This window comes from Allobosea sp. 2KB_26 (assembly GCF_052115715.1).
In the GTDB taxonomy this organism is placed as follows: domain Bacteria; phylum Pseudomonadota; class Alphaproteobacteria; order Rhizobiales; family Beijerinckiaceae; genus Allobosea.
Window position 1 is genome coordinate 449,510 of the sequence record NZ_JBFRHE010000001.1, and the last position, 54,281, is coordinate 503,790.

Consider the following 54,281-nt stretch of genomic DNA (forward strand, 5'->3'; position numbering starts at 1 on the left):
GCTGGTGATGGCCAGCTGGTCCATGCCCGAGCCAATGAAGACCAGTTCCTGCCGCCGGTCGCCCCAGACCGAGTGCCAGTGCCGGTTCAGGATTGCTTTCCACTCGGAATGGTCGGGCCAGCGGCTGCGCGGCACGAACGCCCACCAGAAGCCCATCGCCTCGGTTCGGCAGACGCTGCCAGCAAGGCTCATCTCGCCAACCCATTCCGGCCGGGTCGCCAGCCAGAAATGGCCCTTGGCACGGATCAGGCCGCCCCAGTCGCGCCCCAGGAAATCGTTGAACCGCTCCGGATGGAATGGCCGCCGGGCGCGGTAGACGAAGGAGGAGATGCCATACTCCTCGGTTTCAGGAACATGATTCCGGTGGCCATAGAGCTCCTTGTACCAGAGCGGATGTTGCTCGGCTTTCTCATGGTCGAACAGCCCGGTATCAAGGATCGCGGCGAGCGGAGCACGGCCGAAATCGGTTTCGACCAGCTGTGCATCGGGATTGAGCGCCCGGATGATCTTGCGCACCAGATCGCGCTCTTCCGGCGTGACATCCGACACCTTGTTCAGGACGACGACATCGGCGAACTCGATCTGCTCGACCAGGAGATCGACCAGGGTGCGCTCATCGTCCTCGCCCGCCGTCTCGCCGCGCTCACGCAGGAAATCGCGCGAGCCAAAATCCTTCATCAGGTTGATGGCATCGACGACGGTCACCATCGTATCGAGCCGCGCGAGATCGGAGAGGCTGGCGCCATCCTCGTCGCGAAACGCGAAGGTCGCGGCGATCGGCAATGGCTCGGCAATGCCGGTGCCCTCGATCAGCAGGTAGTCGAAGCGCCTTTCCCCGGCGAGGCGACGCACTTCGGCAAGCAGGTCATCGCGCAAGGTGCAGCAGATGCAACCATTGCTCATCTCGACCAGCTGCTCGTCGGTGCGCGAGAGCTTGCCCCCGCCTTCCCGCACCAGATCGGCGTCGATATTCACCTCGCTCATGTCGTTGACGATGACCGCTACCTTACGGCCTTCACGATTGCCGAGGACGTGATTGAGGAGTGTGGTCTTGCCGGCCCCGAGGAAGCCGGAGAGCACGGTGACGGGAAGGCAGGAATCCATTCGGTATCCATTATGTTATGTTACAACATAACATAAACAGCGATGCGAAACATTGGCAAGCCGGTTTCGACCGGAATGGGCTGATGCCGCCTTTACGGCGCGAGCAGCTTGTCTTCGGAAAACCGAGGAAGCGACGGATCGCGCCGCGCTGTCGCAATGATGCTGTCGAGCAGCCCGGGGAAGCGGCCCTCGAGTTCCTCGCGCCGCAGGCTGATGAAGCGGGACGTGCCTTCCGCCCGCGCCCGGGTGATGCCGGCCTCGCGCAACTTGGCGAAATGATAGGCCAGCAGCGAGGGCGAGGCGAAATCCGTGAAGCTTCCGCAGCGCGCCTCGAACTCCTCGGCATCGGCCAGCGCCAGGACGATGGCAAGCCGCGTCGGATCGGCAAGCGCGCCAAAGACCGTCGCTGCGTCAATGCCCTCCATATCGGGATGAAAGATCGGCTTCATGCCTCGGACATAGGAGATTGCGGCACTCCTGACAATATTCAACGTTCATTGAAATTAGGATTGACGGCAGATCGAACGCGATCTTAAATTCAACGATCATTGAAATTTTGAAGGAATGTCCAATGGACACGCGTCTCGTCTGGCTCGCCGGCGGCGCCTTCGTCATCGGCACGGGAAGCCTGATGATCACCGGCATCCTGCCGAATCTGGCCGCCGCCTTCGGCACCTCGATCGATACGGCCGGCTTGCTGATCTCTCTCTTCGCCGTCGCCTATGCGCTGGGCTCACCGATCCTTTCCACCCTGCTGGGCGACGTCGACCGCCGGATGGTCCTCGCCGGCTCGCTCAGCATCTTCGCCCTTGCCAATCTGCTTGCTGCCTTCGCGACGAGCTTCGCCTGGCTGATGGTCGCGCGCATTGCCATGGCGTTTGCGGCCGGCGTCTTCATGCCATCGGCCAACGCAGTGGCGGTCGCGCTTGTCTCGGCCGAGCGGCGCGGCCGGGCCATCGCACTCGTCACCGGCGGCATGACGGTTTCGCTGATTCTCGGCGTCCCGCTCGGCACCGCCATCACCTCCTATGGCGGCTGGCATCTCGCCTTCCTGCTGGTCGCATTCATTGGCGCCTTGGCCGTCACCGGGCTGCTCCTGAACCTGCCTGACGACCTGCCGCGCGGCACCAACTCGCTCAGCGAGCGCCTGCAGGTCGCTCGCCGTGCCGATGTGCTGCTGGCGCTCGGCACCACTGCGCTTTGGACCACCGGCGCCTTCACTCTCTACACCTATGTCGCGCCCTTCCTCGCCACCCATGCCGGCATCAGCGGCCCCTGGCTCAGCGCCGCCCTGATCGTCTCCGGTATCGGCTCGGCCATCGGCAACCAGGCCGGTGGAATGGCGAGCGACCGCTTCGGCCCGGAGCGCACCCTGGCCCTCGTCCTCACGGTGCTCGCACTGGCGCTCGCCTCCGCCTCGCTGATGGCGATCACGCTGCCCCCCGCGGCGGCCATCTTCGTCGCTCCGGCGATCCTCTTCGTCTGGAGCATGGCCGGCTGGGCCGGCCATCCCTCGCAGATGTCGCGGCTCGCCGCGATGGCGCCCGACGCGACCGTCGTCGCGCTCTCGCTCAATGCATCCGCGCTCTATATCGGCATCGCCGCCGGCTCGGCATTGGGCCAGCAGACCCTACGCCACGGCGCCTCATGGCAGCTCGGTTTCGTCGGCTCGATATGCGAGATCGGGGCGCTCACCCTGCTCTGGATCTCCATCCGGCGACGTCGGACGACGCGTCGCGAACTCGAAATCGGCAGGGCGCCCGTCGTGACGTCTGTGCGTTGAAGAGGGGTAAGCGCGCTTTTCCCTTCCTTCCGCGGCAACCTCCCTCTATAGCGAGCGCCTAGCATTCATTCAGGCGCTCGCTGACTCCCCTTTCCTCGCGGACGGGGATCCGTCCGGCGCGCGCCCGCACAAGCACTGGCCGGACCCATGCCCAAGCGCACAGACATCAAGACGATCCTCATCATCGGCGCCGGCCCGATCATCATCGGCCAGGCCTGCGAGTTCGACTATTCCGGAACCCAGGCCTGCAAGACATTGAAGGCCGAGGGCTACCGCATCGTCCTGGTCAATTCGAATCCGGCAACGATCATGACGGATCCGGATCTCGCGGATGCGACCTATGTCGAGCCGATCACGCCTGAGATCGTCGCCAAGATCATCGAGAAGGAGCGCAACGTCCTGCCCGGCGGCTTTGCGCTTCTGCCGACCATGGGCGGCCAGACGGCGCTGAACTGCGCGCTTTCGCTGAAGAAGATGGGCGTGCTCGAGACATTCGACGTCGAGATGATCGGCGCCACCGCCGAAGCCATCGACAAGGCCGAGGACCGCGAGCTGTTCCGCGAGGCGATGACCAAGATCGGCCTCGACACGCCGCGCTCGCACCATGTCAGGACGCTCGGCCAGGCACTCGAGGCCCTGGAGGATATCGGTCTGCCGGCCATCATCCGCCCCTCCTTCACCATGGGCGGTACAGGCGGCGGCATCGCCTATAACAAGGGCGAATTCATCGAGATCTGCGAGCGCGGCATGGACGCCTCGCCGACCAGCGAAGTGCTGATCGAAGAGAGCGTGCTCGGCTGGAAGGAGTACGAGATGGAGGTCGTCCGCGATAAGGCGGACAACTGCATCATCGTCTGCTCCATCGAGAACATCGATCCGATGGGCGTCCATACCGGTGATTCGATCACAATCGCCCCGGCGCTCACGCTGACCGACAAGGAATACCAGATCATGCGCGACGCCTCGCTGGCGGTGCTGCGCGAGATCGGCGTCGAGACCGGCGGCTCGAACGTGCAGTTCGCGGTCGATCCTGCCACCGGCCGGATGATCGTCATCGAGATGAATCCGCGCGTCTCGCGCTCCTCGGCACTGGCCTCGAAGGCGACCGGCTTCCCGATCGCCAAGGTCGCCGCGCGCCTTGCCGTCGGCTACACGCTCGACGAGATCGAGAACGACATCACCGGCGGCGCGACCCCGGCCTCGTTCGAGCCGACGATCGACTATGTCGTCACCAAGATCCCGCGTTTCGCCTTCGAGAAATTCCCCGGCGCCGAGCCGACCCTGACCACCGCGATGAAGTCGGTCGGCGAGGCCATGGCGATCGGCCGTACCTTCCAGGAATCGCTGCAGAAGGCGCTGCGCTCGCTGGAGACGGGCCTCGACGGCCTCGACGAGATCGAGATCGAGGGTCTGGGCCAGGGCGACGACAAGAACGCGATCAAAGCCGCCCTCTCCTCGCCGACGCCAGACCGCCTGCTGCAGGTGGCCCAGGCGATGCGCTTCGGCTTCACCGACGAGCAGATCCACGAAAGCTGCAAGATCGATCCCTGGTTCCTCGCGCAGATGCGTGGACTGGTCGAGACCGAAGACAAGGTGCGCAAGCACGGCCTGCCGACGACGCCCGGCGCCTTCCGCCAGATCAAGGCGATGGGCTTCTCCGACAAGCGCCTCGCTGCGCTCGCAAACCTGACCGAGGCTGAGGTGACCGAGCGCCGGCATGCGCTCGAAGTGCGTCCGGTCTTCAAGCGGATCGACACCTGCGCCGCCGAGTTCGCCTCGCCGACCGCCTATATGTACTCGACCTATGCCATGCCCTTCGCCGGCATGCCGGCTGACGAGGCCAACCCGTCCGACCGCAAGAAGGTGGTCATCCTCGGCGGCGGCCCGAACCGCATCGGCCAGGGCATCGAATTCGACTATTGCTGCTGCCATGCCTGCTACGCGCTGCGCGATGCCGGCTACGAGACCATCATGGTCAACTGTAACCCGGAGACGGTTTCGACCGACTACGACACCTCCGACCGGCTCTATTTCGAACCGTTGACCGCCGAGGACGTGCTCGAGATCCTCGAGACCGAGAAGCGCAGCGGCACCCTGCATGGCGTCATCGTCCAGTTCGGCGGCCAGACCCCGTTGAAACTGGCGAATGCGCTCGAAGAGGCCGGCATCCCGATCCTGGGCACCTCGCCCGACATGATCGACCTCGCCGAGGACCGCGACCGCTTCAAGCGCCTGCTCGACAAGCTGCATCTGAAGCAGCCCAAGAACGGCATCGCCTATTCAGTCGAACAGGCGCGCATGATCGCGGCCGAACTCGGCCTGCCCTTCGTCGTGCGCCCGTCCTATGTGCTCGGCGGTCGCGCGATGGCGATCATCCGAGACGAGCCGCAGTTCGAGGACTATCTGCTCGGCACGCTTCCGAGCCTGATTCCGTCCGAGGTGAAGGCGAAATATCCGAACGACAAGACCGGCCAGATCAACACGGTGCTTGGCAAGAACCCGCTGCTGTTCGACCGCTACCTCTCCGACGCGATCGAGGTCGATGTCGACTGCCTCAGCGACGGCAAGGACGCCTTCATCGCCGGCATCATGGAGCATATCGAGGAAGCCGGGATCCATTCCGGCGATTCGGCCTGCTCGCTGCCGCCCCGTTCGCTCTCGCTGGCGACCATCGCGGAGCTCGAGCGCCAGACCAAGGCCATGGCGCTGGCGCTCGATGTCGGCGGACTGATGAACGTACAATACGCCATCAAGGACGGTGTCATCTATGTCCTCGAGGTCAATCCACGCGCCTCGCGCACGGTGCCCTTCGTCGCCAAGGTCATAGGCGAACCGATTGCCAAGATCGCAGCGCGCATCATGGCCGGCGAGACCCTCGCGAGCTTCGGACTGAAGCCCGCTGCGCTGACCCATGTCGGGGTCAAGGAAGCGGTCTTCCCCTTCGCGCGCTTCCCGGGCGTCGACGTGCTGCTCGGTCCGGAGATGCGCTCGACCGGCGAGGTCATCGGCCTCGATCGTTCCTTCGATATCGCCTTCGCCAAGAGCCAGCTCGGTGCAGGCTCCAAAGTGCCGATCAAGGGGACTGTCTTCGTCTCGGTGCGCGACGCTGACAAGCCACGCATCGTGCCCTCGATGCGCATCCTGTCCGATCTCGGCTTCCGCATTCTTGCCACCGGCGGAACGCTGCGCCTGCTGCAGGAGGAAGGCATTCCGGCCGCCAAGATCAACAAGGTTCTGGAAGGCCGACCGCACGTCGTCGACGCCATCAAGAACGGCGAGATCCAGCTCGTCTTCAACACGACGGATGGCCCACAGGCACTCGCGGATTCACGCTCGCTGCGCCGCACGGCCCTCTTGCACAAGGTGCCCTATTATACCACCTTGGCCGGAGCGATCGCGGCTGCCGAGGGCATCAAGGCCTATTGCAGCGGCGATCTCGAAGTACGATCGCTGCAATCCTACTTCGTCCGCGCCGCCTGAACGGCCGCGCGGCCGAAGCAGTTCTGAAAACGATCGGAAGCTGAACGCAGGCCGCGGGGGACGCGGCCGGCGGGTTCTGGCTTTCGGAATTGGGACGAGAAGATGGATAAGGTTCCTATGACGGTGGGCGGATTTGCCGCCCTCGAGGTCGAGCTGAAGCAACGCCAGCAGGTCGAACGTCAACGCATCATCGCTGCGATCTCGGAAGCGCGCGCACTTGGCGACCTCTCCGAGAATGCCGAGTATCATGCGGCCAAGGAGGCACAGTCCCTCAATGAAGGCCGAATCCTGGAGCTCGAATCGCTGATCGGGCGGGCAGACATCATCGATGTCACCAAGCTCGGCGGCGACACGATCAAATTCGGCGCAACCGTCCATCTGATCGACGACGATACCGAGGAAGCCAAGATCTATCAGATCGTCGGCGAGCCGGAATCCGACGTCCGCTCCGGCAAGGTCTCGATCGGCTCGCCGATCGCGCGCGCCCTGATCGGCAAGAAGGTCGGCGATTCCGTGCAGGTCAATACGCCGGGCGGCGGCAAGTCCTACGAAGTCGTGAGCGTCAGCTTCCGCTGAGGCTTCCGGGGGCATAGAATTGTCGCCCCCGGACGATTATCTCGTCGGTGATGCATCGGCATCGGGAGATACTGTCATGACCAGTCGTCGCGCATTTCTGACGTCCGCATTCGCGGCAACGGCTCTCGCGTCGTTGCCGCTCGGAGCCGCCTCCGCACTTGCCCAGCCGCAAGGGCCGATCGGCGGCATCCGTGTCGATGTCTCCCGCCTCGTCGAGCAAGGCTGGGGGCCCAATGCCGATGCGATCAAGGCCGGGATGGAACGGGAACTTCGGGCCGCCTTTGCCGGCGCCATCCAGCGCGGCGGCCCGGTTCTCGTGGTCAAGGTCCGCGGCATTTTCCTGACGAGTTACGCTGGCGGCGGCGGCGGCAGTGGCCGCTGGGGCGGCGGCGGCGGCTCGAGCAATGACAATCTCGACAGCGAGGCGTTTCTGGTTGGTGCAGGCAATCGCGTGCTTGCATCCTATCCGGTACTCTCGACGATTTCCGCCAGCTATTCAGGTCCCTGGTATCTGCAGGATATCGATCAGCGCCGCATTGAGAGTCTGATTCAAAACAACGTCGCTTGGATCAGGCGTTACGTCGCCGGCTGAGCCGTTCTCAAGCTCGGCACTGCCGCTGCCGCATGGGGCGCCGAGCCTGGCGGCGGCGTAGTTCATAGCCTCGGCTGCATCGCCGCGGGACGCGGCACAACGTTCCTGTCCGACAGGAGAGAGCCATGCTGAATCGTCGTGCCGTATTGGCCGCCGCACTCGGCGGGACTGCCTCTGCCTTGTTCGCTGTCCCGGTCCAGGCGGCCGCAGGCGGCGTGCGTGTTGATGTTTCCCGCCTTGTTCAGCAGGGCTGGGGCCCCAACGCCGCCCTTGTGAAGGCAGAGCTCGAACGCGAACTTGCCGGCAGCGGCCGCGCGGGCTCGACCCTTGTCGTCTCGGTGCTTCGCATCAACATGCCCAGTTATTCGGGCGGCGATGCGGAAGAAACCGGCGGCACCACGGACGGAATGGAATCCGAAGCCCGGCTGATCGCTGCTGACGGGCGGGTCCTGGCGAGCTACCCGATCGTTTCGTCCTCGTCAGCCTCATCCGGAGGCGCCTGGTTCGAGCCAGGCTTCGACACCCGCCGGCTCGCGGCCCTGGTCCGGACCAACGCGGCGTGGATCAGACGCTATGTCGGGGAATGAGCCGCGGGGCGCCTGATCTCGAACGCGGTCTTGCTGCGCGAGAAACCGCAGGCTTCATAGAAACGGAGCACCGCTTCGTCCTTTCGCCCCGTCTGCAGCATGACCTTGTAGCATCCCGCCGACCAGGCCTGCTCGACAGCCGCGCCGATGACCTGCTTTCCGAGGCCTTGGCCTCGAAACCGCGCGTCTGCGACGACATTCTCGATCAGTGCGAAGGGCCTGAGATTCCGGGTGAGATTCGGCACGATCACGATGACGCAACTCGCGATGGCAACTCCGCCCCTCTCCACGATGTGAACCGTGATCAGGTCGCTGCCCAGGATCCTCCGCCAGGTCTCGGCCGCCATGTCGGCATCCGGGCGCAGGTCATCTGGATTCAACTGCGCATAGAGCGCCAGAATGGACGGCAGATGCTCGATGCCCGCTTTGCGGATCGTGATCTGCATCCGGGCGCCCGCTAGCCGAACGGGACGATCGGCTCGTCCTTGACGCGGTCAAGCGCGAGGGCCGTGCGCACATTGCGGACATTCGGCAGCGCCGTCAGCTCTCCGACGAAGTCCTGAAACGCCTTCAGGTCAGGCGCGACGCATTTCAGGATGAAATCGATGTCGCCCGAGAGCGTCCAGCATTCGCGCACGGCACCCCACTTACGGATGCGCTCCTGGAATGTCGCGAGATCGGCCTCGGCCTGGCTGGCGAGATGCACGAAGGCAAAGCAGACGACCTCGATCCCGAGCTTGCGCTCATCGAGCTGCGCCCGATAGCCGGTGATCAGCCCCGCTTCCTCGAGAGCTCGGACCCGCCGAAGGCAGGGCGGCGGCGAGATGCCGACCCGGCTCGCCAACTCGACATTGGTCATGCGCCCGTCGGCCTGTAATTCGCGCAGGATACGCAGATCGATTTCGTCGAGTTTGGAACGCACAAAGATCCCCAGAGCAAAGTCGCGCTGGTGTAGACGCAGCTCCCACGCGATACAAGGCATCCCAACCACTGCCGCGGAGCCTGCGCTTGCCAGTTGAACCGATCCCGACGATCTGGGCCCTCACCGACGGCAAGGCTGGCGACGAGATACAATGCCTTGGCGTCGCCGAACGGCTCGGCATCACCCCAGAGATCCGTCACATCGCCCCTGGTCGCCCCTGGAGCTGGCTGATGCCGCGCGGGCCGATCGATCCGCGCGAGGCCTCCCACAGGCCTCAAAGCCCGATCCGCCCGCCCTTCCCCGACATCGTCGTCGCTTCTGGCCGCCGCGCCGCCGCCTATTTGCGCGAGATCAAGAAGGCCTCGAAGGGCAGGACCTTCACCGTCTTTCTCAAGGATCCGAGAATCGGAACGGGCGCTGCCGACCTGATCTGGGTCTCCGAGCATGATCGCCTGCGTGGCCCAAACGTGCTCGTCACCGTGACATCGCCGCACCGGCTCTCCCCGGGCCAGCTCGCTCAGGCCAGGCAGAGCCCGCCGCCGGCCATCGTCGCCCTGCCCCGACCGCGCGCTGCGGTCATGGTCGGCGGCGACAGCCGGCATCACACCTTCCGGCCCGATGACATCGCCCGTTTCGCGAACGCGCTCGATGCGCTCGCGGTCTCGGGCGTGGCGCTGATGGGCTCGCGCTCGCGGCGTACGCCGGCTGCGCTCGACAAGGCCATTGCCGAGGTCTTCGCACGCCATGGCGGCTGGTGGTGGGATGGCAAGGGCGCCAATCCCTATGTGCCGTTGCTCGCCAATGCCGATACCGTGGTCGTCACCGCCGACTCGACCAATATCGTCGGCGAGGCTGCTGCGACCGGCGCCCCCCTCCTCGTCTTCGAGCCGCATGGCGGCCACAGCAAGATCGCTCGCTTCCTCGAGGCGCTGAAGCGGCAAGGCGTTGTGCATCATTTCGAGGGACGGCTTGATGGCACCCGCTATGACCCCATAGACTCCACCGGCGTCATCGCGGAAGCGGTGCGCCAGGGCTGGTTGCGGCACCGCGCCGAACTCGGCCTCGCCTGAGCGCGAGCGGGTCTGGACTTGCGTCCGGCGCACGAGACCGTATCTGACGGAACGAGGACGCAGCGCTACGCTGCGCGAAAAGGACCGAAACCATGGCTCATACCCATGCCCGCGTAATGATCATCGGCTCGGGCCCGGCCGGCTACACCGCCGCGATCTATGCGGCCCGCGCTTTGCTTGAACCGGTGATGATCTCGGGCTTCCAGCCTGGCGGCCAGCTGATGATCACCACGGATGTCGAGAACTATCCGGGTTTTGCCGACGTGGTTCAGGGGCCGTGGCTGATGGAGCAGATGCGCGCCCAGGCCGAGCACATGGGCACGAAGATGGTTTCCGACCACATCTCGAAGGTCGATCTGTCGCAGCGGCCGTTCCGACTCTGGGGTGATGGCGGCGCAACCTATAGCTGCGATGCGCTGATCGTGGCCACCGGTGCCCAGGCGAAGTGGCTGGGCATCCCCTCGGAGCAGACCTTCCAGGGTTTTGGCGTCTCGGCCTGCGCCACCTGCGACGGCTTCTTTTTCCGCGGCAAGGAAGTGGTGGTCGTCGGCGGCGGCAACACCGCGGTCGAGGAAGCGCTCTATCTCGCCAATCTTGCTGCGAAGGTCACACTGGTGCACCGGCGCGATTCACTGCGGGCCGAGAAGGTGTTGCAGGATCGCCTGTTCAAGCATCCCAAGGTCGAGATCGTCTGGGATAGCGAGATCGCGGAGATCTGCGGCGGTACGCAGCCGCCGTCGGTCACGCATCTGCAGCTCCGCAACCTGAAGACGGGCGTTGAAAGCGAACTGAAGACCGACGGCGTCTTCATCGCCATCGGCCACAAGCCGTCGACCGAACTCTTCACCGGGCAGCTCGCCATGCGTGAATCGGGGTATCTCGACGTGACGCCCGGCACGACGCAAACCAACATCCCCGGCGTTTTTGCTGCAGGTGACGTCACCGACGAGCATTATCGCCAGGCTGTGACGGCTGCGGGCCTGGGCTGCATGGCCGCGCTCGATGCCGAAAGATGGCTTGCCGCCAACGTCACGGAACAGCGTGAAGCGGCCGAATAGGCCGAAAAAGACAACCCATCACGATTGTTGATGGGTTGTCTCACGAGATTCAGTGTGAAAAGAGGCCCCGTCAGCAAAGCAACCGTTGACGTTCCTGCGTTTTACCCCCCAACATGCACGAAACGCATAACGGGGGAACCGCGGTGGATTGGGACCGCATCAGGATTTTTTATACCGTCGCAGAATCCGGCAGCTTTACCAAGGCTGGCGACGTACTTGGTTTGAGTCAATCCGCCGTTAGTCGGCAGATTGGCGCGCTTGAGCGTGAGCTGCGTGCACCGCTGTTTCACCGCCATACGCGCGGGCTCATTCTCACCGAGCAGGGCGAATTGCTCTGGCGCGCGGCACGCGAGATGACGCAGCGCCTGGAGCGGACTCGCGCCCAGCTCTCGGAGACGCGTGAGCATCCATCAGGCGAACTGAAGGTCACTGCGACGCGTGGCCTCGGCGGCCATTGGCTAACCCCAAGGCTGGCGGAGTTCCTCGACCTCTATCCGGACATCAAGGTCGACCTCATTCTCACCGATGAGGAACTCGACCTGTCGATGCGCGAAGCCGATATCGCGATTCGCCTGCGTCAGCCGCAGCAGCCGGACCTGATCCAGCGCAAGCTCTTCACCGTGCATTTTCACGTCTATGGCTCGCCGGCCTATATCAAGCGCTTCGGCGAGCCGAAGAGCTATGAGGATCTCGACAATCACCGGCTCCTGTCCTTCGGCAGCACCTCGCCATCCTATCTGACGGCGGTGCACTGGCTGGGAACCCTGGGCCGCGAACAGCGCAACCCGCGCCCGATCCATCTCACCGTGAACAACATCACGGCGATGAAGCGGGCGGTCGATAGCGGCGCGGGCATCGCGGTGCTGCCGGATTACCTGATCGAGACCGGCTCCCCCCTCGTCCAGCTCATGCGCGAGACCGAGATGCCGCAGCTCGAAAGCTATCTGGTCTATCCGGAAGAGATGAAGTCGGTGGCCAGAGTGCAGGCATTCCGCGACTTCCTGATCCAGAAGGCCCAGCGCTGGACCTACTAAACGGCCGAAAGGCCCGGCTATGCGCGCAGCGCGGGTATCTCGCGCTGCGGCAAACGCATGCTTTTCAGCCATTTAGGCTAAAATTTGTCGCACATGATTATAGGTCATGCAGTTTCCGCATAGCGGCCCCAAGCTATGCTGCATTGCAAAACGGCACGTGCTGCCCGATATAGCAATCACGGTTGTTCGGAACGGGCTCCGCATTCTCCTCCCGGCGTTGAGTTCGTTCCAGCCGTTCCCCTCTGAGATGTTTGGCGGTAACGCCGGATGTTTCAAACTTCAAAGGCCAGCTCCCTCGGGACGCTGGCCTTTTTTTCATGCGTGGTTATGCAGCCCGGCGCGCGAGCAGGCCCGCAAGTTCGGCGAGCTGGTCGATGAAGGCCTGCAGGAAGGCGCGGGTCGTTTCATCGGGGACATCGCCAGCCTCGTCGACCAGATTGGGCTTCAGGCCGATATAGGCCTCGCCGCCCATCACCAGCGCACCAAGATTGCCAAGAATCACCCGCAGATGCTGCTGCGCGATCGCCGAACCGATCGCTCCCGGACTCGTGCCGGTGATGGCGACGACCTTGCCCCGCCAGGAGCTCTTGCCATAGGGCCGCGCCGCCCAGTCGATCGCGTTCTTCAGGAGCGCGGGAATCGAACGGTTGTGCTCGGGTGTAACCACGAGAACAGCGTCAGCAGCCGCGATCTCGTGCTTGAGGCGCGTCGCGCTTACCGGCCAGTTCGCCTCGAGATCCTGACTGTAGAGTGGCAGATCGTCGATCGCGATGAAGCTCGCCTCGAAGGCGCTGGAGCCGAGCCGCGACAGCGCGACGGCGAGCTTGCCGTTGATGGAATCCTTGCGTGCGCTGCCAACGATGACGGCGAGCTTCAACTTTGCCATAGGAGATTTCCTTGGTTACAAAAAGAGACCAAGGCTCAATAAATGCCTGTGACAAAGCCACGCAAGGAGGCACAATTTTGTCACCAGAGAACCTGCATGTGCCTCACGAGTGCCGCGCCGTTGGCGAGATGCTGTCCCGCGTCGGCGACAAGTGGACGATGCTGGTCGTCGACCTGCTCGGCGACGGGCCGAAGCGCTTCACCGAGATCAAGCGCGCGCTCGGCAGCATCTCGCAGCGCATGCTGACGCTGACGCTGCGCAATCTGGAGCGCGACGGCCTCGTCACGCGCACGCAGTTCGAGACGATTCCGCCACGCGTCGATTATGAGCTGACCGAACTCGGGCACTCACTGCGCTATCCCGTCAAGGCGCTCAGCGATTGGGTCGTCGCGAATCGACGCGGTATCGCGGCCGCGCGGACCCGCTTCGACGAAGCGCAGGAGCCGAAGCGCAGGCTTCTCAAGCTCGCCTGAGAGGAAAACTCAGCGTCGCCGCGCTTCCAGCGGCAGCGAATCGAACAGGCTCGGCATATCGCTGGTGCGCGCCTTCTCGATCGTCAGCATCCGCAGCTTGGTCTCTACCCCGCCATCGGCCGAGAAGCCGCCGGTCTTGCCGTTGGCCGCCAGTACGCGATGGCAGGGCACGATGATCGGAAAGGGATTCTCGCCAAGCGCGACGCCGACCGCCCGTGCCGCACCTGGCTCGCCGATGCGGGCTGCAACCTCGCCATAGGTCAGGGTTTCGCCAGGCGGGATGCCGAGCGCGACTTCATAGACCTTGCGGTTGAAGACGGAGAGACCGTCCATTTCGATCGGTAGCCCCGAGAGGTCGCGCTTCTCGCCGGCGAGCAGCGCCACGATCCCGTCGATTGCCTCCTGCACGAACGGCGGAGGAGCGCCTTCGACAGCCTCCGGGTAGCGCCGGGCCAGCCGCTGGCGGGCTCGAGCTTCATCCTGCTCCGGCAGCTGTGCGCCGATCAGGTGCTCAGCCCTCCAGACCAGCGCGCAGGCGCCGATTGCCGTATCGAACAGGCAGAAACCCTGGCTCATCACGCCTCCCGACGGAAGCGGCGGCCTCAGACGTAGAGCCGCTCGCCTTCAAGCCCTTTGTACATTGCTGCGACCTGCTCGCCATAGCCGTTGAACAACAGTGTCGGCCGACGCTCGCGCGAGCCGAGAACCTGCTCGCTCGCCTGGCTCCAGCGCGGATGCGGCACCTCCGGGTTCACATTGGCCCAGAAGCCGTATTCCGACGCCTGCAGCGCCTCCCAGAAGGTCTTGGGCCGCTCGGCGACGAAACTGATGCGCGTGATCGACTTCACCGATTTGAAACCGTACTTCCACGGCGTGATCAGGCGGACCGGCGCACCATGCTGATTCGGCAGCGGCTTGCCGTAGATCCCCGTCACCATCAACGTCAGGTCGTTATTCGCCTCCGCCATGGTCAGCCCCTCGGTATAGGGCCAGGGATACCAGCGTTGCGTCTGCCCGGAGGCCACGCGCGGGTTCAGGAAGGTTTCAAACTTGATGTATTTGGCACTCGAGAGCGGTTTCGCCAGCGCCACCAGGGCCTTCAGCGGAAAACCGGTCCAGGGCACGGCCATAGCCCAGCTCTCGACGCAGCGGAAGCGATAGAGCCGCTCCTCGAACGGCATCTTGCGGACGAGATCGTCGAAACCGATCTCGAACGGCTTCTCGACCATGCCGTCGATCGCGATGTTCCAGGGCCGCGTCGGCAGCTTCTTTGCCGCACTGACGACGTCCTTGGACATGCCGAATTCGTAGAAATTATTGTAGTTCGCGGCCAGTTCCTCGTCGGTCACCGGCCGGTCGAGCGTGTAGCTCGCATTGCGCTTGGCAGGATAGAGATCGAGCGTCGGATCCGCGCCTTGCGCGGCTGCGATCTGAGGCAGCGCACTCCCGGCGATCAGCCCCGCACTCCCGCCGAGAAAGGCCCGGCGGTTCATGGCGATATGTTCGGGAGTGACCTGGCTCTCGGGCAATTCCCAGCCAGGGGGGCGTTTGATCAGCATCGACGGACATGCTCCGTTTCAGAGAGCGAAGCTTAGTCCACAGATGAGCATCAAGTGCAATTCACGAGCGGGAGAGGCGTAGGGTCCCTCACCGCATGGTCCCTTGGACGTCATCCCGGCCGAACCGAAGCGCAGGACCGGGATGACGTCGGAGTGCTGGGAGGGGTCGCGTCAGCCGCGCGCTTCCAGCGCCTTGACGATCGCATCGCCCATCTCGGCGGTCGAGACGGCATTGGCGCCCGGTGCGGCGATGTCCTTGGTGCGGGTGCCGGCGCCAAGCACATCGGCAATCGCGCCTTCCAGCCGGTCGGCCGCCTCGATCGCGCCGAAGGAGTAACGCAGCGCCATGGCAAATGAGCCAATCATCGCGATCGGGTTCGCCAGGCCCTTGCCGGCGATGTCGGGAGCCGAGCCGTGCACGGGCTCGTAGAGCGCCTTGCGCTTGCCGGTAGCCGGGTCTTCAGCACCGAGCGATGCGGAGGGCAGCATGCCGAGCGAGCCGGTCAGCATCGCCGCGACGTCGGAGAGAATATCGCCGAACAGGTTGTCGCAGACGATGACGTCATACTGCTTCGGCCAGCGCACGAGCTGCATGGCGCAATTGTCGGCGAGCACATGCTCGAGTTCGACATCCCGGTAGTCCTTGGCGTGCAGCGCCGTGACCGTCTGCTTCCAGAGCACGCCGGTCTTCATGACGTTGTGCTTTTCGGCCGAGGAGACCTTGTTGCGGCGGGTGCGCGCCAGCTCGAAGGCGACGCGCGCGATGCGTTCGATCTCGGGCGTGGTGTAGAGCTGGGTATCGACGCCGCGCTTGGAGCCGTCCTCCAGCGTGACGATTTCTTTCGGCTCGCCGAAATAGACGCCGCCGGTGAGCTCACGCACGATCAGGATGTCGAGCCCCTCGACTACTTCGGGCTTGAGCGAAGAGGCGGAAGCCAGCGCCGGATAGCAGATCGCGGGGCGCAGATTCGCAAACAGGCCAAGGTCCTTGCGCAGCCGCAGCAGGCCCGCCTCGGGACGGTGCTGGTAGGGTACATCCGCCCATTTCGGGCCGCCGACAGCGCCGAACAGCACCGCATCGGCGTCCTGGGCGAGCTTCATGTCGCCTTCCGAGATCGCCGCCTTATGTGCGTCATAGGCGGCGCCGCCGACAAGTCCGCGCTCGATGGCGAAGGAGGCGACGCCCTGCTTCTCGAACCAGCCGACGATCTTCTCGACCTGGCCGGTCACTTCGGGGCCGATGCCGTCGCCCGGCAGGAGGAGGAGCTTGTGGGTCGCCATGGTCGCCTCACGCGTTTGTCGGATGTTGCTGGGGCCAGCGCGGCCTTGCCGGGCTGATTAGGCGGGGAAAGGAAGTGACGCAAGCGCAGCCGCCGGGCAGCGCGCCTGCGCGACAAGCAGAAGCTGTGTGATCGGCGCCGGCACCGAACTGCTTCACTCCGGCCGGAGTGAAGCAGCGAGCAGGAATCCGTCGCAGAGCGTGGCGATGGTTTCGCGATCAGAGCCGCGAGCGCGGTGCCTTTGGCATCACCCAGCATCCCGACGGCAATGGCCCCTCCGTCCTCAGGCCTTCTTCTCCATGTTCCAGAAGAATTGCACCGGCGAGAGCACCATGCCGGTCAGGCTCTTGCGATAGGCCATTGGCTGTTGCACCAGCCCGGCCGGCGCATAGGGTACCGTCTCGAAGGCGCGCTTCTCGATCGAGGCGGCCAGTTCCTTCTGCCTGGCCACATCAGGCGTTGCTATCCACTGATCCCGCAGGCCTTCCAGCGTGGGATCCTCCGGCCAGCCGAACCAGGCGGCAGAGCCATTGCTGCGCAGCAGCGGATGCAGCGCAGGATTGAGCACGTCGGCGCCCGACCAGAGCGTATGGAACACCGACCAACCGCCCTGGTCCGGCAATCCGCGATTGGAGCGCCGGCCGATGAAGCTGGCCCAGTCGGTCGCGACCAGATCGACAGTCATGCCGAGCTTCTTCAAAAGCTCCTGCGTCACCAGGCACTGGTTATAGGCGATCGGCTGGTCTGCAGGCGCCAGCAGCAGCACCTTCTCGTTCTTGTAGCCGGCCTCCTGAAGCATGGCCTTGGCCCGCTCCAGATTGTTGCCGAGTGCCGCCTCACCGCCCGCTCCGGTCGACATCGGCGAGCCCGGCGTGAAGAAGGTCTTGCACTCCTTGTAGTAGTCCTTGCTGCCGACGACCGCCTCCATGTAGTCGGTCTGGTCGATTGCCATCATCACCGCCCGTCGAATGCCGGGATTGTTGAAGGGCGGCTGCAGATGGTTGAAACGCATCAGCAGGATCAGCCCGAGCGGCACGTTCTCGATCGCGATCTCGGGATTGCTCTTGAGCAGGGGCAGGAGATCGACCGGCGGCTGTTCATACCAATCGACCTCGCCCTGCATCAGCGCGCCGACTGCGGCCGAAACCTCGGTCAGCGGCAACCATTCGATGCGGTCGATCTTGGCGACCTTGCCGCCAGCGGCCCAGGATGGCGCCTCCTCTCGCGGCCTGTACTTGGCGAAGCGCTCATAGACCGCGTTCTGGCCCGGCACCCATTGCTTGTCCATGAAGCGCCAGGGTCCGGAGCCGATCGCCTCCGTGATGTTCTTGGTCGGCTCCATCATTGCCACGCGCTCGGGCATGATGAAGGGTACGTTCGAGGAGAGCTTGCCGAGTGCGTCCGGCAGCATCGGGAAGGGCTTCGTCAGGCGGATGGCGAAGGTGCGCTGATCGACGTCATCGTAACCCTCGACGAATGTCGCGAAGGTCTGCCCGAAGGCATCGCGCGCCGACCAGCGACTGATCGAAGCAATACAGTCCTGCGCCCTGACCGGCTGCTCGTCATGGAACATCAGTCCGTCGCGCAGATGGAAGGTCCAGCGCAGCCCGTCCGGCGCAGCCTCCCAGCTCTGGACCATCTGCGGCTGAATGCGGAACTGCGCGTCCGTCGCAAACAAGGTATCATATATCAGATAGCCGTGATTGCGGATGACGTAGCTCGTGGCGACGATCGGATCGAGCGAGGGCAACGGCGTCGACGGAATGAAGCGCAGCGTATTGGCGCGCGATTGCCCACGCGACGGAAATCCGACGAGACTGGAAGTGGTTAAGGCGGAACTTCCGGCCAGAATCTGACGGCGATTGAATCGCATGCGACATCCCCTTGCTCTTGAGCTTTCGCGCCAGGCGCGCCTGCCTTCTGTCAAGCAAGAGATATACCAGCATGGTCAGGCGACGACGCGCAATGCCCGTTGCGATGGATCGGCGGCATCAACTGGACTCGCCCGTGCCCGCTCGCTATTCCCTTGACCGTCTCAACGGGGTGCCCGGCGGTTTCGGGCTGAGAGGGAAGCGCAGGGCTTTCAACCCGTCGAACCTGATCCGGATCGTGCCGGCGGAGGGATTGAGCACCGGCGTCTCGCACCGGAGGTGGCCTCCCCTCTCGACCGTCAAGGGCCGCCGTCGAATGCATGCGGGGTGACGCCATGACCTTTCTGAACAGCCGGATGACCCGGATCGCCACCGCGCTCTCGGTGCTTCTGCTTACGACGCCGTCCATGGCGCAGGAGAAACCGGCGCTGACCGTCTACACCTATTCCTCCTTCACCGGGAAATATGGCCCCGGCGCCAAGGTGAAGGCGGCCTTCGAGGCGCAATGCAGTTGCACGCTGAACTGGGTCGCAAGCGACGATGCCGGCTCCCTCGTTGCGCGCCTGAAGCTGGAGGGTGAGACGACCAAGGCCGATGCCGTGCTCGGCCTCGACATGAACCTTGCGGCGGAAGCCAAGGCCACGGGCCTGTTCCAGCCCCATGGCCAGGATACTACAGCACTCACTTTGCCCATCGCCTGGACCGACGATACCTTCCTGCCCTTCGACTGGGGGCATCTCGCCTTCGTCTATGATTCAACCAAACTTGCCGCGCCGCCCACCAGCCTGAAGCAGCTTGTCGACGATCCGAATGGGCCGAAGCTGGTGCTGCAGGATCCGCGCACCAGCGCGCCCGGGCTTGGCTTCCTGCTCTGGATGCGAGCCGTTTATGGCGACGGCGCCGACGCCGCCTGGACCAGGCTCAAGCCCCGCATCGTTACCTTCACCAAGGGCTGGTCGGAGGCCTACGGGCTCTTCCTTAAGGGCGAGGCCGACATGGTGCTCTCCTACGCGACCTCGCCGGCCTATCACATCGGCGTGGAGAAGAAGACGCAGTACAAGGCCGCGCCCTTCAGCGAAGGCCACTATCTGCATATCGAACTCGCCGGCATGACGCGCACGACGCGGCAGCCCGAGCTCGCCAAACGCTTCCTCGCCTTCACGCTTTCGGACGCCTTCCAATTGCTGATCCCGGAAGGCAACTGGATGATGCCGGCGAAACAGGCGGCAGGTGGACTGCCGGCATCATTCGCCGATATCATCAAGCCGGAACGGACCTTGCTGTTCACGCCGGACGAGGTGCGCACGCAGCGCCGAAGCTTCATCGACGCCTGGCTCGCCGCAGCGAGCCGCTGAGGCCTTGTTCCGCCCGGCCACGCTCACTGCGCTTGCCATCCTTGCGCTCGCCGGCGCCTCGCTCGCCGGGCTGGCGGGAGCCGGGGGCAACGTCGCGGCCCTGTCGTCGCTCGGCCCCTATCTCGCTCGCCTCGTCGCAGGAGCGACCGTCCAGGCGGGCCTGTCGATGCTGCTCTCGATCCTGCTGGGCACGGCACTGGCGCTTGCCTTGCTGCGCCGCCGCTTCCCAGGCCGCAACCTCCTGCTCGCCGTGCTGACCGCCGCCGCCGTCGCACCGACGATCGTTATCGTCTTCGGCGTCATCGCGATCTATGGCCGTTCCGGGCTGCTCGGCGACCTGGCGCGTGCCGTTGGAGCTGAACCGCCGGCGATCTACGGGCTCCAGGGTATCCTGATCGCTCATGTGTTGATGAATATGCCGCTGGTGACGCGCACGCTGCTTCAGGCCTTCGGCCGCGAACCCGGCGAGCGGAGGCGCCTGGCCTCGGCGCTCGGCTTCTCCGCCGCCGATTGTTTCCGGCATCTCGACTGGCCCGTGATCCGGCGCGAGGCTCCGGCGCTTGCCACCTTCGTCTTCCTGCTCTGCTTCACGAGCTTTGCCGTCGTGCTCTCGCTCGGTGGCGGGCCTGCCAACGCCACGCTGGAAGTCGCGATCTACGAAGCGGTCCGTTTCGAGGCCGATTTCGCCCGCGCTGCCGCTCTCGCCGGCCTTCAGCTTGTGCTCTGCCTCGGACTTGCGACTGCGCTCGCCACACTCGCGCCGGCGGTCCACGACGAGGCAAGTGCCGAGCGCCATGCAGCCCGCCCCGATATCCTCGCCCCTTGCCTGCTCCGGCTGGACTGCCTTGTCCTCATTCTGGCGACAGCATGGATCGCACCGCCTCTCCTCAGCATCGCAAGCGGCGTCGCAGCCGTACCGACGCTCGCGACCGCCGAATTCGCATGGGCAGCCGCGACGAGCGCAGCCATCGCGCTTGGCGCAGGCCTCCTCGCCTGCCTGTTTGCCGTACTGCTCGCCAGCGCCGCGCGCGGACGCCGGCTACGCCCGAGACTTCCCGACCTTGCCGCCTTCACCATGCTTGGCCTGCCGCCCTTCGCCTTCGTGGCAGGACTCTACGTTTTGACACGCAACCTCGCCGATCCCGCGGCACTCGGACTGATGCTGGTACCGCTCGTCAACGCCCTGATGGCACTTCCCTACGCCTATCGACTGCTGGCGCCGCCACTGGCGACCAACGCAGAACGTCATGGCAGGCTGGCTGAGAGTCTCGGCATTGCCGGCTGGACCCGGCTGCGGCTCGTCGAATGGCCGGCCCTGCGCGCACCGCTGGCGGCCGCCTTCGCATTTGCCACGGCGCTCTCGCTTGGCGATTTCGGCGTCATTGCTCTGTTCGGCGGCGGCGAGCTCACCACCCTGCCCTATCTCCTGGCGAACCGCCTCGGCGCCTATCGCATGGATGAAGCGGGAGCACTCGCACTCGTGCTGGTGCTTTCGGCCGGGGGTCTCGCCTACCTGACCGAGCGCTGGAGTGCGCGTCATGCTTGAGCTGGCAGGCCTGTCCCTCGACTATCCCGGATTTGCGGCGCGCTACGACCTCGTCATTCCAGCAGGCGCGCTCTGCGCCGTCATCGGCCCGTCAGGTGGCGGCAAGACCACCCTGCTCCATGCCATCGCCGGCTTTGAACGGCCTACGGCGGGAACCCTCCGCTTCGCCGGCGCAGACCTGCTGCCTCTCACACCAGCCAGGCGACCAGTCTCGATCCTGTTCCAGGATCACAATCTCTTCCCCCATCTGACGGCAGCCGAAAACGTCGCGCTTGGACTGAAACCGTCACTGCGGCTCGACGCCTCCGAGCGCGAGCGCGTGGCAGCCGCACTGGCTGAGGTCGATCTCGCCGGCTTCGCAGCCCGTCGTCCGGCGGAACTCTCGGGCGGTCAGCGTCAGCGCGTCGCCCTCGCCCGCGCCCTCCTGCGCGGCAAACCGCTGATGCTGCTCGACGAACCCTTCGGCGCACTCGACCCCGGACTACGCCGCGAGATGATCGAGCGCGTCGATGCCCTGCGTCGCGAACACGGCCTCACCGTGCTGATGACACTCCACACGCCGGAAGAAGCGGCCAGCCATGCTGACCTCTTTGCGCTCGTAAGGGATGGCCACGTCGAAGCGTCTGGCCCGTGGGCACGCCTGACGGCATCGGACGGACCGGAGCCTGTCAGGCGCTTCCTGGGCATCTGAAGGGCCGCTCCGGCGCACGCATCGGCCCGAAAGATGGATTACGGGTTTCGGGCCAGCGCATCACGGACGGCTAGACATCGCACAGGATACGAGCCCCGGTCCGGTGACTTAACTGCGCAGCCGGGCCGTGATCTCGATCTCAACCTTCATCTCGGGCTTGAGCAGGCCGGAAACGACATAGATGCCGGCCGCCGGGCGGACCTGCCCGAAGATCTCACCGCAGACGGTGAGAACGGGTTCGCAATAGCTGCGATCGGTGACGAAATACTGTGCGCGCACGACGTTGGAGAGTGCAGATCCTGCTTCGGTGAGGACCGCGTCCAGCGTCCGGAAGATGTTGCGCGCCTGTTCCGCTGGATCCTCAGGCATCGTCATGGTGACATAGTCATAGCCCGTCGTGCCCGAGACGAAGACGAGGTCGCCATCGACCACCGCGCGCGAATAGCCGAAGGCGAGCTCGAACGGCGAACCAGTGGAGATCAGCCGTCGCTTTGGATCCAGCATCGTCATCCCCGTCCACCCTTGAGCGCGCGCAACACCTTGGCACCCGGCCGCCCGGTCTGCGGCATGCCGATCTGCGATTCGATTTCCTTGATGGCAGCCCTGGTCAGCGAACCGACGGCGCCGTCCGGCTCACCGACATTGTAACCCCGTGCGATCAGCAGGCGTTGCAATTCGCGACGCTGCTCGCGCGAGAGCGGCGGATCGTCGGTCGGCCAGTCGGCCTGGATGCCCGGCCGGCCGCGAATACGGTCCGAGAGCAGCGAGATGGCAAGTGCGTAGGAATCCGCACCGTTATAGCTGTAGGCCGCGTCATAGTTCTTGAAGACCAGGAAGGCCGGACCATTGCGGCCGGCCGGCATCAGCAACCCGGCATTGCCCGAGCCGGACAGCCCCGAGCCGTCATATCTAACGATCCCGCGCGCGGCCCAGGATGAGACCGGCTGTTTCGGGTTGCGCCCGGTCGGACCGGAATAGCCGTTGGGGACGCGGACCTCGTATCCCCAGGTCGCGCCGGTCACCCAGCCGGCCTTGGCCATGAAATTGGCGGTCGAATGCAGAGCGTCCGGAATGGAGTCGACGAGATCGCGCCGTCCGTCGCCATCGCCATCGACGGCAAGGCGCATATAGGTAGAGGGGATGAACTGGGTGTGGCCGAAGGCGCCGGCCCAGGACCCCATCAGGCGGTCGGCCCGGACATCGCCACGCTGGATGATCTGCAGGGTCGCGATCAGCTCGCCCTTGAAAAAGGCATTGCGACGCGGTGCGAGACAGGCGCCGGTCGAGAGCGCCTGGACGAGGGGCATCTTGCCGCGCGCCTTGCCGAAATCGCTCTCGACGCCCCAGACCGCGACAATGGTATGGCGGTCGACGCCAAAGCGCTGCTCGGCCGCCGCGAGGGTCGAGGCATGCTGGCGCAGCATGTTGCGCCCCTCCGCCACCTTCTCCTCATCGACCAGCGTGCCGAGATAATCCCAGATCGGAGTCTTGAACTCCGGCTGGTTGTTCATCGCCTCGATCACCTTCATGTCGGGCGTGACGCCTGCCATGGCCCGGTCGAAGGTGGCACCGGACACGCCTTTCGCTGCAGCCTCCGAACGCAGGCCGGCAAGGCAGGACTGGAAGTCCGCCTGGGCGCCGGACGCGAAGAGGATGAGCGGAAAAGCCAGTTTGAGCGCGCGCATGAACCCACCGAAAGCCGAGGAATGACGCAAAACTAGGGCCGAATGGTTAAGGGAGATTAACCATGCGCGAACTGCGCGCAAAAGTCGCAAAAGCCCGCTATGGCATGGGCCTGGTCTGATTCGAGACGTTCCCACCCATGTCTGTCGCCGCAACCGAGTTCCTCGGCTTCACCGCAGCTACGCTGACGACCCTGTGCTGGCTGCCCCAGGCCTGGCACACGGTCCGGACTCAGGACACACGGGCGATCTCGCTCTGGACACAGATATTCTTCGCGCTCGGCATCATTCTCTGGCTGGTCTATGGGCTCCTGCTGATGTCCTGGCCGCTGATCGGCGCCAATGCCGTGACGTTGGTGCCGGTCCTCGTCATCCTGACCATGAAGCTGCGCCACGGCTGAGCAGGCCCTATCGGGAACCCCGCGCGCTGTTTAGGCTTTCCGTAGACACCGTCCTGGATCGCCAATCCCCATGCCGACCCTCTCCACCGCCCATCTCCTGCCGATCGCCATGCTGATCGGCTCGAACGTCTTCATGACCTTCGCCTGGTATGGCCATCTCAGCTACGAGAGCACCGCGATCTGGCTCGCCATCCTCGCCAGCTGGATGATTGCACTGCCGGAATACATGCTCGCCGTGCCCGCCAACCGCATCGGCAATGCGGTCTATTCCGCCGCCGAGCTGAAGACGATGCAGGAGGTCATCACCCTCACCGTCTTCGCCGGCTTTTCCGTGCTCTGGCTCAAGGAGCCGCTTGGCTGGAACCATGCCGTCGGTTTCGCGCTGATTGCGGCCGGCGCCTTCTTCATCTTCCAGGGCAAGGCGTAAACGGGATGGCCAATCTCCCCTCGCCCGGACATCCCGCGGTCTCCGCCTATCTCGCCAATGGCTATGACAGTGTCGTCGGCATGTCGTCGCGCTTCGCCGCGGCGATCTGCGCGCGGCTGCTGCGCCTGCAAACCGAGGAGGGACTCCATGGACCGATCGCCGAGATCGGCGCCTTCGAGGGACGCTTCTTCATCGCGCTCGCGCATGCGCTCGAGCCAGGCGAGATCGCGCTCGGCATCGATATCTTCGAGTGGCCGAATCCGGAGGTTGAGCAACGTTTCGAGGCGAATTGCCTGAAGCACGGCATCGGCCGGGAGCAGCGCGTCACGATCAAGGGCGATGCGGGCGCGATGGCCCCGGTCGATCTGCTGAAGCACACCGGCGGCGCGAAGCTGCGCCTCATCCATATCGACGGCGAGCATTCCCGCGCAGCGCTGACCAGGGATCTCGCGCTTGCCACGGCCTGCCTGGCCGATGGCGGGCTGATCGTTCTCGATGACATGCTGCATCCCGGCTACCCCACGTTGATGGTCGCGGTGCAGGCCTATCTCGATGCACATCCTCAGATTGTGCCGCTCTGTATCATCGACCGTGAGACGATTGTCGGCGCGACCAAATTCGTGCTCTGCGAACAGCACTGGTTCGAGCGCTACCAGGCTCGGATGCTCGATATCTTCAAGGAGCAGATCTGGCCGCTGGGCGCCGACTTTGAACCGCATTGGTGCCTGGTGCTGTCGCTCGACACTCGGCTGGCGGACATCACCTGAACTGCCGGCACACTGCCTGCCGCACGTCATTCCGGACACGCCGCGATCGCGCTGCCATCCGGCACATCAGTGCAGGTGCTGGCTCCAAAATGATTTCCGGCGCCCAGCTTCGCTACGGCCGGAATGCCCCCATCACTCCCACCCACCCAGGAAGACTGCCGTGAAGAAAGCGATCCTCGTCGCCGTAACCATCTTGAGCCTCTCGACGCCGGCGCTCGCCGGCCCGACCTGCAGCCCGAGCGACGACCGCGCCAAGATCCTCGCCTCCGCGAGCATCGGCGACACCCACCCAACCTGGCGCGGCGGAAAACATGTCGGTTATGGCTGGTCGCTACAGGTCAAGCGCAACGCCCGCGACGACGCCGGTACGTCCTATTATGTCGGCGATCTCTATGACACGCGCGGTCAGCTCTCGACGCGCAATGCCTTCGTCATCGAGAACGAATGGGATTGCGGTCCCTGACGCATCCCGCTCCGGCGCTCACCGCGCCGGCCTGACCCGCAGGATCTTGCCGTTGGCATCATCGCTCAGCAGGTAGAGATAACCGTCGGGGCCCTGCCTGACGTCACGAATCCGCTCGTTCAGCGTGGTCAGCAGCCTCTCCTCGCCGGTGACCGTCTCGCCCTGCGTCGAGAGGCGGATCAGCGTCTGCCCGGCAAGGGCGCCCACGAAGAGCGAGTTTTTCCAGGCCGGCCAGATCTGCCCGGTATAGAAGGTCGCGCCGGATGGCGCGATCGACGGATCCCAGTAGAACAGCGGCTGCTCCATACCGGGTTTTGACGTACCCTCGCCGATCTTCGCTCCGGAATAGTCGACCCCGTAGGTGATGACGGGCCAGCCATAGTTGAGCCCGGCCTTCGGCGTGTTGATCTCGTCGCCACCGCGCGCACCGTGCTCGGCAGTCCAGAGCTGCCCGGTCTCCGGATGTAGCGTCGCGCCTTGCACGTTGCGGTGGCCGATCGACCAGATCTCCGGCTGCCAGCCCTCCTTCTTCGGATTGCCCGCCGCCGCTTTGCCCTCCGGACTGATCCGCAGGACCTTGCCGAGATGATTGCCCGGGTTCTGCGCCTGATCGCGCTGGCTGAAGCGGTCGCCCACGGTCACGAACAAGGCGCCCGTCCGGTCGAAGACCAATCGCGAGCCGAAATGCATGTTGCTGTTGATCGTCGGCATCTGCCGGAAGATCACGCTCATCCCTTCGAGCGCAGTGCCCCCTGCGTTGAGACGCCCCCGCGCCACGCTGGTGCCGTTTCCATTGGCGCGCGGCTCCGCGAAGGAGAGATAGATCAGCCGGTTCTGGGCAAATTGTGGATCAAGCGCGACATCGAGCAACCCACCCTGACCGCGTGCCATGACGCTCGGCACGCCCGCGATCGGCCGCGAGATCTCGCCCGCGGCGGAAACCAGCCGCAACCGGCCCGGCTTTTCGGTCACGAGCATGCGCCCGTCAGGCAGGAAGGCGAGGCCCCAGGGGTGCTCCAGACCGCTCGCCACCGTCTCGACGACCAACTCGCCCGAGCTCGAGGGAAAGCGCTGCTGGGCATCGGCCGTCGCCGACAGCGCAAGGACTGAAAGCGTAGCGCTGAAGCAGGCGGCGAGAATGGTGTGACGCATAAAGCTCTTCCTGTCGTTGCGGAACGTCAGTGAGGCAAAACGCGCGGAATCACCACTCGGTTGCTTCGAGCTCACGCCGAAGTGAAACGATGGCCTGGGTCTCGTCGAGGGCGACATCGTCGCTGGTGACGACCCGTCCGGCTGCGACGTCGCGCGTCAGCTTGACGTGATGCGCGAGCCCGATTGGCAGGGCCCGAACCTGGCGGCTCGCTCGTGCTGGCATCAGGCGGCCATAGACCGTGTATCCGCCCTCCCCGTCCAGCATCTCGCCGGCCTTGAGGTCGCGCTTGGCCACTGCGGCAGCGTCGCCGCGCCACTCGCGGGTGCTGCCGGTCGGCTCGCCGCGCAGGGCCGCGTTGAGGACCGACATCGAAAGCTCCAACCCGATCAGGTGGAACGGCTTGTACATCGCCGCATATTGACCGGTGGCATCGGTCGGCAGGCCATATTGCTTGAAGCAGGCCGCGGCGTAGTCATTCGGCGCCTTCAGCACGACATAGACGCCCCAGCGCAGGTCGCGAAACACCGGCCGCCCGTCACGCTCCAGCGAGGACACCACTTCGACCATGCCGTCGCGATCGAGCTGTCCACCGACCGCCCTCGGCCGCAGAACATGGGCAAGGTCGTCGACGCCGACCGGCGGGAATGCGAGGCCGGCCTCCGGCACGTCGAGCCCGCAGGCATTGGCGATCGCTGCCATCTCGATCGCCGACTTCGTTCCATCAAGGAAGGAATTGAACATTTGCGGGTTCATGCCCGCCGCCTTGGCCGCCTCGGGCGTCAGTCCGTAATGGGTCCAGACATCATCCGGCGTGACCTGGTGATAGGCCGGCAGGTATTTCGTGCCCTTGCCGGCAGCAGCCACCGTGAATCCGGTCGCACGCGCCCAATCGACCATCTCCGAGACAAGCGCGGGCTGGTCGCCATAGGCCATGGAATAGACGACGCCCGCGGCCCGAGCCCGGGTCGCGAGCACCGGGCCGACCAGCACGTCAGCCTCGACATTGACCATCACCACATGCTTGCCAGCGGTGATCGCCGCCAGCGCATGGCGCGCACCGGCGGCCGGATGGCCGGTTGCCTCGATAACGACCTCGATGCCGTCCATCGCAGCCGCCTCGGCGCCGTCCGCGACATAGCGGGTCGCCTCGATGCGGGCCTCGTCCCAGCCAACCTGCCGGCAGGCACGCTTCGCCCGCTCGGGATCGAGATCGGCGATCACCGCGACCTCCAGTCCAGCAATATGGGGCACTTGCGACAGGAACATCGAGCCGAACTTTCCGGCCCCGATCAGTGCGACGCGTACGGGTTTTCCTGCGTCGCGGCGGGTGGCGAGAAGGGGCATCAGGTTCATGACGACGCTCCGGTCTTCAATGATCTCGGGCAGAGTAACGCGCGTCTATCCGCCAGCAGCGACGCCGCCAGCCCGAATCCGGCATGGAATGCACGCCGGATTCTGAGCTCGCACGGCCAGGCCACATGCCCGGAATGACGGAGGCGGACTGAATAATCGCGCCGGTTATTCCGGCTTCACGCCGGCATCGGCGATGATCTGCTTCCAGGTCGCGATCTCCTGGAGGTGATAGGGCTTGAACGCGGCAGGATCGCGCACTTTCAGTGTAAAGCCGAGCTTGAGGATCGCCTCGGTCACGGCCGGCTTGGCGATCGAGGCCATGACTGCCTTCGAGAGCGTGTCCAGGATTGGCTGCGGAACCGCGGCGGGTGCAAAGAAGGCCGCCCAGGAATCGGCGTCGGCATTGCTGACGCCCTGCTCGCGCAGGGTCGGGATATCCTTGGCGCGCGGATTGCGCTCCGGGCTCGCCAGGGCCAGCGCGCGCATGCTGCCGGCATTGATCAGCTCCAGCACGCTCGGCAGCGTCGAATTGGCGATGTCGATGCGCCCGCCGATGATCTCCTGCACCAATGGCGCAGCGCCGCGGAACGGCACGTGCGTCATCTTGATGCCGGTGCGCTGCATGAACAGCTCCATAGCCAGATGCGAGCCGGAGCCGACGCCGGTGGAACCGTAGTTCAGCTTGTCGGGATCCGCCTTGGCCAGCGCGATCAGCTCGGCAATGGTCTTGGCCGGCAGGTCGTTGCGGACGACGAAGGCGTGCTCGAAGGCGCCCACGCCGCAGAGCGGCGCAAAATCCTTCACCGCATCGTAGCCGGGCTCCTTCAGCAGGAACATGTTGTTCCCATGCGTCTGGTTGTTGCCGAAGATGAAGGTGTAGCCGTCCGGTTCGGCCTTGGCCACGGCGCGCGTGCCGACCGCGCCCGATGCACCGGCACGGTTGTCGACCAGCACGTTCTGGCCGATCGAGGTCGAGAGATCCTGCGCGACGAAGCGGGCAATGGCGTCGGTCGGTCCACCCGCCGGATAAGGAACGACCAGCGTGATCGGCTTCGACGGGAACGTCTGCGCGCGGACGATGGCCGGAGCAAATGCGGCACCGGCGATGATGCCGAGCGTGGTGCGGCGGGTAAGCGACATGAAGGTCCTCCGGGTGCCCGATTTGGAGACTGGGCTTGCCGCGAGAATTACGGGCAAAGGCGCCATGCGTCCAGCGGTTGGGGCCGCCGCCGCGGGAGGCTGTAGCCTGCGCTCAGCGAGCAACGGGGAACGAGCCGCCCATGACCATCCGCATCGAACGCGACGGCAAGGTCGCGACCGTCATCCACAGCCGAATCGAGGCGCGCAATGCGATGGATCCGGACAGCGCCGAAGCGCTGACGGCCGCCTTCCGTGAGCTCGACGCCGATCCTGAAACGGGCGCCATCGTGTTCTGGGGCGAAGGCGGCGCCTTCTGCGCCGGCTGGGACCTGAAATATGCGCAGGCCTTCACCGATGCAGAGCGCTTCCGCACGGAGATCGTCGAGGGACTGGCCTTTCCCCATGGCGATGGCCCGGCCCCACGCGGCCCGATGGGCCCCTCGCGGCTGGAGATGGGCAAGCCCGTGATTGCCGCCATCGAGGGCCCAGCCGTCGCTGGCGGGATGGAACTCGCACTCTGGTGCGATGTCCGGATCATGGCCCAGGACGCCTATTTCGGCGTCTATTGTCGGCGCTGGGGCATCCCGTTGATCGACGGCGGCACGGTGCGCCTGCCCCGCCTTGTCGGCCAGGGCCGTGCGCTCGAGATCATCATGACCGGGCGCAAGGTTGCAGCCGACGAATCTCTGCGGATCGGGCTCTGCGAGACGGTGGTCCCGCGCGGAGAGGCGCGCGCCGCCGCCGAGGCAATGGCGCAGCAGATCGCGCGCTTCCCGCAGGGCGCCATGCTGGCCGACCGCCGCAACGCGATTTCCGGGCACGGACTCGGCGTCCGCGAGGCGCTGGCGCGGGAATGGGCCGGTGCCGTCGAGACCATCGCCCAGGAAGGTGCGGCCGGGGCCGGACGCTTCGCCGGCGGCAAGGGGCGCGGCGGCGACTTCGGGGACATCTGAAAGCCGGATCTTTCTCGGACCGGCCGGAATGGCGCGGTTTCAGCTGGGCCGGCAAGCCCTACCCGCCGAACCCCGCCCGCTTCAGCCGCTGCACGGCGACATCGAGGGCTTGCAGGAAGGCCGAGCGGTCCTTCTGCGAGAAGGGTTTCGGCCCGCCGGTCACGGCCCCCGCGGCACGCAGATCCTCCATCATGTCGCGCGTCGCCAGCGCCATGCCGATCGAGGCTTCGGTGAAGGGCTTGCCTGTCGGCCCGATGACGTCGGCGCCGGCCTTGATGCAGCGGTCGGCGAGCGGGATGTCGGAGGTGATGACGATCGCACCGCGCGCGACCCTCTCGGCGATCCAGTTGTCGGCGGCGTCGAATCCGTCGGACACGATCACCCGTTCGATCCAGCTCTCCCGCGGCACCATCATGAAGCTGTTGGCGACGACGAAAACCTTGAGCCGATGCCGCTCGGCCACGCGATACACCTCCGGCTTCACCGGACAGGCGTCGGCATCGACATAGATCGCGATGGTGCTGGGGCTCGGTTCCATGGGCCTCAGCGCATTGCAGGGAACGGCAAGGCGCGCAAGGGAGGCTTTATGCAGGCCTTATGCGGCAGCGCGTCTTCCACATCGCAAGCTTAGCGGGAGCAGACCTACATTTCGAGCATCGATGGAGGTCGAGATGACGACTGATACCGCCTACACCCATACCTCTCACCAGCGCCGCGCCCGCACGGTCTATCGCACCATAGCGAAGAAGCGGCCAGCAACCGGTCTGCTCGCGGCCGAGCTTGCCGCACTGGCCTGCTTTGCGCTCGCGGTCGCCGGCTTCCTCAGCCTGCGCGCCTGGCTCTTCCTGCCGAATTGAGCGCTGCGACATGGGACAATCCACGCCGATCCAGCCGCTCGAAGGAGCGAGCCATCTCTTCCTCGTCGGCCAGTCGAAGCACGGTTTCTGGGTCGCCCGTGACCTCGAAGGCCAGTCCGAAGGCATCTTTCGCGAGAAGAAGGATGCGGTCCGCTTCGCCATGTTCGAGGGCGGCCATCCCAACGCGGTGATGCTCTCGCCCAACGCGGTCGAGCCCAGCTTCGGCATGGGAGTGCGCTGATCCTGATCCAGTCTGACGATGCCGTATCTGCTTCGGCCGGGCGCAAGCCCGGCCGTTTGCTTCATGACACCGGCCACTCCCTTTGGGACCACATCTCGACCGTTGAAGCGACCGACCGAAATAGCCCGCCAGGGGCGATGGACCGGCGGCTTGAAAGGGAACTCTACGCCATCTTCCTCGCAGCAGCCGGGGCGCTGATCGATCAACTCGTCGAGGTCGGCATCGACGATCCCGGCGATATCGCCCGGCGGCTGAACCGTCGCGGCTTTCCCTGCTGGGGCCGCCCGCGCTGGAGCATGGGGAGCGTCGCAACGATCGCGCGGCGCCGGCGCATGGCGGAGGCGCATGATGACGCCGCCCAGGCATCAACCGGGCCGCGCGAGATATCCCGAGAAACCACGTGCACTTCGGCCGGCTCTGGCCTAGGCTCGGACTCTGCTTCGATGTGACAGAGTCCGGCTACCGCCCGGGCCGACCGCGGCAGCCGAGAGCCGGCCGCAGAATGACCGAAGACAGCACGAGTTTCACTGCACAGCGCCGCTTTCGCGCAACCACTACGAGTATGTCGGTATCCGACCAGGACTGCCGATCTGCCCGTTGACCTGAGAAGGGGCGCAGCCCGCGCCCCTCGAAGCGAGGAATGAGACGATGGCAAAAGGTGAACAACGCGGCAACCGCGAAGCCAAGAAGCCGAAGAAGGACAAGCCGAAGGTCTCGGCAGCGGCTCCTTCGACCTTCGCTGCCGTGGTCGCAAAGGCCGCCGCTCCGCAAAAGAAGAAGTGAGGCGCCGGCAGCCGCTGCCCTGCCTCCCAGGGCCGGTTTTTCCCGACCGCATCGCACCGCCGACAGGACACAGATGATACGCTTCAGGACGATCGAACCGGAGGCGGCGACGAAGGTCGCCGTGCCCTCGGCAGCGCCCGCTCACCCCGCACCAACGAAGGCCGGGGCGGCGATGGCTGACGACGGCGCAGTTGAGTCAACAGCACTGGGGCTGCCACAGCAGAAGCCCACCCGGGCGAAGAAGCAGGGCGCAGCCCGGCTCTTCGACGAATAGCCCCAAGGATCTGCTCGTCAGGCCTCGATGACCTCGTCGGTCCAGACCCTGAAACCAACCAGCGTGTTCGGCCCAAAGGTGGTCGTGATGGCGACATCAGCCGCATCGCGGCCGCGCGCGATCAACACCCGGCCAATCCGCGGCACGTTGTTGCGCGGGTCGAACATCTCCCAGCCGCTGCTTAGGTAAGCCTCGAAGGACGCCGCGAAATCGCCCGGCGGAAACGGAGGAGGCGTACCGACGTCGCCGAGATAGCACGTGCAATAGCGCGCCGGGATGTTCATCGCCCGGCAGAACGCGATCGCGAGATGGGCATAGTCGCGGCAGACGCCACGTCCCTCGCGATAGGCCTCCGACGCCGTTCTCGTCACGCTAGCATCATTGTAGTCGAAGGCGATGCGCTGGTGCACGAAGTCGCAGATCGCCTGCACACGCGGCGCGCCCGGCAGCACATGCCCGAAGAGTTGCCAGGCCAGGTCGAGCAGGCGGTCGCTGTCGCAGAAGCGGCTGGCGAGCAGGAAGACCAGGCATTCCTCCGGCAACAGCTCGACCGGGACCTGCCCTGCGTCGTGACGGACCGTTTCAGGCAGCCCGCTGTCGTTGATCACGGCATCGGCCGAGATTCGCACGCGCCCTTGCGGCGCCACCAGCCGGCTGCACCAATTGCCGAAGCCGTCGCGATAGGCGCTGACGCGGACCGGTGGATCGAGGCGCATGTGGTCTGGCTCGTCCAGCTCGGACACCCGGCTGAAATGCACATGCAGCATCAGGATCATGGGGGTCGGCTGCGGAAAGTCGTAATCGAGCTCGTAGCCGATCCTGAGTTTCACGTGCTGCCTTCTGCGCGACGCTCCGCGCCGGTCACTGGTTGCCCCCCAAGGGGCGTTCCGGCACCATGCACCTTTCGGGCCGGGATGGCACTGATGGCTTGGCCCCCTCACTCGCCAGCTCATGCGAGGTGCATCATTCACATTGCTGCTGCCAGCCATGACGCAGTCTTGCTTGCGGTGCCGGCGCGAGCGCCCTAAACCACGCGCGCGCCATGTGGCGCTATCCGAAAGCTCCGCCGGAGATCGATCATGGCCTTTCTTGCCGATGCCCTGAAGCGCGTGAAGCCGTCCGCGACCATCACCATCACGCAGAAGGCGCGCGATCTGAAAGCCCAGGGCAAGGACGTGATCTCGCTCTCGGTCGGCGAGCCGGACTTCGACACGCCCGATAATATCAAGGAAGCCGCCATCGCCGCCATCAGGCGCGGCGAGACCAAATACACGCCGGTTTCCGGCATTCCGCAACTGCGCGAGGCCATCACCCGCAAGCTCAAGCGCGAGAACGGCCTCGATTACAAGCCGAGCCAGACGATCGTCTCCACCGGCGGCAAGCATGTCATCTACAACGCGTTGCTCGCCACCCTGAACCCGGGCGACGAGGTGGTCTGCATCTCGCCCTACTGGGTCAGCTATCCCGAGATGGTCGCGCTCTGCGGCGGCACGCCGACCTTTGCCGAAACCCGCATCGAGAACGAGTTCAAGCTCCAGCCGGAGGATCTCGAGAAGGCGATCACCCCTAGGACCAAGTGGGTCATCCTGAACTCGCCCTCCAACCCGTCCGGCGCCGCCTACAGCCATGCCGAGATGAAGAAGCTCACGGATGTGCTGATGCGCCATCCCCATGTCTGGGTGCTGACCGACGACATGTACGAGCACCTGGTCTATGGCGACTTCCAGTTCGTGACGCCCGCCCAGGTCGAGCCCGGTCTCTACGAGCGCACGCTGACCATGAACGGCGTCTCGAAATCCTACGCCATGACCGGCTGGCGCATCGGCTACGCTGCGGGCCCGCAGCATCTGATGAACGCCATGGACCTCGTCCAGGGTCAGCAGACCTCAGGCACCTCGGCGATCTCGCAATGGGCGGCGGTCGAAGCACTCGACGGTACGCAGGAGCACATTCCGGTCTTCCGGAAGGCCTTCGAGCGCCGCCGCGATCTCGTGGTCTCGATGCTGAACCAGACGCGCGGTCTCAAGTGCCCGACGCCGGAAGGCGCGTTCTACGTCTATCCCGATTGCTCGGCGCTGATCGGCAAGAAGCTGCCGAACGGCAAGGTGATCGAGACTGACGAAGACCTGGTCATGGGCCTGCTCGAGACGGAAGCCGTCGCGGCCGTCCATGGCTCCTCCTTCGGTCTTGGGCCCAATTTCCGCATCTCCTACGCCACCTCGGACGAGAGGCTGGAAGAAGCCTGCCGCCGCATCCAGCGCTTCTGCGCTGAGCTGCGCTGAGCCAGCGATCGTGAATTGCCGCGGGCGCGCCACTCGGCTAGCGCTTGCGGCATGAACCGCCGCTCCTTTCTGATCCTGACGGCCGCCCCGCTCCTCGCGGGGGCGGCCGTGGCGCAATCCGCCCCTCCGTCGCTCTCCGTGCGGCAGGCCTATGACGGAGCCAAGGCCGGCACGCTGATTCTCGTCGATATCCGGACACCAGAGGAATGGGCCGATACCGGCGTGCCGGTCGGCGCCATCAGGTTGGATATGGAGGCCAGCGCCTTCGAGGCGCGGCTTGCCGCGCTACGGCTCGAGAATCCCGGCAAGACCATCGCGCTGATCTGCCGTACTGGAAACCGCAGCAGCTCGCTGCAGCGCAAGCTCGCCGGCCGCGGCTGGCGTGACATTGTCGATGTCCGCGGCGGCCTGCTCGGCAGTCCCGGCGACAAGGGTTGGCTGGCCGAGCAGTTGCCGGTGACGGCCTATCCCTGAGATTTACGGCCCGAGAGCAGGTCCGGCCGCCTTTCGCGTGTGATCGCCTCAGCCTGCTCGCGCCGCCAGCGGGCGATGCGAGCGTGGTCTCCCGACAGCAGCGCCTCGGGCAGCCCCCTGCCCTCCCACTCGCGCGGGCGCGTATAGTGCGGATATTCGAGCAGGCCGTTCTCGAAACTCTCCTCCGAACCGGAGGCTTCCTTGCCCATCACGCCGGGTATCAGACGCACGCAGGCATCGAGCAGCACCATTGCCGCCATCTCGCCCCCGGAGAGGATGTAGTCGCCGATTGAGACCTCGGTCAGGCCGCGCCCTTCGATCACCCGTTCATCCACACCCTCGAAGCGCCCACAGACGATAACGACGCCCTCGCCAGCCACCCAATCTCGGACCTGACGCTGATCCAGCCGGCGCCCACGCGGGGACATCAACAGGCGCGGCCTTGGATCGGCGACCGGAACCGCCGCATCGATCGCAGCTGCCAGCACGTCGCAGCGCAGCACCATGCCGGCACCGCCGCCAGCCGGATTGTCGTCGACATTGCGATGACGGCCGATGCCGTGGTCGCGGATCTGGTGGGTATCGAGCTGCCACAATCCCTTGCGCAATCCCTCCCCCGCCAGGGAAGCACCGAGCGGGCCGGGAAACATCTCGGGATAGAGGGTCAGGATCGAGGCGCGAAAGCTCATGCCGAAGCAAAGCGCAGCGACGGATGCCCGTCCAGCGCTGCGAAATCCCTGGCACTGCCGATGACATTGTCGAAGCCGGAGAAGGCCCCCGCCTCGAGCATCGTCAGGATCGCGACGACCCGCATGCCGGCACGCTTCGCGGCCTCGACGCCCAGCGGCGCGTCCTCGAAGACGAGGCAGCTTTCGGGAGCCACGCCCATGCGCTCGGCGGCCGCCAGGAACATGTCGGGATGCGGCTTGCCCCGAAACCCCTGCGATGGGGAGACGATCGTGGCGAAGCGCGAGCGCAGGCGGAGCGTATCGAGCACGAGGTCGATATTGGCCGGCGGCGCAGCGGAAGCGACCGCCATCGGAAGCCCGGCAGTCTCGGCTCGCGCCATCAGATCGAGCAGCCCGGACAACGCCGCGACATGGGGGCGATAGGCCGCGCGATAGAGTTCTTCCTTGCGCAGGCCGCGCGCTTCGAGCTCAGCATCCTCAGCCTCTGGGAAATAGGCAGAAAGGATTTCGAGATTGGCCTTGCCGGCGGTGCGGCTGAAGAAGCTTGCCCGGTCGAAGGCGAGGTTCTCGCTCTTGTGCCACGCCTCCCAGGCATCATCGTGGAAGCGCATGTTGTCGACGATGGTGCCATCCATGTCGAAGATCAGAGCGCGGATCGAGGTCTCACTTGTCATCGACATCCTCGAACAATCCGGCCGGAGGATCGGCCTCGATCCGGCGCGCAGCAATGTCAATTCGGGGGGTGAAGGCCTTGGTGAACGGCATCAGCACGGAGCGGCCATCCGGAGTGCGGATATCCAGCAGGTCGCCAGCGCCATAATTGTCGACGGCCGTGACCTCGCCGAGAGGCTCGCCTTGCGGCCCGAACACGGCGCAGCCGACGAGATCTGCCTGGAGGAACTCGTCCTCATCAGCGGCCGGCGGCAGGTTCCCTCGCTCGGTATGGAGCTTGAGCCCAGTCAGGGTCTCGGCCGCCTCGCGGCTGGTCACGCCCTTCAGGCGGGCGATGACCACTTCCTTGGCGGGCCTGATCTCCGCGATCTCGAAACGGCGGCCGTGATCGTCCATCAGCGCGCCATAGGCCGCGATATCGAGCGGATCGGACGTGAAGGCCTTGATCCGCACCTCACCTTTGACGCCATGCGGCGCCCCGACGATGCCGAGCAGGACGAGTTCGTTATCAGCCATCAAACGCCATTCCGGGTCCCCGCGAAGCGAGCAGCCCGGAACCCATATTCATCAAGGGGCAGAGGTTGAAATGGCGAGGCCACCCGAAAAAGGCGGCCTCGCCTCAGGAGATTCACTCAGCAGCTTCAGCCGGAGCAGCGGCCTTCTCGGCCTTCTTCTCGGCGCGCTCCTTGGCCTTCTCGCCGGGAACGGCCTTCGCCGGGTTGTTGCGGGCCGGACGCTTCACCAGGCCAGCAGCATCGAGGAAACGCAGGACGCGATCGGTCGGCTGGGCGCCCTTGGCGATCCAGGCCTTGGCCTTCTCGAGGTCGAGCACGACACGCTCCGGCGAATCCTTCGCCTTCATCGGATCATAGGCGCCGATCTTCTCGATGAAGCGGCCATCGCGGGGCGAGCGGGCGTCGGCGACGACGATGCGGTAATAGGGGCGCTTCTTGGCGCCGCCGCGGGTGAGGCGGATCTTCAGGGACATGATTATCTCCAGTCAGTTCAGGTTTGCAGGCTTCAGTTTCGCAGGCTCGGCGGCCGGGTGCCGGTAGATGCCGACCTCCCAGCCACGGATTACGAAGGGTTTCTCGAATCTGGCGCCGAGACGCTCGGCGACCCGGATCGAGGGTCGATTGTCGGGATGGATGAAGCTCATCAGCGTCGTCCAGCCCAAGTCACGATAGGCATAGTCACGGGCGCGCAAGGCAGCTTCGGTCGCGTAACCGCGCCCATGCTCGCCTGCGAAAAGGCTCCAGCCGATCTCCGGTTCGGGCCAGCCTTCCGGTGAGAGCAGCCCGCACCAGCCGACGAGGCGGCCGTCTTCCTTGGCCTCCAGAGCCCAGAGACCGAAACCCAGCAGGGACCAATGGCCGGCCATGCTGGAAAAGCGACGCCAGGCATCGTCCCGCCCGCTGGCACCACCGACGAAACGGGTGAGCTGCTCGTCGCCCAGGAACGCGGCCACACGATCGAAATCGCCCTTGGCCCAGCCGCGCATCACCAAGCGCTTGGTCTCGAGGACGGGAATCACTTCTTCTTCCCACCAAACGGATTGCCGCCGAGGCCGGGCAAACCGCCCAATCCGGGCAGTTTCGGCATCATGCCGGCGGGCGGCGTCACGCCCTTGGGCAGGCCGGGGAAACCGCCGGGAGGCAGGGAAGGCAGCCCGCCGCCCGCGCCGAGCTGCTTCTGCAGATCCGCGAGCTGGGCCGGGTCCATCTTGGATGGATCAGGCATGCCTGGCGGCATCCCGCCACCGCCGATGCCGAACATCTGGCCAAGCTTGCCGAGCATGCCGCCCTTCTGGCGGGCCATCTGCTTCATCATGTCCGCCATGCCGCGGTGCATCTTGAGCAGCTTGTTGATCGCTTCCGGCGAGGTGCCGGAGCCGGCGGCGATACGCTTCTTGCGGCTGTTCTTGAGCAGATCCGGATTCTTGCGCTCGGCTGCCGTCATCGAATTGATGATCGCGATCTGGCGGGCGATCATCTTGTCGTCGACCTTGGCATTGGCGAGCTGGTTCTTCATCTGCCCCATGCCGGGCAGCATGCCCATGACGCCGCCGAAGCCGCCCATCTTCTCCATCTGCTGCAGTTGCGTGCGCAGGTCGCCGAGGTCGAAATTGCCCTTGGCCAGGCGCTGAGCCAGCGCCTGCGCCTTGTCGGCATCGACCGTCTCGGCCGCCTTCTCCACGAGCGAAACGATATCGCCCATGCCGAGGATGCGATTGGCGACACGCGAGGGATGGAAATCCTCGAGCGCATCGGTCTTTTCGCCGGTGCCGACCAGCTTGATCGGCTTGCCGGTGACGGCGCGCATCGAGAGCGCTGCGCCACCCCGAGAATCGCCATCCATACGGGTCAGCACGATACCGGTGAGCCCGACGCGGGCGTCGAAGGCGCGCGCCGTATTGACCGCGTCCTGGCCGGTCAGCGCGTCGGCGACGAGCAAGACCTCATGCGGATTCGTCGCAGCCTTCACATCGGCGACTTCCGCCATCAGCGCCTCGTCGAGCGTGACGCGACCGGCGGTGTCGAGCATCACGACGTCGAAACCGCCGAGCTTGCCGGCTTCGATCGCGCGGCGTGCGATCTGTACGGCCGACTGGCCGGCGACGATCGGCAGCGTATCGACGCCGACCTGCTGACCGAGGATGGCCAACTGCTCCATCGCGGCCGGGCGGCGCGTGTCGAGCGAGGCCATCAGCACCCGCTTCTTGTGGCGGTCGCTGAGGCGCTTGGCGATCTTGGCGGTCGAGGTGGTCTTGCCCGAGCCCTGCAGGCCGACCATCAGGATCGGCACCGGCGGCACCGAATCGAGCGTGATGCCCTCGCCCTCGCCACCAAGGGTGTCGATCAGGACGTCGTTGACGATCTTGATGACCTGCTGGCCGGGCGTGACCGATTTCAGAACCTCAGCGCCGACCGCGCGTTCACGCACCTTGTCGGTGAAGCTGCGCACGACCTCGAGTGCGACATCCGCCTCCAGCAGCGCGCGGCGAACCTCGCGCAGGGCTGCGTTGACGTCGTCCTCGGTCAGCGAGCCCCTCCGGGTCAGACCCGAGAGGATGCCGGAGAGTCTGTCGCTCAATGTGCCGAACATGCGGCCCCTTGTCGGTTTTGTACGGCTCTTTCACCCGACAGAACGGACATCACCCCCAAGCGGTTTCGCGCCCGAGGGCGCTGACGCGCTGTCGGGCGTTGACCTCCGGGCTCTCATGGCTCATGCGAGCGGCCCGGTCGGCGGATGCGGTCTCGTCGATGTCGGCGAAACGAATGCTGGGGTTAAAGCGTCAGAATGGGGCGAAAGTCAAGATTGCAGGCGCATGGTGGCAATCTCGCCGCGATTGGCCGCTAGCTCATCTTGCCCGATCAACCATCGAATCGCACTGGTCGCATGACACGAACCGCCGCTGCTGCCCTTCTCACCGTCGCCCTCCTGGCCGCTGGCTGCGCCACAGAACCGCTGCACACGGGGCCCATCAATCCCAAATCCGCCGAGAAGCTGGCCGCGGTCCAGGTCGACCGCGCCGCAGCAACCCGAATCCTGAACACCTACCGCGCCAGCCTTGGACTCGGCCCCATGCGGCTCGACCCTACGTTGACGGCCATGGCCCAGCGCCAGGCGGACGCGATGGTCGCCGGCAACGCCCTCTCGCATGATATCGGCGGCAACTTCACGGCCCGCGTGCATGCGGCCGGCCTCAATACGGGCCGCGCAGCCGAGAACCTGGGCGGCGGCTATTATTCCACCGAAGAGGCCTTTGCGGGCTGGCGCCGATCATCGGGACATGACGCGAATCTGCGGATGCCCGAGGCGACGCGCTTTGGCATTGCACTGGCAAAGGACCCGCGCACCCAATACCGCGCCTATTGGGCCCTGGTTGTCGCAGCGGATCCGCAACCCCGCAGAACGGTGGATGCCGGGCCGCTCGTTCCGGTGGAAAGCTTACGCAGGGTTCGCGCTGAAGGTGACAGGCAGGTTGCAGGACGGTAGGTGTCGCATTCCCCCAGTAGGATACGGATTGCGAGATGCCTTACGCTGCGCCGAAATCGATCGCCCTTGCGGCAGCTACCCTGTTTGTCGGCCTGTCTCAGGCTCAGGCTCAGCCCTGCGCCACCAACTTCAAATCGGCCGGTGTTCCGATGCTCACCGCCCTCACCTATCGGACCTGGGACCTTATTCCCAACCGCCCGCCGGCCGCGGTGCTGCCCGCACTTGCCAGGGCCGTGGCGGCCGACGGCTTCGAGGGCATCCAGGTCGACAAATCGCTCGGCACGATTTCCGCGCTCCAGGAAGTGACCGGATCCGGCCGCCCGCAAACGCTTCGTGTGACGGCGCGCCCGAGCGGCAAGGGTACGCGGGTCGACATTGTCTTCACCGTGCAGCCGGGACAGATCGCGGAGGAAGGCGGCACCCGCGCGGCGATGTGCAAGTTCATCTCAAGCGCTCGTCGCTGAGGCCGCATCGCACCTGACACCGGCCGCGGCGGCTGAAGCTGCGGCCGCCTCTTTACAAAGTCTCCGGCCTCGGGATTGCTCGGCCTGCAATCTCCGGAGTCTCACCATGACCTTCGAAACCTGGGCCGCCTTCGCAGCCGCAACCGCCGTCCTGCTCGTTATTCCGGGCCCCACGATCCTGCTCGTGATATCCTATGCCCTTGGCCAGGGCTGGCGCACCGCCTTCCCGATGGCGGTTGGCGTCGCGCTCGGCGATTTCACGGCGATGACGCTGTCCATGCTGGGCGTCGGCGCTCTGCTGGCAACCTCGGCCACCGTGTTCACCGCGCTGAAATGGGTGGGCGCAGCCTATCTCGTCTATCTCGGCGTGAAGCTCTTCCGCGCCGGCGGCAGCCTCAATGCCGAACCGCGCAAGGATGCCACCTCAGCGTTGAAGATGCTTCGGCATGCCTGGCTGGTGACGGCCCTCAACCCGAAGGGCATCACCTTCTTCGTCGCCTTCCTGCCGCAGTTCCTCGACGCCAAGGCCGACTTCTGGACGCAGATGCTGATCTTCGAGGCGACCTTCATCACCCTCGCCTTCGCCAATGCATTGGGCTACGCGCTGATCGCCTCGCGTGCCCGTTCGGTGGTCAGCAATCCGCGCGCGATCGGCCTGTTCAACAAGGCCGGCGGAACGCTCTTGATCGGCGCCGGCATCGCAACTGTGGCGATGCGCTCGAGCAACCACTGACAACGGACCGAGCAGCCCGCATGCGCGACGGCAAGGACGCGAACACGCTCGATTTCTACGCCAGCGAAGCCGAGGCCTATGCTTCGCGCGGCCAGGAGGCGAGCGGCGCGCGGCTTCAGAGCTTCATGTCGCTGCTGCCGCCCGGCGGGCGCGTGCTCGAGCTCGGCTGCGGTGCTGGACAGGACAGCGAGGCGCTGCTGGCGCAGGGCTTCGACGTCATACCAACCGATGGCTCTCCAGAACTTGCGGCACAGGCGGAGCGCCGCCTCGGTCGTCCGGTCGCCGTCCTCCTGTTCGAGGAGCTTGCCGAGCATGAGGCCTTTGACGGAATTTGGGCCAATGCCTGCCTGCTCCACGTCCCCCGCGCAGCCCTGCCTGCCATGATCGCGCGCGTGCATGCCGCGCTGAAACCTGCCGGCGTCTTCTATGCCAGCTTCAAGGCTGGAGAGCAGGACGGCCGCGACCGCTTTGGCCGCTATTTCAACTATCCGTCGCCCGAATGGCTGCGCGGCGCCTACGGCGCCGGACGCTGGTCCAGGCTCGACATCGACGAGGAAACCGGGAGCGGCTATGACCGCGAGCCGACCGATTGGCTGCATGTCACAGCGTTCAAGATGCCGTGACGATGCGGTTTCCTGTGGGCGGGGCCCTCTTTCCGGCGCAGGATTGCAGGGCTTGACCCCGCCGCAACAGGCCCCACTTCTCCCGCCATGAACCGCCGCAAACTCCTCTCGCTTCTCGGTGTCTCCGCCTTGCTCAGCTCGACTGGTATGGCCTGGGCCGCATTCTCACGCTCGCGCAACCCCTATTACCAAGGGCCGGTCAGCGAGAATTTCGACGGACTGCGCTTCACCGATGGCCGCCCGGTCAACAAGGGCCTGCTCGACGTCCTGAGATGGCAGACCTCTAAGCGCGAGCGCGAGGCCTTTCCGGCGCATTACCCGGCCCCGACGCAGGACAAGCCGCCTGCGCGCGTCGAGGGCCTGCGCATCGTCCATCTCGGCCACGCCTCGTTCCTCTACCAGATCGCCGGGCTCAATGTGCTGGTCGACCCGGTCTATTCCGAGCGCGCCAGCCCCTTCTCCTTCGCTGGCCCACGACGCGTGAACGCTCCGGGCGTTGCCTTCGACGACCTGCCGAAGATCGATGTCGTGCTGATCACGCATAATCATTACGACCATCTCGACCTCGCGGCGCTCGACGCGCTCCACCGGCGCGACAAGCCGCGCATGATCATGCCGCTCGGCAACGACACGATCATCCGCGCCCGCAATCCCGCCATCCACGCCGAGGCCTATGACTGGAAAGCGAAGGTCGCCCTGTCCGACGCCGTCTCCGCGACATTGGTTCCGACCTATCACTGGTCCGCGCGCGGCGCGCTCGACCGCCGCATGGCGCTCTGGTGCTCCTTCGTCATCGAAACCCCAGTGGGCAAGGTCTTCCATATCGGCGACACCGGCTATCACGACGGCTCGCTCTACGAGCGGCTCGGTGCCGAGCTTGGCCCGTTCCGCCTGGCCGTGCTGCCGATCGGCGCTTACGAACCGCGCTGGTTCATGGGGGACAACCACATGAACCCCGAAGAAGCCGTCAGGGTCATGCTCTCGCTCCGCGCCGAGCAGGCGCTCGGACACCACTGGGGCACGTTCCAACTGACCGACGAAGGCATCGAGCGCCCGCCCGAAGCCCTGAAGCTCGCCCTTGCGCAAGCGAACCTGCCCGAGGAGCGCTTTCGGCCTATGCGCCCCGGACTGAGCTGGAACGCCTGAGGACGATCTGCTGGCGGCACGCCCCCGACCGGCTGAGAGCTGCCGGCCGAAGCAAGATGCTCGCTAAAGCCAAAGCCTATTGCGGTTGCACGTAGACGTTGATCTCGAGGTTCGGATCGCCCGGGTCCTTAAGATCGGTGACATATTCCTCGAGGAAAGCGTCCTTCACCTTGATGTTCTTGGCCTCGAGATAGGCCGTGATCGTCTCATAGGTGGAATCGATGTCGTCATAGGGCGCCGTATGCACGAAGCGTAGCGAGAGCCCGGCCGGGCTCGTGCTCGACCGCACACCGTTGGCGAGCGGTACCGCGCCATCGGGCGCCCGATCCACAGGCAGCATAGCCTCGAAGCGGAAGCCGTTGTCGTCCGTCTCGATGAAGAGCGTCAGCGGCCGGCCCGCGACCGAAAGCGCCGATCGTGACGCCTGCTCGCGCAGGATACGGAAACTCTCGACCAAACGCTGGAAGCCCTGATCCCAGCTCGACTGGCCGGAGATCGCCAATACCGGCTTCGGAACCAGTTGCACCTCGTCGACGTCGCTCGGGTCGCCCGGCTTGCCCGCGAGCGTCGCATTCGGATCGGGCGCCACGGTCGACTGGCGCTGCTGCGGCGTCACCGGAGGAGCAGGCAGCGGCGGAGCTGGCGGAGCTTCCGGCGTTGCCGGGGCTGGTACCAGAGGCGGAGGCGGTGCGGGAGGCGGCGGCGCAGCGCCCTGCGGGATCGGCCCGCTCGGCACCGGTTGGCCCGCCGATGGTGGCGGCGTCACAGGCGGCGCCGGCAGCGGCACGGGCGGGGGTGTCAGACTGTCTGCCGGGGCTTGTGTCGGCGCCTGCACAGGCACCGCCTGGACCGGTGGCGGGCTGGGAGATGCGGCGCCCGGCGGCGGCGCAAGGGGAGCGGCTTCCACCGGGGTGGGCGGAGCCACCCGGGTTTGTGCGATGGCGAGGGAGCCGGCGGCGAGCACGCCTGCGACAGCCAGAATTCCAACCCGGAAATGCCGCATCATCTTAGCCCTGACAGAGAGGAGCGATTCGCGCCCTTGCGCCGCAGCATAGAATGTCCGTCGGCGCGCAGGAACGGCTGCAAGGGTGGCTTTTTCGCGTCAGCTCCCTCATATAGCCGCTCTTTGTTGGACCTGTGACCAAATGAACGCATTGGCGCATCGCCGGTTCCTGAAAATGAACGGGCTCGGCAACCAGATCACCGTGCTCGACCTGCGCGGCACAAAGCTGAAAGTCAGCGAAGCGGAGGCGCGCGCCATCGCCGCCGAGCCGCGCGCGCGCTTCGACCAATTGATGGTGCTGCACGATGCGCGCACGCCCGGCACCGACGCATTCATCCGCATCTACAACACGGACGGCTCGGAAGCCGGCGCTTGCGGCAATGGCACCCGCTGCGTCGCCTGGGCCATGCTGGCCGATCCGCAGATGGGCGACGACAACCGGCGCGAGCTGCTGCTCGAAACCAAATCGGGACTGCTTCCCGCCTCGCGTATCGACGACCTCGTCTTCACCATCGACATGGGCCGGCCCAAGCTGGCCTGGGACGAGATCCCGCTGGCAGATCCTTTCCACGATACCAGTCGCTTCGAGCTCCAGATCGGGCCGATCGACGCGCCGATACTGCACACGCCTTGCGCGGTCAATATGGGCAACCCGCACGCCGTCTTCTTCGTGGACGATCCCTACGCCTTCAACCTGGAGCAGATCGGCCCTCTGCTCGAAAACCACCCGATCTTCCCTGATCGGGCCAATATCGAGCTCGCTGCGGTGAAGGCTCCCGACCATATCGTGCTGCGCGTCTGGGAACGCGGGGCCGGCATCACCCAGGCTTGCGGCTCCGGTGCGTGCGCTGCGCTCGTCGCTGCGGTGCGGCGCGAACTGTCGGCGCGCAAAGCGGTGGTCAGCTTGCCCGGCGGCGATCTCATCATCGAATGGCGTGCGAGCGACGACCATGTCCTGATGACCGGCCCAGTCGCCTTCGAGTGGGAGGGCGTGCTCGAACCGGCACTGTTCGAAAGCGCGGCCTGATGGCGCTCGAAGTCGTCACCTTCGGCTGTCGCCTCAACATCGTCGAGAGCGAGGCAATCACGACCCAGGCCGAGGCTGCCGGCCTGGGGGACGTCGCCATCGTCAACAGCTGTGCCGTGACGACGGAGGCTGTGCGGCAGGCACGCCAGGCCATCCGGCGCCTCAAGCGCGAACAGCCTGACAGGCCCGTCATCGTGACCGGATGCGCCGCGCAGGTGGAAGCCGGCGTCTTCGCGGCAATGCCGGAGACGGCGCGCATCCTCGGCAATGCCGAGAAAATGCAGGCTGAAACCTGGATATCGCTCGCCCGATCGAACAGCCTGGTTTCAGACGCAGAGGCCAATCCCGACGACAAGACGACCGTCTCCGACATCATGCGCGAGACCACGCTGCGGACGCTGTCGCCCAACGCCTTTGCTGCGCATACCCGCGGCTTCGTTCAGGTCCAGAACGGCTGCGACCATCGCTGCACTTTCTGTGTCATTCCCTACGGCCGGGGCAACTCACGCTCGCTCGACGTCGCAGCGGTTCTCGGCCAGTGCCGCAAGCTCGTCGAGAATGGCACCCGCGAGATCGTGCTGACCGGCGTCGACCTGACGAGCTATGGTCGGGATTTGCCCGACATCCCGACGCTCGGCGAACTCGTGCAAACCATCCTGCGCGCCCTGCCCGCCTTGCCGCGCCTGCGCCTCTCCTCGATCGACGCGGTCGAGGTCGACGATGCGTTGCGCGAGGCCATCGCGACCGAGCCACGGCTGATGCCGCACCTGCATCTCTCGCTCCAGGCCGGTGACGACCTCATCCTGAAGCGGATGAAGCGGCGGCATCTCCGTGAAGACGCCGTCAGGTTTTGCGCGGAGATGCGGGAGCTGCGCCCCGACATCGTCTTCGGCGCCGATCTCATTGCCGGGTTCCCGACCGAGGATGAGGCGATGTTTGCCCGCTCGCTCTCGCTGATCGACGAGTGCGGCCTGAGCTATGTTCACGCCTTTCCCTATTCGGCCCGGCCCGGCACACCGGCCGCCCGGATGCCGCAACTGCCCGGCGAGATCGTCAGCGACCGGGCGGCACGCCTGCGCACTGCGGCGAAGGCAGCCCATGCGCGCCATCTGCAGGCCCGCATCGGCCGGCCACTCAGCGTGCTGACGGAACGCGGCAATACCGGCCGCGCCGAGGATTTCACGCTGCTCCGCTTCGCGCGGGACGTGGCGGCCGGAGAGATCGTCGAAGCCTGGGCTACCGGCGCCAATGGCAACGCCCTGCTGGCAGCCTGACAGCGAAAGCATGGAATGGCGCGATCAGCGCACCATTCCAACCACGCGCTGCACCTGATTGTTGCAGTAGCCGCGTGGATTCCAGGGTGTATCGAGTGGCTGAACCCGGCCTTCGGCATCCCACGCGCGAGCCATGATCGTCACCGGCCCCGGCACCGCAATGGCCAGCATCGTCTGGAAACAGCGCCAGGCGAATACGCCCTCCGCCGGCTCGAGTGCGACGTCGCACCAGGTTTTACCGCCATCGGACGATAGTTCCATGGCTACGACCGGGACCACTCCGCTCCAGGCAAAGCCGCGAACCGCGAATGGCGTTCCGGCCGCAACCGTGAAGCCCTCGAGGGGCGCCGTCACCAGCGACTTCACAGGCATGTCCGTGAGCACGGCGAACCGGCTTTCGTCGATCGCCTCCCCCGGATGAATCGGTATGGCCGGCATGCGATAATCGGTGCCTCGCATCTTCTCGCCATCATGCTCGCAAGCGCGGATGGTGATCCGGTCCAGCCATTTCTGCCAGGCAGAGCCGGGAAAACCGGGCGCGACGATGCGCAGAGGTCCACCATGCAGGCGCGGCAATGGCTCGTCATTCATGGCGAAGGCGACGAGCGTCTCGTCGCTCAACGCCTTGGCAATCGGCAGGCCTCGCGAGAGCGCGTCCTTGGTTTCGTCCTTGATCGCCCGGTCGGGACTGTAATGCGCCGTATAGATAGCGCTCGGCAGCAAGCCCGCATGAGCCAGCAGGTCCTTGAGCCGAACCCCGGTCCAGCGCGCGCAGCCCACCGCGCCGAGCCGCCATTGCAGCCCGTCGGTCCTGGGCGAGAACTGCACGCGCCCGTTGCCGGCGCATTCGAGCACGGCGGTGACAGTAACGGTCTCGAACGCCTGCTGCAGCTCCGGAAGCGTCCAGGTCGCGGGCCGCTCAACCTCCCCGTCGAGCGTCAGCGTCCATGCTTCAGGGGCAGCAATCTCTGGCAAAGCGCCATTGTTGCGAATGAAGAAGGCGTCGACCGGTGTGATCGGAGTATCGAGCAGCCCGATCGCCGGCTCAGCATTCAGCGCCTCCTCGTCATGGACATAGAGCCCGGGCTTGAGGCGGCGCAGCAGCGGCAGTTCGATGAGTCGACGGGGCAAACAGCTACCTTGTTCCGAGCGGCGGGAAGGTCGGCGCTGCACGATCACGGCAACCGGATTCCATGCAAACGCTAGTCAAGCCCGCCGGCTCGATCAAGTCGTGCCGCTCAGCCTTTGGCCGTGACCTCCTCGCGCAGCGCTCGGCGCAGCACCTTGCCGACATTGGTCTTCGGCAGGCTGTCACGGAAGATGATCTGCTTCGGCACCTTGTAGCCGGTGAGATTGTCCTTGCAGAAGCTGCGCAACTCCTCGGCTGTCAGGCTGAGGTCCTTCTTGACCACGAAAGCCGTCACCGCTTCGCCGGAATGCTCGTCAGGCAGTCCGATGACGGCAGATTCGAGCACGCCCGGATGGGTCGCAAGCACGTCCTCGACCTCATTCGGGTAGACGTTGAAGCCGGAGACCAGCACCATGTCCTTCATCCGGTCAACAATCTTGACCTGCCCGTCGGGCAGCAGAACGCCAATATCACCTGAGCGGAAATAGCCGTCCGACGTCATCACCTTCGCGGTCTCGTCTGGCCGCTGCCAATAGCCGCGCATGACCTGCGGGCCGCGGATGCAGACCTCGCCCGGCTCGCCCATCGGCATGTCATTGCCGTCGGCATTCCGGATCGCGAAGTCGGTCGAGGGCAGCGGATAACCAATCGTGCCGGTGAACTCCGCGATATCCGGCCGGTTGGCCGAGGCGACTGGCGAGGTCTCAGACAAACCGTAGCCCTCGACGATCGGCCGCCCGGTCACCTCCCGCCAGCGCTTGGCGACCACCGCTTGCGTCGCCATGCCGCCCGCCACGGCAAAACGCAATTCCGAGAAATCGACATTCTCGATCTCGGGGTGGTTGGCCAGTGCATTGTAGAGCGTGTTGACGCCAGAGAAGAGCGTGAAGCGGCTCGATTGCAAGATCTTGATGAAGCCCGCAATGTCGCGCGGATTGGCGATCAGGAGCCCCTTTGCGCCGATCCGCAGCATGAACATGCAGCAACAGGTCAGCGCGAAGATATGGTAGAGCGGCAGCGCCGTGATCATGACGTGCTGGTAGTCGCTGCGCCCGAGCGGAGGCTCGAGTCCCCAGCCCAGCCAGAGCGCGCATTGCTCGACATTGGATGCGACATTGTGATGGGTCAGGGTCGCGCCCTTGGCGACGCCAGTCGTGCCGCCGGTATACTGCAGGAAGGCGACATCCTCGGGCAGGACAACGACCGGCGTCATGGTCGATGGACCGGCAAGAATGCTCTTCAACGAGATTGCGCCCGGCAGGTTGTACGACTTGACGACCTTCTTGATCCTGCGAGCCACGAAATTGACGATGGCTCCCTTGAAGCCCATCAGATCGCCGGCTGTCGCCAGAACAATCTGGTCGAGCTTGAGATTCGGTCGAGCCTCCTCGACGACATGGGCAAAATTCTCGATCACCACGAGCACGCGGGCGCCCGAGTCGTTGAGCTGATGGGTCAGCTCGCGGGCCGTATAGAGCGGGTTGACGTTCACCACCGTGTAGCCGCCGAGCAGCGTTCCGAAGATCGCGGCCGGATTGGCCAGGATGTTGGGCATCATCAACGCGATGCGGTCGCCCTTCTTGAAGCCGCGGGCCTGCAGCCAGGCGGTGAAGGCGCGGGCGGCTTTCCCGACTTCGGCGAAACTGATCGCCTTGCCGAAGCTCTCGAAGGCCGGGCGCGTGGCATAGGTCGTGACGGCATGACTGATCAGATCGGCGAGCGTTCCAACCTTGGCCTCATCGATCACCGGCGGAACGGCCGGCGGATAATGCGCGAGCCAGGGCCGCGAATCCGCTGCTGCCTGCGCGGCGCTCGTCACATTCATCGTCGCTCCTCCCCTCTCGCAGGCATTTCCCCCACTCCCGCGGGCGTTTCTGCCTTGTTGTAACCATACAGTGCGGAACGAAAGCGGCGGGCGCAAGCGCCCGCCGCTTTGTTGTCTCCACAAGGTTTATATATGAACCTATTTGGTCACACCTGGGTTTCAGCGCCCATGCGCCAGGGCTTGCGCTGCCACGACGGCATCAGCCGATTTGCCGGCGAGTTCAGCAAGATGGTCGAACCTGACGCTGAAGGATCCGACGCCCGAGGTCGCCGAGCGCAACTCGACGATCAGGCCGCCCATTTCCGCTTCCGGGATCAGGGCGTTGATCTGATCCCAGCCACGCCATCCCGGGCGAGCGTCGTAGCCCAGGATCTGGCCGCGCCTTGCAGAAACGATGGCTGAGGCCCGTGACATCGCATCCGATGGAATGACGACCTCGACAGCAAGGATCGGCTCGAGCAGCACGGATCTGGCCTGCGGGACCGCGTCCGCCATGGCCAGCCGCGCCGCCTGCCTGAACGCCATGTCGGAGGAATCGACGGTATGGTAAGAGCCGTCCGTCAATGTTACCTCGATATCGACAAGTGGGAAGCCAAGCGGGCCGTTCTGGCAGAAATCCCGCACACCGGCCTCGACGGAAGAGATGTACTGCCTCGGCACGACGCCGCCCGTGATGCGGTCGACAAAACGAATGCCCTCGCCGCGCTCGAGCGGCGCCACCTCGAGCACCACGTCGCCATACTGGCCATGCCCGCCACTCTGCTTGCGATGCCGCCCACGCGCGCTGGCCTTGCCGCGAATGGTTTCACGATAACCGATCTCAGGCGGGTGATTCTGAGCCGAAACGCCGTAGCGCCCGGACAACCGCTCCATCGTCACGCGCAAATGCATCTCGCCCTGCCCCGAGAGCCGCACCTCGCCGAACTCCGGCAGATGCGACACGGTCAGCGCAGGATCTTCCTCTGCGATGCGCCCGAGCGCAGCCGTGAGCCGGACGTCATCCTTGCGATCCTTGACGCTGATCCCCAGCGCATGGACCGGCTCGGGCGGAGCGACCGACGTCACGACGCCCGGACGGACCTTGCCAACAGCCAGCGCATCCCCCGTGCGCACGCCTTCCAGCCGGGAAAAGGCGGCAACCTGCCCCTCTTCTGCTGCTGGCTTGCGCATCTGCTCGGCTCCCCTCAGCTCGATGACACCGCCGATGCGCGTCTCCACGCCGCTGGACGAGGTCACGACATCGCCCTCGGCGAGCCGCCCGCGCAGCACGCGGGCCAGTGAGATCTTGCCGCCCTGACTTGAATGCCAGGTCTTCATCACCTGCGCCAGCGGCGCGCCATCCTCGACGACGCCGATGCGCCCGCGGGTTTCCGGGAGCGAAGGCGCTTCATGCCGCAGGGCCTTGAGCAGCCGCGTGACGCCGTTGCCACGCTCGGCCGCGCCAATCAGCACCGGCACGACGTGGCGGTGCTGCAACTCCCGTGCGAGATCATCGAAAATGCGGTCCTGCGGCGGCTCCATATCGCCAAGCAGATCCTCCATCAGCTCATCATCATAGTCCGCAAGCTTCTCCAGCATCGAGAAGCGCGCCTCCTTCTCGCGGCCGACCTCCTCCGACCCGAGCGGCACGATCTCGCTCGGCGCATGTTCGCGGTAGATGAAGGCTCGCTCGAGGGCGAGGTCGATGAAACCGACGGCGATGCCCTTCTGCCAGATCGGGATCTGACGCAGCAGCAGCGGCGTACGGGAGGCGCGCTGCAGGATGCCAAGCGTCTCGCGCACCCGGCGCGTCGCCGTGTCGATCTTGTTGAGGAACAGGAAACGCGGAATATCCGCCTCCTCGAGCTCGCGCAGGACGAGTTCGAGCGCCGGTGCCTTGCGGTCGTCCGCCTCGCACACCACGACCGCGGCATCGACGACAGGCAGGACGTGACGCATCTCGTGCAGGAACTCGACCGAACCGGGGCAATCGATGAAGCTGTAGCTCTCCCCGAGGAAATCGACGGTCGCGACATTCGGCTCGGTGCTCATCTGGTGAGCACGTGCCTCCGCAGAGGCATCGCCGGCACTGTTCTTCGCCTTGACGGAGCCGGCCCGTGAAACCGCGCCGCAGCGCTCCAGAATGCTCTCGAGCAGGGTCGTCTTGCCGCTCTGAAAGGGACCAACGATGGCGATGCATCGCGGCCCCGAAGCTCTCTTGCCGGTGGCCGAACCTCCATTGCCTGATGTCGCAGCCATAGCGTCCTCCTTCGGGTTGTGGCCGCGCACCAGCCCCAGAGCTGACGCCCGGCGCAACGCGGCGAAGAACCGACGAGAACGATGTCACAGCGCCCACGCCGGAAAGGCGGCGGTCGCTCAGGCCCGACTGGGTCGGGCGGCCGTCGAAGAGGGATGTCGAGGCAAAGGTTCGCGCTGTTGGCCGCGCAGCGCAAGCAGAATGTTCCCGGCGTGACCTCTCGCACCCGCCCAAGCCAGTGCTGCAGGACAGTCTTGAACCGTGTCGGAAGCCGCTCGATATCCCCGGCATCCGGCGAATGGCTCACCTTTCAGAAGGGCGGGCGGCGCAGGATGGAAAGTCCGCCGGTGGTGTTTGCAAATTGCGACCGATCGGCGAGGCTCGCAATGCAAGAGGAATGCCCGTGCTGAAGGTGATCGCCCAGGATTTCATCAAGACCGAGGCCATCGGGCTTGTCATGCCCCTCTATGAGGAGCTGGTCGAAAAGACCCGGCTCGAAGAGCGTTGCATTTCCTATGATCTCTTCATCGACCAGAAGGACCCTGGGCACTTCATCTTCATCGAGGAGTGGCCGGATCGCGCCGCCCTCGATGCGCATTGCCGCACCGAGCATTTCGTGCGGTTGGTCCCCCTGATCGACAAGCATCAACGGGCGGATGGCACCTATATCCTGATGGAGCCCTTTGCCGTGTGATGCAGGCGTTGCGAAGAGTTCCGAAGGATCAAGCCCGGAACCCGAGCACTCCGTCCGTTCATTGAAAGAGCGGGAAAGCCCTCTGCCACAGAGGGATTGTTTCCCGCGCCTTCACCTGCTCGCCTCCGGTTCCTTAGCTTTCGCCAAGCGTCCCCTTGCCGCCCTCGGTCATGACATCAGCGATTGCGCCTTTCACCGCGCAATGTCGTCAGTCCGATTCCGACCGCGTCGAAGCCGCCATCGACCGCGAGCGTCTGGCCGGTGATGTAACTGGCCTTCTCGCAGCAGAGGAAGAAGATCGCCTCGGCGAGCTCTTCTTCCCGCCCGTAGCGGTTGAGCGGGATGACGTCATGGTAGTCGGCCCGGATTTCCGGGCTGTGGACCGCTTTGGCCATTGCGGTGTCGACCGGCCCCGGCGCAACCGCGTTGACCCTGATTCCGAGGCTGGCGAGTTCGGCCGCCTGCTGCTTGGTGAGATGGGCAAGAGCCGCCTTGCTGGTGCCGTAGGCGACACGCAAGGTCGAGGCGCGCAGGCCGGAGATCGAGGTGATGTTGACGATCGCGCCGCCGCCCGTATCCGCCATCAGCGGTGCCGCGACCTGCGTGCAGAGAAAGGGTCCGGTGAGGTTGACCGCGAGCACGCGCTGCCATTCTGAAAGCGTCGTCTCCAGGATCGGCTTGAACACGGCGGTGCCCGCATTGTTCACCAGGGCATCGAGCCGGCCAAAGCGCTGCATCAGTGCCTTGAAGGCGCCTTCGACCGCGGCCGCCTCGGCAACGTCGCAGGTCAGCGCCAGCGTCGTCTCCGGTGCATTGAGCTCCGCCATCGCCAATGTCAGCGTCGCCCCGTCGATATCCAGCAGGGCGACCTGCCAGCCCTCGGCCAGAAAGCGTTTCGCGGTCGCCAACCCGATGCCGCGCGCGGCGCCGGTGACGAGAGCAACTTTGGCGATGTCCTGAGGCATTGAAGCGATCCGAAACAGAGACGAACACGGGCCCGTCTACGCTATGCGCCCTGGCAGCGCCCCAGCAAAGCGCGTGAATGCGGGCACGGTATTCCGAATCCGATTGGAAATGGCTACCGGAGTGACCTGCGATCAGGCGCTACGCCGCACACCACCTCGCGCAGGCATGGAGGCGCGTGCCCTGGCAAACACTCACGGTCTGCTGAGATCTGCCGCGACAGCACCAGCTTTGGTCCGCCGTCACAACATGAAGCAAGCAGACCTTGTGTTGTTGCATCGATCGGGACATCCTCATTCCAGCTGCGCGCCAATTCATTGAGTTTGCCATGAAATCGCGCGAACCATCTGCCCTCTTTCTATCCTGCCCAGAGAAACCCTGTCTCAATAGACCAAAGACGGCCCGGCCGACCGCGTTCTGATCCCTGACCGCCGAGGGAGATTGCCTTGAAAGCATCGAATCTGAGCTTCCGCGCCGCCGTTCTCATCGCCCTCGCCGGCATGATATGGGGTATCGTCATGGCAATCTCGCGAGATCATTCGGCGTTGCCGGCGCACGCTCATCTCAACCTGTTGGGATGGGTGTCCTTATTTCTGTTCGGTATCTTCTATCGGCTGCATCCATCCGTGGACCTCACCAGAAGCGCGCGGATCCAGGTCTGGTTCTGGATCGTCGGAACGCTCGTCC

The 54,281-nt window shown here is 65.2% G+C and carries 59 protein-coding genes and 1 riboswitch (2 of these 60 running past the window's edge); of the genes, 32 read left to right on the top strand and 27 right to left on the bottom strand.

The features are described from left to right. Both zigA and AB4099_RS02180 read right to left on the bottom strand, forming a co-directional pair. Positions 1-1,104: the 5' portion of a zinc metallochaperone GTPase ZigA gene (gene zigA / locus AB4099_RS02175; protein WP_441476874.1), read on the bottom strand. It extends 111 nt beyond the left edge of the window; 1,104 of the gene's 1,215 nt are visible here — the first part of the coding sequence; the start codon lies at positions 1,102-1,104; the stop codon falls past the left edge of the window. 92 nt (positions 1,105-1,196) lie between these two features. Then, the gene (locus tag AB4099_RS02180) at positions 1,197-1,553 is read right to left on the bottom strand and encodes an ArsR/SmtB family transcription factor (protein ID WP_441476875.1); all 357 of its coding nucleotides are present in this window, start codon (positions 1,551-1,553) and stop codon (positions 1,197-1,199) included. 122 nt (positions 1,554-1,675) lie between these two features. On the opposite strand from AB4099_RS02180, the gene AB4099_RS02185 reads away from it, so the two are divergent. The 5 genes from AB4099_RS02185 to AB4099_RS02205 all read left to right on the top strand — a co-directional run bounded on the left by AB4099_RS02185 (position 1,676) and on the right by AB4099_RS02205 (position 8,122). Beyond that, positions 1,676-2,887 (top strand): MFS transporter, encoded by a 1,212-nt coding sequence (locus AB4099_RS02185; RefSeq protein WP_441476876.1) that lies wholly within the window; start codon positions 1,676-1,678, stop codon positions 2,885-2,887. A 147-nt stretch (positions 2,888-3,034) separates the two neighbouring features. After that, a complete protein-coding gene (carB, locus tag AB4099_RS02190; protein ID WP_441476877.1) occupies positions 3,035-6,367 on the top strand; it encodes a carbamoyl-phosphate synthase large subunit in 3,333 nt (1,110 codons plus the stop codon). 102 nt (positions 6,368-6,469) lie between these two features. Then, complete coding sequence (gene greA, locus AB4099_RS02195) at positions 6,470-6,943, top strand: transcription elongation factor GreA (protein WP_113513985.1); 474 nt, start codon at positions 6,470-6,472, stop codon at positions 6,941-6,943. A gap of 76 nt (positions 6,944-7,019) precedes the next feature. Beyond that, positions 7,020-7,535, top strand: coding sequence for a hypothetical protein (locus tag AB4099_RS02200; protein ID WP_441476878.1), 516 nt, complete (start codon positions 7,020-7,022; stop codon positions 7,533-7,535). A 125-nt stretch (positions 7,536-7,660) separates the two neighbouring features. Continuing rightward, positions 7,661-8,122: a hypothetical protein gene (locus AB4099_RS02205; protein ID WP_441476879.1), complete on the top strand. Its 462-nt coding sequence runs from the start codon at positions 7,661-7,663 to the stop codon at positions 8,120-8,122. Here the strand turns inward: AB4099_RS02205 and AB4099_RS02210 are convergent. Then, positions 8,107-8,568: a GNAT family N-acetyltransferase gene (locus AB4099_RS02210; protein ID WP_441476880.1), complete on the bottom strand. Its 462-nt coding sequence runs from the start codon at positions 8,566-8,568 to the stop codon at positions 8,107-8,109. The two genes, AB4099_RS02205 and AB4099_RS02210, sit on opposite strands and share 16 nt — an antisense overlap. An 11-nt stretch (positions 8,569-8,579) precedes the next feature. Continuing rightward, the gene (locus tag AB4099_RS02215; RefSeq protein ID WP_113513993.1) at positions 8,580-9,044 is read right to left on the bottom strand and encodes an Lrp/AsnC family transcriptional regulator; all 465 of its coding nucleotides are present in this window, start codon (positions 9,042-9,044) and stop codon (positions 8,580-8,582) included. Between the two features lie 86 nt (positions 9,045-9,130). Here AB4099_RS02215 and AB4099_RS02220 point away from each other — a divergent pair, with 86 nt between their 5' ends. The 3 genes from AB4099_RS02220 to AB4099_RS02230 all read left to right on the top strand — a co-directional run bounded on the left by AB4099_RS02220 (position 9,131) and on the right by AB4099_RS02230 (position 12,206). Continuing rightward, positions 9,131-10,114 (top strand): mitochondrial fission ELM1 family protein, encoded by a 984-nt coding sequence (locus AB4099_RS02220; RefSeq protein ID WP_441476881.1) that lies wholly within the window; start codon positions 9,131-9,133, stop codon positions 10,112-10,114. 92 nt (positions 10,115-10,206) lie between these two features. Continuing rightward, positions 10,207-11,172 (top strand): thioredoxin-disulfide reductase, encoded by a 966-nt coding sequence (gene trxB / locus AB4099_RS02225; protein WP_113513997.1) that lies wholly within the window; start codon positions 10,207-10,209, stop codon positions 11,170-11,172. A gap of 143 nt (positions 11,173-11,315) precedes the next feature. Further along, entirely contained in the window at positions 11,316-12,206 is an 891-nt protein-coding gene (locus AB4099_RS02230) for a LysR family transcriptional regulator (RefSeq protein ID WP_043233503.1), read from the top strand. Positions 12,207-12,531: 325 nt separating this feature from the next. Here the strand turns inward: AB4099_RS02230 and AB4099_RS02235 are convergent, their stop codons facing one another. Further along, entirely contained in the window at positions 12,532-13,092 is a 561-nt protein-coding gene (locus tag AB4099_RS02235) for an NADPH-dependent FMN reductase (protein WP_441476882.1), read from the bottom strand. A 128-nt stretch (positions 13,093-13,220) separates the two neighbouring features. On the opposite strand from AB4099_RS02235, the gene AB4099_RS02240 reads away from it, so the two are divergent. Next, positions 13,221-13,565 carry a winged helix-turn-helix transcriptional regulator gene (locus tag AB4099_RS02240; RefSeq protein ID WP_441477655.1) on the top strand — a complete coding sequence of 115 codons (345 nt, stop codon included), beginning with the start codon at positions 13,221-13,223 and terminating at the stop codon, positions 13,563-13,565. Positions 13,566-13,574: 9 nt separating this feature from the next. On the opposite strand, the gene AB4099_RS02245 is transcribed toward AB4099_RS02240, so the two are convergent. The 4 genes from AB4099_RS02245 to AB4099_RS02260 all read right to left on the bottom strand — a co-directional run bounded on the left by AB4099_RS02245 (position 13,575) and on the right by AB4099_RS02260 (position 18,277). Next, positions 13,575-14,141 carry a methylated-DNA--[protein]-cysteine S-methyltransferase gene (locus tag AB4099_RS02245; RefSeq protein ID WP_441476883.1) on the bottom strand — a complete coding sequence of 189 codons (567 nt, stop codon included), beginning with the start codon at positions 14,139-14,141 and terminating at the stop codon, positions 13,575-13,577. Positions 14,142-14,167: 26 nt separating this feature from the next. Beyond that, a complete protein-coding gene (msrP, locus tag AB4099_RS02250; RefSeq protein WP_113514005.1) occupies positions 14,168-15,124 on the bottom strand; it encodes a protein-methionine-sulfoxide reductase catalytic subunit MsrP in 957 nt (318 codons plus the stop codon). A 171-nt stretch (positions 15,125-15,295) separates the two neighbouring features. Next, positions 15,296-16,405 carry a 3-isopropylmalate dehydrogenase gene (gene leuB, locus AB4099_RS02255; RefSeq protein WP_113514007.1) on the bottom strand — a complete coding sequence of 370 codons (1,110 nt, stop codon included), beginning with the start codon at positions 16,403-16,405 and terminating at the stop codon, positions 15,296-15,298. 282 nt (positions 16,406-16,687) lie between these two features. After that, positions 16,688-18,277: an ABC transporter substrate-binding protein gene (locus AB4099_RS02260; protein WP_441476884.1), complete on the bottom strand. Its 1,590-nt coding sequence runs from the start codon at positions 18,275-18,277 to the stop codon at positions 16,688-16,690. A gap of 156 nt (positions 18,278-18,433) precedes the next feature. Continuing rightward, positions 18,434-18,545, top strand: a riboswitch (TPP riboswitch). A 65-nt stretch (positions 18,546-18,610) separates the two neighbouring features. Here AB4099_RS02260 and thiB point away from each other — a divergent pair. Genes thiB through AB4099_RS02275 form a run of 3 tightly spaced genes read left to right on the top strand, consistent with a single transcriptional unit; the run spans position 18,611 to position 21,867 of the window. Next, the gene (thiB, locus tag AB4099_RS02265; protein WP_441476885.1) at positions 18,611-19,630 is read left to right on the top strand and encodes a thiamine ABC transporter substrate binding subunit; all 1,020 of its coding nucleotides are present in this window, start codon (positions 18,611-18,613) and stop codon (positions 19,628-19,630) included. Between the two features lie 4 nt (positions 19,631-19,634). Then, entirely contained in the window at positions 19,635-21,176 is a 1,542-nt protein-coding gene (locus tag AB4099_RS02270) for an ABC transporter permease family protein (RefSeq protein WP_162768084.1), read from the top strand. Further along, positions 21,169-21,867 (top strand): thiamine ABC transporter ATP-binding protein, encoded by a 699-nt coding sequence (locus AB4099_RS02275; protein ID WP_441476886.1) that lies wholly within the window; start codon positions 21,169-21,171, stop codon positions 21,865-21,867. Before AB4099_RS02270 ends, AB4099_RS02275 begins: the two co-directional genes overlap by 8 nt. A 108-nt stretch (positions 21,868-21,975) precedes the next feature. Here AB4099_RS02275 and AB4099_RS02280 read toward each other — a convergent pair whose 3' ends face one another. Both AB4099_RS02280 and AB4099_RS02285 read right to left on the bottom strand, forming a co-directional pair. Beyond that, a complete protein-coding gene (locus tag AB4099_RS02280; RefSeq protein ID WP_441476887.1) occupies positions 21,976-22,371 on the bottom strand; it encodes a RidA family protein in 396 nt (131 codons plus the stop codon). 2 nt (positions 22,372-22,373) lie between these two features. Continuing rightward, positions 22,374-23,552, bottom strand: a complete 1,179-nt coding sequence (locus tag AB4099_RS02285) for a lytic murein transglycosylase (protein ID WP_441476888.1) — start codon at positions 23,550-23,552, stop codon at positions 22,374-22,376. Between the two features lie 137 nt (positions 23,553-23,689). Between AB4099_RS02285 and AB4099_RS02290 the strand changes: the two genes are divergently transcribed. The 4 genes from AB4099_RS02290 (at position 23,690) to AB4099_RS02305 (ending at position 25,607) form a co-directional block, all read left to right on the top strand. Continuing rightward, a complete protein-coding gene (locus AB4099_RS02290; protein ID WP_441476889.1) occupies positions 23,690-23,950 on the top strand; it encodes a SemiSWEET transporter in 261 nt (86 codons plus the stop codon). A gap of 70 nt (positions 23,951-24,020) precedes the next feature. Beyond that, complete coding sequence (locus tag AB4099_RS02295) at positions 24,021-24,377, top strand: DMT family protein (RefSeq protein WP_441476890.1); 357 nt, start codon at positions 24,021-24,023, stop codon at positions 24,375-24,377. Positions 24,378-24,382: 5 nt separating this feature from the next. After that, entirely contained in the window at positions 24,383-25,144 is a 762-nt protein-coding gene (locus AB4099_RS02300) for a class I SAM-dependent methyltransferase (RefSeq protein ID WP_441476891.1), read from the top strand. Between the two features lie 160 nt (positions 25,145-25,304). Further along, positions 25,305-25,607: a hypothetical protein gene (locus tag AB4099_RS02305; RefSeq protein ID WP_441476892.1), complete on the top strand. Its 303-nt coding sequence runs from the start codon at positions 25,305-25,307 to the stop codon at positions 25,605-25,607. Positions 25,608-25,625: 18 nt separating this feature from the next. Here the strand turns inward: AB4099_RS02305 and AB4099_RS02310 are convergent, their stop codons facing one another. The 3 genes from AB4099_RS02310 to AB4099_RS02320 all read right to left on the bottom strand — a co-directional run bounded on the left by AB4099_RS02310 (position 25,626) and on the right by AB4099_RS02320 (position 29,253). Then, a complete protein-coding gene (locus AB4099_RS02310; RefSeq protein WP_441476893.1) occupies positions 25,626-26,759 on the bottom strand; it encodes a PQQ-dependent sugar dehydrogenase in 1,134 nt (377 codons plus the stop codon). A gap of 49 nt (positions 26,760-26,808) precedes the next feature. Next, positions 26,809-28,113: an NAD(P)H-dependent oxidoreductase gene (locus AB4099_RS02315; protein ID WP_441476894.1), complete on the bottom strand. Its 1,305-nt coding sequence runs from the start codon at positions 28,111-28,113 to the stop codon at positions 26,809-26,811. A gap of 165 nt (positions 28,114-28,278) precedes the next feature. Then, a complete protein-coding gene (locus tag AB4099_RS02320) occupies positions 28,279-29,253 on the bottom strand; it encodes a Bug family tripartite tricarboxylate transporter substrate binding protein (RefSeq protein WP_441476895.1) in 975 nt (324 codons plus the stop codon). A 140-nt stretch (positions 29,254-29,393) separates the two neighbouring features. On the opposite strand from AB4099_RS02320, the gene AB4099_RS02325 reads away from it, so the two are divergent. Continuing rightward, a complete protein-coding gene (locus AB4099_RS02325; RefSeq protein ID WP_441476896.1) occupies positions 29,394-30,206 on the top strand; it encodes a crotonase/enoyl-CoA hydratase family protein in 813 nt (270 codons plus the stop codon). Between the two features lie 58 nt (positions 30,207-30,264). Here the strand turns inward: AB4099_RS02325 and AB4099_RS02330 are convergent, their stop codons facing one another. Continuing rightward, positions 30,265-30,744, bottom strand: coding sequence for a YaiI/YqxD family protein (locus AB4099_RS02330; RefSeq protein ID WP_043233526.1), 480 nt, complete (start codon positions 30,742-30,744; stop codon positions 30,265-30,267). A gap of 133 nt (positions 30,745-30,877) precedes the next feature. On the opposite strand from AB4099_RS02330, the gene AB4099_RS02335 reads away from it, so the two are divergent. The 4 genes from AB4099_RS02335 to AB4099_RS02350 all read left to right on the top strand — a co-directional run bounded on the left by AB4099_RS02335 (position 30,878) and on the right by AB4099_RS02350 (position 32,087). Further along, the gene (locus AB4099_RS02335; protein WP_441476897.1) at positions 30,878-31,063 is read left to right on the top strand and encodes a hypothetical protein; all 186 of its coding nucleotides are present in this window, start codon (positions 30,878-30,880) and stop codon (positions 31,061-31,063) included. A gap of 10 nt (positions 31,064-31,073) precedes the next feature. Beyond that, complete coding sequence (locus AB4099_RS02340) at positions 31,074-31,304, top strand: hypothetical protein (RefSeq protein ID WP_113519307.1); 231 nt, start codon at positions 31,074-31,076, stop codon at positions 31,302-31,304. 137 nt (positions 31,305-31,441) lie between these two features. Beyond that, positions 31,442-31,753, top strand: coding sequence for a hypothetical protein (locus AB4099_RS02345; protein ID WP_441476898.1), 312 nt, complete (start codon positions 31,442-31,444; stop codon positions 31,751-31,753). Positions 31,754-31,952: 199 nt separating this feature from the next. Next, a complete protein-coding gene (locus AB4099_RS02350) occupies positions 31,953-32,087 on the top strand; it encodes a hypothetical protein (RefSeq protein WP_280114129.1) in 135 nt (44 codons plus the stop codon). A 291-nt stretch (positions 32,088-32,378) separates the two neighbouring features. On the opposite strand, the gene AB4099_RS02355 is transcribed toward AB4099_RS02350, so the two are convergent. Beyond that, complete coding sequence (locus AB4099_RS02355; RefSeq protein WP_113519304.1) at positions 32,379-33,191, bottom strand: transglutaminase-like domain-containing protein; 813 nt, start codon at positions 33,189-33,191, stop codon at positions 32,379-32,381. A gap of 249 nt (positions 33,192-33,440) precedes the next feature. On the opposite strand from AB4099_RS02355, the gene AB4099_RS02360 reads away from it, so the two are divergent. Beyond that, positions 33,441-34,643 carry a pyridoxal phosphate-dependent aminotransferase gene (locus AB4099_RS02360; RefSeq protein ID WP_441476899.1) on the top strand — a complete coding sequence of 401 codons (1,203 nt, stop codon included), beginning with the start codon at positions 33,441-33,443 and terminating at the stop codon, positions 34,641-34,643. A gap of 51 nt (positions 34,644-34,694) precedes the next feature. After that, positions 34,695-35,117 (top strand): rhodanese-like domain-containing protein, encoded by a 423-nt coding sequence (locus tag AB4099_RS02365; RefSeq protein WP_441476900.1) that lies wholly within the window; start codon positions 34,695-34,697, stop codon positions 35,115-35,117. On the opposite strand, the gene trmD is transcribed toward AB4099_RS02365, so the two are convergent. The 6 genes from trmD to ffh form a co-directional block, all read right to left on the bottom strand. Continuing rightward, entirely contained in the window at positions 35,108-35,806 is a 699-nt protein-coding gene (gene trmD / locus AB4099_RS02370; RefSeq protein ID WP_441476901.1) for a tRNA (guanosine(37)-N1)-methyltransferase TrmD, read from the bottom strand. The two genes, AB4099_RS02365 and trmD, sit on opposite strands and share 10 nt — an antisense overlap. Further along, positions 35,803-36,480 carry an HAD family hydrolase gene (locus AB4099_RS02375; protein WP_441476902.1) on the bottom strand — a complete coding sequence of 226 codons (678 nt, stop codon included), beginning with the start codon at positions 36,478-36,480 and terminating at the stop codon, positions 35,803-35,805. The genes trmD and AB4099_RS02375 overlap by 4 nt, the downstream gene beginning before the upstream one ends. After that, positions 36,470-36,994 (bottom strand): ribosome maturation factor RimM, encoded by a 525-nt coding sequence (gene rimM, locus AB4099_RS02380; protein WP_441476903.1) that lies wholly within the window; start codon positions 36,992-36,994, stop codon positions 36,470-36,472. Before rimM ends, AB4099_RS02375 begins: the two co-directional genes overlap by 11 nt. Positions 36,995-37,106: 112 nt before the next feature. Next, a complete protein-coding gene (rpsP, locus tag AB4099_RS02385; RefSeq protein WP_113512159.1) occupies positions 37,107-37,466 on the bottom strand; it encodes a 30S ribosomal protein S16 in 360 nt (119 codons plus the stop codon). 12 nt (positions 37,467-37,478) lie between these two features. Further along, on the bottom strand, positions 37,479-38,012 hold the full coding sequence (locus tag AB4099_RS02390; protein ID WP_441476904.1) for a GNAT family N-acetyltransferase: 534 nt from the start codon (positions 38,010-38,012) through the stop codon (positions 37,479-37,481). Then, complete coding sequence (gene ffh, locus AB4099_RS02395) at positions 38,009-39,583, bottom strand: signal recognition particle protein (RefSeq protein WP_113512161.1); 1,575 nt, start codon at positions 39,581-39,583, stop codon at positions 38,009-38,011. The genes AB4099_RS02390 and ffh overlap by 4 nt, the downstream gene beginning before the upstream one ends. A gap of 294 nt (positions 39,584-39,877) precedes the next feature. Here ffh and AB4099_RS02400 point away from each other — a divergent pair, with 294 nt between their 5' ends. From AB4099_RS02400 to AB4099_RS02420, 5 genes are all read left to right on the top strand, one after another. Next, complete coding sequence (locus AB4099_RS02400) at positions 39,878-40,477, top strand: CAP domain-containing protein (RefSeq protein WP_441476905.1); 600 nt, start codon at positions 39,878-39,880, stop codon at positions 40,475-40,477. Between the two features lie 35 nt (positions 40,478-40,512). Continuing rightward, positions 40,513-40,941, top strand: coding sequence for a hypothetical protein (locus AB4099_RS02405; protein ID WP_441476906.1), 429 nt, complete (start codon positions 40,513-40,515; stop codon positions 40,939-40,941). Positions 40,942-41,047: 106 nt separating this feature from the next. Further along, on the top strand, positions 41,048-41,674 hold the full coding sequence (locus AB4099_RS02410; RefSeq protein ID WP_441476907.1) for a LysE family translocator: 627 nt from the start codon (positions 41,048-41,050) through the stop codon (positions 41,672-41,674). Positions 41,675-41,694: 20 nt separating this feature from the next. Further along, entirely contained in the window at positions 41,695-42,297 is a 603-nt protein-coding gene (locus tag AB4099_RS02415) for a class I SAM-dependent methyltransferase (RefSeq protein WP_441476908.1), read from the top strand. 87 nt (positions 42,298-42,384) lie between these two features. Next, positions 42,385-43,443 (top strand): MBL fold metallo-hydrolase, encoded by a 1,059-nt coding sequence (locus AB4099_RS02420; protein ID WP_113512169.1) that lies wholly within the window; start codon positions 42,385-42,387, stop codon positions 43,441-43,443. 76 nt (positions 43,444-43,519) lie between these two features. Here the strand turns inward: AB4099_RS02420 and AB4099_RS02425 are convergent, their stop codons facing one another. Next, positions 43,520-44,059, bottom strand: a complete 540-nt coding sequence (locus tag AB4099_RS02425) for a GyrI-like domain-containing protein (RefSeq protein WP_162767990.1) — start codon at positions 44,057-44,059, stop codon at positions 43,520-43,522. A 529-nt stretch (positions 44,060-44,588) separates the two neighbouring features. On the opposite strand from AB4099_RS02425, the gene dapF reads away from it, so the two are divergent. Together dapF and mtaB are read left to right on the top strand one after the other, a co-directional pair. Next, positions 44,589-45,473: a diaminopimelate epimerase gene (gene dapF, locus AB4099_RS02430; RefSeq protein ID WP_441476909.1), complete on the top strand. Its 885-nt coding sequence runs from the start codon at positions 44,589-44,591 to the stop codon at positions 45,471-45,473. After that, the gene (gene mtaB, locus AB4099_RS02435) at positions 45,473-46,747 is read left to right on the top strand and encodes a tRNA (N(6)-L-threonylcarbamoyladenosine(37)-C(2))-methylthiotransferase MtaB (protein ID WP_441476910.1); all 1,275 of its coding nucleotides are present in this window, start codon (positions 45,473-45,475) and stop codon (positions 46,745-46,747) included. Before dapF ends, mtaB begins: the two co-directional genes overlap by 1 nt. Before the next feature lie 24 nt (positions 46,748-46,771). Here the strand turns inward: mtaB and AB4099_RS02440 are convergent, their stop codons facing one another. The 3 genes from AB4099_RS02440 to AB4099_RS02450 form a co-directional block, all read right to left on the bottom strand. Further along, positions 46,772-47,878 (bottom strand): sulfite oxidase, encoded by a 1,107-nt coding sequence (locus AB4099_RS02440; RefSeq protein WP_441476911.1) that lies wholly within the window; start codon positions 47,876-47,878, stop codon positions 46,772-46,774. A gap of 107 nt (positions 47,879-47,985) precedes the next feature. Beyond that, on the bottom strand, positions 47,986-49,701 hold the full coding sequence (locus tag AB4099_RS02445) for an AMP-binding protein (RefSeq protein ID WP_441476912.1): 1,716 nt from the start codon (positions 49,699-49,701) through the stop codon (positions 47,986-47,988). A gap of 159 nt (positions 49,702-49,860) precedes the next feature. After that, positions 49,861-51,939, bottom strand: a complete 2,079-nt coding sequence (locus AB4099_RS02450) for an elongation factor G (RefSeq protein WP_441476913.1) — start codon at positions 51,937-51,939, stop codon at positions 49,861-49,863. A gap of 401 nt (positions 51,940-52,340) precedes the next feature. Between AB4099_RS02450 and AB4099_RS02455 the strand changes: the two genes are divergently transcribed. Continuing rightward, on the top strand, positions 52,341-52,631 hold the full coding sequence (locus AB4099_RS02455; RefSeq protein ID WP_113512306.1) for a putative quinol monooxygenase: 291 nt from the start codon (positions 52,341-52,343) through the stop codon (positions 52,629-52,631). Positions 52,632-52,807: 176 nt separating this feature from the next. Here the strand turns inward: AB4099_RS02455 and AB4099_RS02460 are convergent, their stop codons facing one another. Next, positions 52,808-53,596 (bottom strand): SDR family NAD(P)-dependent oxidoreductase, encoded by a 789-nt coding sequence (locus AB4099_RS02460; protein ID WP_441476914.1) that lies wholly within the window; start codon positions 53,594-53,596, stop codon positions 52,808-52,810. A gap of 444 nt (positions 53,597-54,040) precedes the next feature. On the opposite strand from AB4099_RS02460, the gene AB4099_RS02465 reads away from it, so the two are divergent. After that, a protein-coding gene (locus AB4099_RS02465; protein ID WP_441476915.1) for a hypothetical protein crosses the window boundary here: on the top strand, positions 54,041-54,281 show its 5' portion. The gene runs 146 nt beyond the window's last position; the window shows 241 of its 387 coding nt (coding positions 1-241); its start codon is at positions 54,041-54,043; its stop codon lies off the right edge, out of view.

Excerpts from the sequence above, each read along its gene's own strand:
- trxB (WP_113513997.1), top strand. The coding sequence starts at position 10,207 with ATGGCTCATACCCATGCCCGCGTAATGATCATCGGCTCGGGCCCGGCC.
- AB4099_RS02400 (WP_441476905.1), top strand. The coding sequence starts at position 39,878 with ATGACACGAACCGCCGCTGCTGCCCTTCTCACCGTCGCCCTCCTGGCC.
- AB4099_RS02415 (WP_441476908.1), top strand. The coding sequence starts at position 41,695 with ATGCGCGACGGCAAGGACGCGAACACGCTCGATTTCTACGCCAGCGAA.
- AB4099_RS02185 (WP_441476876.1), top strand. The coding sequence starts at position 1,676 with ATGGACACGCGTCTCGTCTGGCTCGCCGGCGGCGCCTTCGTCATCGGC.
- AB4099_RS02445 (WP_441476912.1), bottom strand. The coding sequence starts at position 49,701 with ATGAATGTGACGAGCGCCGCGCAGGCAGCAGCGGATTCGCGGCCCTGG.
- leuB (WP_113514007.1), bottom strand. The coding sequence starts at position 16,405 with ATGGCGACCCACAAGCTCCTCCTCCTGCCGGGCGACGGCATCGGCCCC.
- AB4099_RS02340 (WP_113519307.1), top strand. The coding sequence starts at position 31,074 with ATGGGACAATCCACGCCGATCCAGCCGCTCGAAGGAGCGAGCCATCTC.
- rimM (WP_441476903.1), bottom strand. The coding sequence starts at position 36,994 with ATGGCTGATAACGAACTCGTCCTGCTCGGCATCGTCGGGGCGCCGCAT.
- AB4099_RS02290 (WP_441476889.1), top strand. The coding sequence starts at position 23,690 with ATGTCTGTCGCCGCAACCGAGTTCCTCGGCTTCACCGCAGCTACGCTG.
- AB4099_RS02205 (WP_441476879.1), top strand. The coding sequence starts at position 7,661 with ATGCTGAATCGTCGTGCCGTATTGGCCGCCGCACTCGGCGGGACTGCC.
- AB4099_RS02310 (WP_441476893.1), bottom strand. The coding sequence starts at position 26,759 with ATGCGTCACACCATTCTCGCCGCCTGCTTCAGCGCTACGCTTTCAGTC.
- AB4099_RS02345 (WP_441476898.1), top strand. The coding sequence starts at position 31,442 with ATGGACCGGCGGCTTGAAAGGGAACTCTACGCCATCTTCCTCGCAGCA.
- AB4099_RS02335 (WP_441476897.1), top strand. The coding sequence starts at position 30,878 with ATGACGACTGATACCGCCTACACCCATACCTCTCACCAGCGCCGCGCC.
- msrP (WP_113514005.1), bottom strand. The coding sequence starts at position 15,124 with ATGCTGATCAAACGCCCCCCTGGCTGGGAATTGCCCGAGAGCCAGGTC.
- AB4099_RS02405 (WP_441476906.1), top strand. The coding sequence starts at position 40,513 with ATGCCTTACGCTGCGCCGAAATCGATCGCCCTTGCGGCAGCTACCCTG.
- AB4099_RS02325 (WP_441476896.1), top strand. The coding sequence starts at position 29,394 with ATGACCATCCGCATCGAACGCGACGGCAAGGTCGCGACCGTCATCCAC.
- AB4099_RS02420 (WP_113512169.1), top strand. The coding sequence starts at position 42,385 with ATGAACCGCCGCAAACTCCTCTCGCTTCTCGGTGTCTCCGCCTTGCTC.
- dapF (WP_441476909.1), top strand. The coding sequence starts at position 44,589 with ATGAACGCATTGGCGCATCGCCGGTTCCTGAAAATGAACGGGCTCGGC.
- AB4099_RS02330 (WP_043233526.1), bottom strand. The coding sequence starts at position 30,744 with ATGGAACCGAGCCCCAGCACCATCGCGATCTATGTCGATGCCGACGCC.
- AB4099_RS02235 (WP_441476882.1), bottom strand. The coding sequence starts at position 13,092 with ATGGCAAAGTTGAAGCTCGCCGTCATCGTTGGCAGCGCACGCAAGGAT.
- AB4099_RS02210 (WP_441476880.1), bottom strand. The coding sequence starts at position 8,568 with ATGCAGATCACGATCCGCAAAGCGGGCATCGAGCATCTGCCGTCCATT.
- AB4099_RS02315 (WP_441476894.1), bottom strand. The coding sequence starts at position 28,113 with ATGAACCTGATGCCCCTTCTCGCCACCCGCCGCGACGCAGGAAAACCC.
- AB4099_RS02375 (WP_441476902.1), bottom strand. The coding sequence starts at position 36,480 with ATGACAAGTGAGACCTCGATCCGCGCTCTGATCTTCGACATGGATGGC.
- AB4099_RS02410 (WP_441476907.1), top strand. The coding sequence starts at position 41,048 with ATGACCTTCGAAACCTGGGCCGCCTTCGCAGCCGCAACCGCCGTCCTG.
- trmD (WP_441476901.1), bottom strand. The coding sequence starts at position 35,806 with ATGAGCTTTCGCGCCTCGATCCTGACCCTCTATCCCGAGATGTTTCCC.
- AB4099_RS02200 (WP_441476878.1), top strand. The coding sequence starts at position 7,020 with ATGACCAGTCGTCGCGCATTTCTGACGTCCGCATTCGCGGCAACGGCT.
- AB4099_RS02280 (WP_441476887.1), bottom strand. The coding sequence starts at position 22,371 with ATGCTGGATCCAAAGCGACGGCTGATCTCCACTGGTTCGCCGTTCGAG.
- AB4099_RS02260 (WP_441476884.1), bottom strand. The coding sequence starts at position 18,277 with ATGCGATTCAATCGCCGTCAGATTCTGGCCGGAAGTTCCGCCTTAACC.
- AB4099_RS02245 (WP_441476883.1), bottom strand. The coding sequence starts at position 14,141 with ATGAGCCAGGGTTTCTGCCTGTTCGATACGGCAATCGGCGCCTGCGCG.
- AB4099_RS02450 (WP_441476913.1), bottom strand. The coding sequence starts at position 51,939 with ATGGCTGCGACATCAGGCAATGGAGGTTCGGCCACCGGCAAGAGAGCT.
- AB4099_RS02360 (WP_441476899.1), top strand. The coding sequence starts at position 33,441 with ATGGCCTTTCTTGCCGATGCCCTGAAGCGCGTGAAGCCGTCCGCGACC.
- AB4099_RS02300 (WP_441476891.1), top strand. The coding sequence starts at position 24,383 with ATGGCCAATCTCCCCTCGCCCGGACATCCCGCGGTCTCCGCCTATCTC.
- AB4099_RS02285 (WP_441476888.1), bottom strand. The coding sequence starts at position 23,552 with ATGCGCGCGCTCAAACTGGCTTTTCCGCTCATCCTCTTCGCGTCCGGC.
- AB4099_RS02180 (WP_441476875.1), bottom strand. The coding sequence starts at position 1,553 with ATGAAGCCGATCTTTCATCCCGATATGGAGGGCATTGACGCAGCGACG.
- rpsP (WP_113512159.1), bottom strand. The coding sequence starts at position 37,466 with ATGTCCCTGAAGATCCGCCTCACCCGCGGCGGCGCCAAGAAGCGCCCC.
- AB4099_RS02350 (WP_280114129.1), top strand. The coding sequence starts at position 31,953 with ATGGCAAAAGGTGAACAACGCGGCAACCGCGAAGCCAAGAAGCCGAAG.
- AB4099_RS02365 (WP_441476900.1), top strand. The coding sequence starts at position 34,695 with ATGAACCGCCGCTCCTTTCTGATCCTGACGGCCGCCCCGCTCCTCGCG.
- greA (WP_113513985.1), top strand. The coding sequence starts at position 6,470 with ATGGATAAGGTTCCTATGACGGTGGGCGGATTTGCCGCCCTCGAGGTC.
- AB4099_RS02320 (WP_441476895.1), bottom strand. The coding sequence starts at position 29,253 with ATGTCGCTTACCCGCCGCACCACGCTCGGCATCATCGCCGGTGCCGCA.
- AB4099_RS02240 (WP_441477655.1), top strand. The coding sequence starts at position 13,221 with ATGCTGTCCCGCGTCGGCGACAAGTGGACGATGCTGGTCGTCGACCTG.
- ffh (WP_113512161.1), bottom strand. The coding sequence starts at position 39,583 with ATGTTCGGCACATTGAGCGACAGACTCTCCGGCATCCTCTCGGGTCTG.
- AB4099_RS02295 (WP_441476890.1), top strand. The coding sequence starts at position 24,021 with ATGCCGACCCTCTCCACCGCCCATCTCCTGCCGATCGCCATGCTGATC.
- mtaB (WP_441476910.1), top strand. The coding sequence starts at position 45,473 with ATGGCGCTCGAAGTCGTCACCTTCGGCTGTCGCCTCAACATCGTCGAG.
- AB4099_RS02275 (WP_441476886.1), top strand. The coding sequence starts at position 21,169 with ATGCTTGAGCTGGCAGGCCTGTCCCTCGACTATCCCGGATTTGCGGCG.
- carB (WP_441476877.1), top strand. The coding sequence starts at position 3,035 with ATGCCCAAGCGCACAGACATCAAGACGATCCTCATCATCGGCGCCGGC.
- thiB (WP_441476885.1), top strand. The coding sequence starts at position 18,611 with ATGACCTTTCTGAACAGCCGGATGACCCGGATCGCCACCGCGCTCTCG.
- AB4099_RS02460 (WP_441476914.1), bottom strand. The coding sequence starts at position 53,596 with ATGCCTCAGGACATCGCCAAAGTTGCTCTCGTCACCGGCGCCGCGCGC.